The 51,381-nt window shown below is 73.2% G+C and carries 55 protein-coding genes and 1 pseudogene; 32 read left to right on the top strand and 24 right to left on the bottom strand.

Annotated features, from left to right (window positions below):
• Together ACLBXP_RS24280 and pgeF are read right to left on the bottom strand one after the other, a co-directional pair.
• Positions 1-484 (bottom strand): annotated as a pseudogene (locus tag ACLBXP_RS24280) (porin family protein); the annotation flags it as partial.
• Positions 485-763: 279 nt separating this feature from the next.
• A complete protein-coding gene (gene pgeF / locus ACLBXP_RS24275; protein ID WP_447670402.1) occupies positions 764-1,534 on the bottom strand; it encodes a peptidoglycan editing factor PgeF in 771 nt (256 codons plus the stop codon).
• A 159-nt stretch (positions 1,535-1,693) separates the two neighbouring features.
• Between pgeF and ACLBXP_RS24270 the strand changes: the two genes are divergently transcribed.
• Positions 1,694-1,873 (top strand): hypothetical protein, encoded by a 180-nt coding sequence (locus tag ACLBXP_RS24270; RefSeq protein WP_447670401.1) that lies wholly within the window; start codon positions 1,694-1,696, stop codon positions 1,871-1,873.
• Between the two features lie 45 nt (positions 1,874-1,918).
• Here ACLBXP_RS24270 and ACLBXP_RS24265 read toward each other — a convergent pair whose 3' ends face one another.
• The 6 genes from ACLBXP_RS24265 to ACLBXP_RS24240 all read right to left on the bottom strand — a co-directional run bounded on the left by ACLBXP_RS24265 (position 1,919) and on the right by ACLBXP_RS24240 (position 6,816).
• A complete protein-coding gene (locus ACLBXP_RS24265; protein WP_447670400.1) occupies positions 1,919-3,040 on the bottom strand; it encodes a class I SAM-dependent methyltransferase in 1,122 nt (373 codons plus the stop codon).
• A complete protein-coding gene (lgt, locus tag ACLBXP_RS24260; RefSeq protein WP_447670399.1) occupies positions 3,037-3,930 on the bottom strand; it encodes a prolipoprotein diacylglyceryl transferase in 894 nt (297 codons plus the stop codon). Before lgt ends, ACLBXP_RS24265 begins: the two co-directional genes overlap by 4 nt.
• 102 nt (positions 3,931-4,032) lie before the next feature.
• A complete protein-coding gene (locus ACLBXP_RS24255) occupies positions 4,033-4,950 on the bottom strand; it encodes a VOC family protein (RefSeq protein WP_447670398.1) in 918 nt (305 codons plus the stop codon).
• Positions 4,947-5,849, bottom strand: coding sequence for an SMP-30/gluconolactonase/LRE family protein (locus tag ACLBXP_RS24250; RefSeq protein WP_447670397.1), 903 nt, complete (start codon positions 5,847-5,849; stop codon positions 4,947-4,949). Before ACLBXP_RS24250 ends, ACLBXP_RS24255 begins: the two co-directional genes overlap by 4 nt.
• Before the next feature lie 10 nt (positions 5,850-5,859).
• Entirely contained in the window at positions 5,860-6,336 is a 477-nt protein-coding gene (locus ACLBXP_RS24245) for a cupin domain-containing protein (RefSeq protein WP_447670396.1), read from the bottom strand.
• A 12-nt stretch (positions 6,337-6,348) separates the two neighbouring features.
• Complete coding sequence (locus tag ACLBXP_RS24240) at positions 6,349-6,816, bottom strand: DoxX family protein (protein ID WP_447670395.1); 468 nt, start codon at positions 6,814-6,816, stop codon at positions 6,349-6,351.
• Positions 6,817-7,019: 203 nt separating this feature from the next.
• Between ACLBXP_RS24240 and ACLBXP_RS24235 the strand changes: the two genes are divergently transcribed.
• Positions 7,020-8,618: a GMC oxidoreductase gene (locus ACLBXP_RS24235; RefSeq protein ID WP_447670394.1), complete on the top strand. Its 1,599-nt coding sequence runs from the start codon at positions 7,020-7,022 to the stop codon at positions 8,616-8,618.
• A gap of 494 nt (positions 8,619-9,112) precedes the next feature.
• Here the strand turns inward: ACLBXP_RS24235 and ACLBXP_RS24230 are convergent, their stop codons facing one another.
• Both ACLBXP_RS24230 and crtD read right to left on the bottom strand, forming a co-directional pair.
• Positions 9,113-9,976, bottom strand: coding sequence for a carotenoid 1,2-hydratase (locus tag ACLBXP_RS24230; RefSeq protein WP_447670406.1), 864 nt, complete (start codon positions 9,974-9,976; stop codon positions 9,113-9,115).
• On the bottom strand, positions 9,973-11,523 hold the full coding sequence (crtD, locus tag ACLBXP_RS24225) for a 1-hydroxycarotenoid 3,4-desaturase CrtD (protein ID WP_447670393.1): 1,551 nt from the start codon (positions 11,521-11,523) through the stop codon (positions 9,973-9,975). The genes ACLBXP_RS24230 and crtD overlap by 4 nt, the downstream gene beginning before the upstream one ends.
• A gap of 110 nt (positions 11,524-11,633) precedes the next feature.
• Between crtD and ACLBXP_RS24220 the strand changes: the two genes are divergently transcribed.
• From ACLBXP_RS24220 to ACLBXP_RS24140, 17 genes are all read left to right on the top strand, one after another.
• On the top strand, positions 11,634-12,506 hold the full coding sequence (locus ACLBXP_RS24220) for a polyprenyl synthetase family protein (RefSeq protein ID WP_447670392.1): 873 nt from the start codon (positions 11,634-11,636) through the stop codon (positions 12,504-12,506).
• Positions 12,503-13,675: a methyltransferase gene (locus tag ACLBXP_RS24215; RefSeq protein ID WP_447670405.1), complete on the top strand. Its 1,173-nt coding sequence runs from the start codon at positions 12,503-12,505 to the stop codon at positions 13,673-13,675. The genes ACLBXP_RS24220 and ACLBXP_RS24215 overlap by 4 nt, the downstream gene beginning before the upstream one ends.
• Positions 13,676-13,771: 96 nt before the next feature.
• Positions 13,772-14,710, top strand: coding sequence for a chlorophyll synthesis pathway protein BchC (bchC, locus tag ACLBXP_RS24210; protein WP_447670391.1), 939 nt, complete (start codon positions 13,772-13,774; stop codon positions 14,708-14,710).
• Positions 14,707-15,690 carry a chlorophyllide a reductase iron protein subunit X gene (locus ACLBXP_RS24205; RefSeq protein ID WP_447670390.1) on the top strand — a complete coding sequence of 328 codons (984 nt, stop codon included), beginning with the start codon at positions 14,707-14,709 and terminating at the stop codon, positions 15,688-15,690. The genes bchC and ACLBXP_RS24205 overlap by 4 nt, the downstream gene beginning before the upstream one ends.
• Positions 15,691-15,695: 5 nt before the next feature.
• Positions 15,696-17,315 carry a chlorophyllide a reductase subunit Y gene (gene bchY / locus ACLBXP_RS24200; protein ID WP_447670389.1) on the top strand — a complete coding sequence of 540 codons (1,620 nt, stop codon included), beginning with the start codon at positions 15,696-15,698 and terminating at the stop codon, positions 17,313-17,315.
• The gene (gene bchZ / locus ACLBXP_RS24195; RefSeq protein WP_447670388.1) at positions 17,315-18,781 is read left to right on the top strand and encodes a chlorophyllide a reductase subunit Z; all 1,467 of its coding nucleotides are present in this window, start codon (positions 17,315-17,317) and stop codon (positions 18,779-18,781) included. Before bchY ends, bchZ begins: the two co-directional genes overlap by 1 nt.
• Before the next feature lie 122 nt (positions 18,782-18,903).
• Positions 18,904-19,119: a hypothetical protein gene (locus tag ACLBXP_RS24190; protein ID WP_447670387.1), complete on the top strand. Its 216-nt coding sequence runs from the start codon at positions 18,904-18,906 to the stop codon at positions 19,117-19,119.
• A 129-nt stretch (positions 19,120-19,248) separates the two neighbouring features.
• On the top strand, positions 19,249-19,476 hold the full coding sequence (gene pufB / locus ACLBXP_RS24185) for a light-harvesting antenna LH1, beta subunit (RefSeq protein WP_447670386.1): 228 nt from the start codon (positions 19,249-19,251) through the stop codon (positions 19,474-19,476).
• A gap of 10 nt (positions 19,477-19,486) precedes the next feature.
• Positions 19,487-19,675 (top strand): light-harvesting antenna LH1, alpha subunit, encoded by a 189-nt coding sequence (pufA, locus tag ACLBXP_RS24180; RefSeq protein ID WP_447670385.1) that lies wholly within the window; start codon positions 19,487-19,489, stop codon positions 19,673-19,675.
• A gap of 106 nt (positions 19,676-19,781) precedes the next feature.
• Positions 19,782-20,606, top strand: coding sequence for a photosynthetic reaction center subunit L (pufL, locus tag ACLBXP_RS24175; protein ID WP_447670384.1), 825 nt, complete (start codon positions 19,782-19,784; stop codon positions 20,604-20,606).
• Positions 20,607-20,622: 16 nt separating this feature from the next.
• Positions 20,623-21,603 (top strand): photosynthetic reaction center subunit M, encoded by a 981-nt coding sequence (gene pufM / locus ACLBXP_RS24170; RefSeq protein WP_447670383.1) that lies wholly within the window; start codon positions 20,623-20,625, stop codon positions 21,601-21,603.
• On the top strand, positions 21,600-22,757 hold the full coding sequence (gene pufC / locus ACLBXP_RS24165; RefSeq protein WP_447670382.1) for a photosynthetic reaction center cytochrome PufC: 1,158 nt from the start codon (positions 21,600-21,602) through the stop codon (positions 22,755-22,757). The genes pufM and pufC overlap by 4 nt, the downstream gene beginning before the upstream one ends.
• Before the next feature lie 233 nt (positions 22,758-22,990).
• Entirely contained in the window at positions 22,991-24,757 is a 1,767-nt protein-coding gene (locus ACLBXP_RS24160) for a type I secretion system permease/ATPase (protein WP_447670381.1), read from the top strand.
• Position 24,758: 1 nt separating this feature from the next.
• Complete coding sequence (locus ACLBXP_RS24155) at positions 24,759-26,072, top strand: HlyD family type I secretion periplasmic adaptor subunit (protein WP_447670380.1); 1,314 nt, start codon at positions 24,759-24,761, stop codon at positions 26,070-26,072.
• A gap of 424 nt (positions 26,073-26,496) precedes the next feature.
• On the top strand, positions 26,497-26,622 hold the full coding sequence (gene ykgO / locus ACLBXP_RS24150) for a type B 50S ribosomal protein L36 (protein WP_003601867.1): 126 nt from the start codon (positions 26,497-26,499) through the stop codon (positions 26,620-26,622).
• An 81-nt stretch (positions 26,623-26,703) separates the two neighbouring features.
• The gene (locus tag ACLBXP_RS24145) at positions 26,704-27,324 is read left to right on the top strand and encodes a tetratricopeptide repeat protein (RefSeq protein WP_447670379.1); all 621 of its coding nucleotides are present in this window, start codon (positions 26,704-26,706) and stop codon (positions 27,322-27,324) included.
• Positions 27,321-28,343 (top strand): alpha/beta fold hydrolase, encoded by a 1,023-nt coding sequence (locus ACLBXP_RS24140; RefSeq protein ID WP_447670378.1) that lies wholly within the window; start codon positions 27,321-27,323, stop codon positions 28,341-28,343. Before ACLBXP_RS24145 ends, ACLBXP_RS24140 begins: the two co-directional genes overlap by 4 nt.
• 12 nt (positions 28,344-28,355) lie before the next feature.
• Here the strand turns inward: ACLBXP_RS24140 and pyk are convergent, their stop codons facing one another.
• From pyk to ACLBXP_RS24125, 3 genes are all read right to left on the bottom strand, one after another.
• Positions 28,356-29,792, bottom strand: a complete 1,437-nt coding sequence (gene pyk / locus ACLBXP_RS24135) for a pyruvate kinase (protein ID WP_447670377.1) — start codon at positions 29,790-29,792, stop codon at positions 28,356-28,358.
• Between the two features lie 168 nt (positions 29,793-29,960).
• On the bottom strand, positions 29,961-30,407 hold the full coding sequence (locus ACLBXP_RS24130; protein WP_447670376.1) for a DUF1036 domain-containing protein: 447 nt from the start codon (positions 30,405-30,407) through the stop codon (positions 29,961-29,963).
• 22 nt (positions 30,408-30,429) lie between these two features.
• Positions 30,430-31,743 (bottom strand): glycerate kinase type-2 family protein, encoded by a 1,314-nt coding sequence (locus tag ACLBXP_RS24125; RefSeq protein WP_447670375.1) that lies wholly within the window; start codon positions 31,741-31,743, stop codon positions 30,430-30,432.
• 212 nt (positions 31,744-31,955) lie between these two features.
• On the opposite strand from ACLBXP_RS24125, the gene ACLBXP_RS24120 reads away from it, so the two are divergent.
• From ACLBXP_RS24120 to ACLBXP_RS24110, 3 genes are all read left to right on the top strand, one after another.
• Positions 31,956-32,699 (top strand): N-formylglutamate amidohydrolase, encoded by a 744-nt coding sequence (locus ACLBXP_RS24120; protein WP_447670404.1) that lies wholly within the window; start codon positions 31,956-31,958, stop codon positions 32,697-32,699.
• A gap of 48 nt (positions 32,700-32,747) precedes the next feature.
• Positions 32,748-33,056: a DUF1244 domain-containing protein gene (locus tag ACLBXP_RS24115; RefSeq protein ID WP_447670374.1), complete on the top strand. Its 309-nt coding sequence runs from the start codon at positions 32,748-32,750 to the stop codon at positions 33,054-33,056.
• A 115-nt stretch (positions 33,057-33,171) separates the two neighbouring features.
• Positions 33,172-33,438, top strand: coding sequence for a DUF2312 domain-containing protein (locus ACLBXP_RS24110; protein WP_447670373.1), 267 nt, complete (start codon positions 33,172-33,174; stop codon positions 33,436-33,438).
• A gap of 19 nt (positions 33,439-33,457) precedes the next feature.
• Here the strand turns inward: ACLBXP_RS24110 and ACLBXP_RS24105 are convergent, their stop codons facing one another.
• Positions 33,458-33,976: a MarR family winged helix-turn-helix transcriptional regulator gene (locus ACLBXP_RS24105; RefSeq protein WP_447670372.1), complete on the bottom strand. Its 519-nt coding sequence runs from the start codon at positions 33,974-33,976 to the stop codon at positions 33,458-33,460.
• A gap of 147 nt (positions 33,977-34,123) precedes the next feature.
• On the opposite strand from ACLBXP_RS24105, the gene ACLBXP_RS24100 reads away from it, so the two are divergent.
• Positions 34,124-34,903 carry a DUF1499 domain-containing protein gene (locus tag ACLBXP_RS24100; RefSeq protein WP_447670371.1) on the top strand — a complete coding sequence of 260 codons (780 nt, stop codon included), beginning with the start codon at positions 34,124-34,126 and terminating at the stop codon, positions 34,901-34,903.
• Here the strand turns inward: ACLBXP_RS24100 and ACLBXP_RS24095 are convergent.
• Positions 34,896-35,819: an MBL fold metallo-hydrolase gene (locus tag ACLBXP_RS24095; RefSeq protein ID WP_447670370.1), complete on the bottom strand. Its 924-nt coding sequence runs from the start codon at positions 35,817-35,819 to the stop codon at positions 34,896-34,898. The two genes, ACLBXP_RS24100 and ACLBXP_RS24095, sit on opposite strands and share 8 nt — an antisense overlap.
• A gap of 91 nt (positions 35,820-35,910) precedes the next feature.
• Complete coding sequence (locus tag ACLBXP_RS24090) at positions 35,911-36,891, bottom strand: DUF2865 domain-containing protein (RefSeq protein ID WP_447670369.1); 981 nt, start codon at positions 36,889-36,891, stop codon at positions 35,911-35,913.
• A 734-nt stretch (positions 36,892-37,625) separates the two neighbouring features.
• Between ACLBXP_RS24090 and ACLBXP_RS24085 the strand changes: the two genes are divergently transcribed.
• Positions 37,626-37,802: a DUF1328 domain-containing protein gene (locus tag ACLBXP_RS24085; RefSeq protein ID WP_447670368.1), complete on the top strand. Its 177-nt coding sequence runs from the start codon at positions 37,626-37,628 to the stop codon at positions 37,800-37,802.
• Between the two features lie 5 nt (positions 37,803-37,807).
• Here the strand turns inward: ACLBXP_RS24085 and ACLBXP_RS24080 are convergent, their stop codons facing one another.
• On the bottom strand, positions 37,808-38,047 hold the full coding sequence (locus ACLBXP_RS24080) for a NepR family anti-sigma factor (RefSeq protein WP_447670367.1): 240 nt from the start codon (positions 38,045-38,047) through the stop codon (positions 37,808-37,810).
• A 201-nt stretch (positions 38,048-38,248) separates the two neighbouring features.
• Between ACLBXP_RS24080 and ACLBXP_RS24075 the strand changes: the two genes are divergently transcribed.
• Complete coding sequence (locus ACLBXP_RS24075; RefSeq protein WP_447670366.1) at positions 38,249-39,052, top strand: response regulator; 804 nt, start codon at positions 38,249-38,251, stop codon at positions 39,050-39,052.
• Positions 39,053-39,459: 407 nt separating this feature from the next.
• Positions 39,460-39,834 (top strand): hypothetical protein, encoded by a 375-nt coding sequence (locus tag ACLBXP_RS24070; protein ID WP_447670365.1) that lies wholly within the window; start codon positions 39,460-39,462, stop codon positions 39,832-39,834.
• A 208-nt stretch (positions 39,835-40,042) separates the two neighbouring features.
• Here ACLBXP_RS24070 and ACLBXP_RS24065 read toward each other — a convergent pair whose 3' ends face one another.
• Positions 40,043-40,231: a con-10 family general stress protein gene (locus tag ACLBXP_RS24065; RefSeq protein ID WP_043349455.1), complete on the bottom strand. Its 189-nt coding sequence runs from the start codon at positions 40,229-40,231 to the stop codon at positions 40,043-40,045.
• A 182-nt stretch (positions 40,232-40,413) separates the two neighbouring features.
• On the opposite strand from ACLBXP_RS24065, the gene ACLBXP_RS24060 reads away from it, so the two are divergent.
• Complete coding sequence (locus ACLBXP_RS24060) at positions 40,414-40,626, top strand: hypothetical protein (RefSeq protein ID WP_447670364.1); 213 nt, start codon at positions 40,414-40,416, stop codon at positions 40,624-40,626.
• Positions 40,627-40,632: 6 nt separating this feature from the next.
• Here the strand turns inward: ACLBXP_RS24060 and ACLBXP_RS24055 are convergent, their stop codons facing one another.
• Positions 40,633-41,430: an SCO family protein gene (locus tag ACLBXP_RS24055; protein WP_447670363.1), complete on the bottom strand. Its 798-nt coding sequence runs from the start codon at positions 41,428-41,430 to the stop codon at positions 40,633-40,635.
• Positions 41,431-41,593: 163 nt separating this feature from the next.
• Between ACLBXP_RS24055 and ACLBXP_RS24050 the strand changes: the two genes are divergently transcribed.
• On the top strand, positions 41,594-42,037 hold the full coding sequence (locus ACLBXP_RS24050; protein WP_447670362.1) for a cyclic nucleotide-binding domain-containing protein: 444 nt from the start codon (positions 41,594-41,596) through the stop codon (positions 42,035-42,037).
• A gap of 12 nt (positions 42,038-42,049) precedes the next feature.
• Here ACLBXP_RS24050 and ACLBXP_RS24045 read toward each other — a convergent pair whose 3' ends face one another.
• The 3 genes from ACLBXP_RS24045 to ACLBXP_RS24035 form a co-directional block, all read right to left on the bottom strand.
• Entirely contained in the window at positions 42,050-42,430 is a 381-nt protein-coding gene (locus ACLBXP_RS24045; protein WP_447670361.1) for a c-type cytochrome, read from the bottom strand.
• A gap of 13 nt (positions 42,431-42,443) precedes the next feature.
• Complete coding sequence (locus ACLBXP_RS24040; RefSeq protein WP_447670360.1) at positions 42,444-42,710, bottom strand: hypothetical protein; 267 nt, start codon at positions 42,708-42,710, stop codon at positions 42,444-42,446.
• Positions 42,711-42,783: 73 nt separating this feature from the next.
• The gene (locus ACLBXP_RS24035) at positions 42,784-43,227 is read right to left on the bottom strand and encodes a VOC family protein (RefSeq protein WP_447670359.1); all 444 of its coding nucleotides are present in this window, start codon (positions 43,225-43,227) and stop codon (positions 42,784-42,786) included.
• A gap of 209 nt (positions 43,228-43,436) precedes the next feature.
• Here ACLBXP_RS24035 and ACLBXP_RS24030 point away from each other — a divergent pair, with 209 nt between their 5' ends.
• The 4 genes from ACLBXP_RS24030 to ACLBXP_RS24015 all read left to right on the top strand — a co-directional run bounded on the left by ACLBXP_RS24030 (position 43,437) and on the right by ACLBXP_RS24015 (position 47,566).
• Entirely contained in the window at positions 43,437-44,078 is a 642-nt protein-coding gene (locus ACLBXP_RS24030; RefSeq protein WP_447670358.1) for a L,D-transpeptidase, read from the top strand.
• A 4-nt stretch (positions 44,079-44,082) separates the two neighbouring features.
• Complete coding sequence (locus tag ACLBXP_RS24025) at positions 44,083-44,235, top strand: DUF3096 domain-containing protein (protein ID WP_447670357.1); 153 nt, start codon at positions 44,083-44,085, stop codon at positions 44,233-44,235.
• A 155-nt stretch (positions 44,236-44,390) separates the two neighbouring features.
• A complete protein-coding gene (gene ppdK, locus ACLBXP_RS24020; RefSeq protein ID WP_447670356.1) occupies positions 44,391-47,081 on the top strand; it encodes a pyruvate, phosphate dikinase in 2,691 nt (896 codons plus the stop codon).
• A 236-nt stretch (positions 47,082-47,317) separates the two neighbouring features.
• On the top strand, positions 47,318-47,566 hold the full coding sequence (locus tag ACLBXP_RS24015; protein WP_447670355.1) for a hypothetical protein: 249 nt from the start codon (positions 47,318-47,320) through the stop codon (positions 47,564-47,566).
• A gap of 364 nt (positions 47,567-47,930) precedes the next feature.
• Here the strand turns inward: ACLBXP_RS24015 and ACLBXP_RS24010 are convergent, their stop codons facing one another.
• Together ACLBXP_RS24010 and ACLBXP_RS24005 are read right to left on the bottom strand one after the other, a co-directional pair.
• Positions 47,931-49,448: a DUF882 domain-containing protein gene (locus ACLBXP_RS24010; RefSeq protein ID WP_447670354.1), complete on the bottom strand. Its 1,518-nt coding sequence runs from the start codon at positions 49,446-49,448 to the stop codon at positions 47,931-47,933.
• Positions 49,449-49,637: 189 nt separating this feature from the next.
• Entirely contained in the window at positions 49,638-51,053 is a 1,416-nt protein-coding gene (locus ACLBXP_RS24005; protein WP_447670403.1) for a L,D-transpeptidase family protein, read from the bottom strand.
• Positions 51,054-51,381 lie beyond the last annotated feature (328 nt).

The raw sequence follows: 51,381 nt of genomic DNA, 5'->3' as shown, positions 1-51,381 counted from the left end.
CGTTGGGGTTGAACACCAGCGCGCCGGGGTTCACGCCGCCGCCCGCCACCGTGGCGAAGGCGAAGCGGTTGCGGTTGCGCCCGAAGTCGACGTACTGCGCGTCGGCCTCGACGCCGATCACCACGCCCGAGCCCGGGGTGAACTGGTAGTTGTAGCCGATCTGGCCACCGCCGACGAAGCCCTCGTTGTTGTTGCGGTTGCCGAAGGCGACGACGCCCGCGGCCGGGGCGCCGGCGGCGGTGCGGAACAGGCTGCCGGCGGTGGTGGCGCCGGCGGGCACGCCGATCACGGTCGGGGCGCGGTCGTCCTGAGTGCCGAAGCCGTAGCCGGCGTTGAAACCGGCGTAGAAGCCCGTCCAGGTGAACACCGGCACCGGCTGGAACACCGGCGGCGGCGCGGCGCGGCGCGGAAGATCCGCCGCAAAGGCGCTGCCGGCGAAGGCGACACCGGCGACAGCGGTCGCGGCGCGAAGAATGGCTTTCATGGTCTGGTCCTCTTCAACTCACGAGTACGGGCAGGCCGTTTCGGCTTCAGGCCCGTACGAGTTCCCCGTTCTAGGTCAGCAGTCCCTGAGATGTTGTTGCAGGGCGACCACGCCGACCGCATCGAACGCGGCCCCTTTATGGCGTCGATCGCCTTAATGCTCCCCTGGCTACCTGACCTTCAAAACGCGAACGAACGGCCAAGGTTCAGTTACGGCCACGCTTTTTCGGCCTCATGGTTAATGACAAGTTGTCGCAGGGGGCTTGCCGAAATGTGGCGCTCACGGCGCGAGCGCGATGGCGGAAATCAGCCGCCCGTAATCGGGTTCGGCCCGGTGGGTGCTGCGCCGGTAGCTGTAGAAGCGTTCCGGATCTGCGTAGGTGCACAGGCCGAGGCTCGTGGCCTCCGCGATGCCGGCCTCGGCGAGGCGGCCCAGGATGAAGCCCGGCAGATCGAACTGGGCGTGACCCTCGCGGGTGCCCGGCGCCAGGAACCGCTCGGCCTCCGGCACCTCCTGCCGGAACCGGGCCAGGAAGTCCGGCCCGACCTCGTAGGCCGCCTGCGCGATCGTCGGGCCCAGCACGGCGACAATCCGGCGCCGCTCCGCGCCGAGGCTCTCCATGGCGGCGACGGTAGCCTCGACGACGCCTCCGAGCGCCCCCTTCCAGCCCGCGTGCGCCGCGCCGACGACGCGGTTCTCGGGATCCGCGAACAGGATCGGCCCGCAATCGGCGGTGGCGATGCCGAGCGCGAGGCCGGGCACACGTGTCACCATGCCGTCGGCCTTCGGTCGCTCGGCCAGGGGGAACGGCGCCTCCACCACCACGACATCCGCCGAATGCACCTGATAGAGGCTGACGAGATGGGTGTCCGGCAGACCGAGCTGCGCCGTCATGCGAGCCCGGTTCGCGACGATGTCGTCCGGCGCGTCGCCGGAGCCGAGCCCGCCGTTCAGGCTCGCGTAGAGCCCCTGCGAGACGCCGCCCTCGCGCGTGAAGAAGGCGTGCCGCAGGTAGGCGTGGGAGCTGAGTTCCGGCGCTTCGATGAACATGGCGGGCTCCTGGTGAAACGCGGCGAGCGATAGCGGAACCGCCGGCCCGAAGCGACGGCGAACCATGCTCGCGCGTGACTGGAACCCGGAGGCGGGGGCGCGAATTCTGAAATCCGCTCATCCCGGCACGCGCCGGATCCATGCATAGGAGGCAGTCCGATGCCGCAGACGATCAAGCCCGACCGTCCGATCTGGCCCTCGGTCCCCGAACCCGACCGCGGCGGCGCCCCGCAGCCCGGCACCGGCAGCCGGGAGATGCGGCCAGGCTCCGAGTCGCAGAAGCCGACCGCGTCGACACCGACCGCCGCCGGCCAGGGCTTCGGCACTTTCGCGGGCTGACGTGGGCCGTTGCGGCCAGTAGGACGCCGGATCCAGGCGCCCTGCTCAGCCGGCGGCGGGTGCGAAACCCGGGAGCGCGCCGAGGCCCGGCGCGCTCACCGCCATCACCTTGAACAGGCGGCCCATGCCGGTACCGGGCCGCACCGCGTCGATCGCGGCAGCTCCCTCTGGATCCCCAACGTGTTCGGACGTCAAACGTGCGACGGCCGCGTCGATCGCCGCGCTTTGCTCCGGGCCGGCGCCCGCCTTGAGGCGCGCTGCCCGCTCCCGGAGCCCGAGGGCGAACAGGAAATCGCGCTGCTCGACCGGGCCCTGCACGACAGCGCCGGCACCGGTCGCCGCGCGTGCCAGCGCCGGGAAGTCGACGTGCACGGTGAGATCCGCCTCGCCCGGCGCGGCGAGCGGATCCGCGAAGCGGTGTCGCGAGAGCGCCTGGAGCGTGTCCCCGAAACCCGGCGTCGCGTGACCGTAGTCGATGAGCAGCATCGCGCCGCCCCGGGCCGCGACCTGCGCGGCGAGCCGCCGTGTCAGGTCGAGGGCGGCCCCCGGAAGCGTCATCAGCACGCCCTCCGGTGCCTCCGCAGTCAGGGCTCGGGTCGGCTCGGGGGCGAGGCCGAAGGTCAGGCGCCCCTCGGCGTCGAGGCCGACGACGCGCTCGAACCAGAGTCCGCCGCGCCGGGCGAACTGGCGCACCGGCAGGCAGTCAATGAACTCGTTGGCGACGACGAGCATCGGGCCGTCCGGCAAGGTCTCGGGGCTCGTGTGCCAGTGGGGCGCGGACGCCGCGAGGGCTTGCGCCTGCGCGGCCCGAAGGATCGGGCTCGTCTCGACGAGGTGCAGGTCGAACGCCGTGTCACGCGCCGCGACGCGGAGCGCGCGCAGCGCATCGCTCATCAGGGTGCCGCGGCCGGGCCCGAGCTCCAGGAGATTCAGCCGTGCCGGCACGCCCATCATCGCGGTGACCGCAGCGACCCAGATGCCGATCAGTTCGCCGAACATCTGGCTGATCTCGGGCGCCGTCGTGAAGTCCCCCCGCGCGCCGAGGGGATCGCGCGTGCGGTAGTAGCCGTGGACCGGGTGTCCGAGGCACAGCGCCATGTAGCGGTCGATGCCGATCGGCCCGGTCTCGCGGATCAGCGTCGCGATCTCGACCCCGAGCGGGTTCACGCCTTCACAGCCTCGCCCTCGGGCGCCTCCTCGATGGGCCGGCGCGGCCGCGTCACCCCGCGGGCGGCGAGCACGATGTAGGTGAGCCCGACGAGGGCCATCGGCAGGCAGAGCAGCATGCCCATGGTGACGCCGCCCCCGAGGGGGCCGAGATGCTCGCCGAACAGGAAGCCGAGCTGCCGGTCGGGCTCGCGGAAGAGCTCGCAGAACGTCCGGGTGAGGGCGTAGCCGAGCACGAAGATGCCGCCGAGCAGCCCCGGCTTGCGGAAGCCGAAGCGGCGCGCGCAGAGCGCCATCACGATGAAGAGCAGCAGGCCCTCGGTCGCGGCCTCGTAGAGCTGGCTCGGGTGGCGGGGCAGGGGGCCGCCCGTCGGGAAGACCACCGCGTAGGGGAAGTCCGGCGCCACGCGACCCCAGAGCTCGCCGTTCACGAAGTTGGCGATGCGGCCGAAGAACAGCCCGATCGGCACCACCACGGCACCGAGGTCGAGGAGCGTGTAGCCGTTGAGGCCGCGGGCCCGCGCGAAGATCAGCATCGCCAGGATCGCGCCCAGGAAGCCGCCGTGGAAGGACATGCCGCCATTGCGGATCGCGAAGATCTCGAGCGGGTCGCTGAGGTAGAGCGGCAGATTGTAGAACAGCACGTAGCCGAGGCGCCCGCCCAGGACGACGCCCAGCGCCACCCAGACGATGAGGTCGTCGATGTCGGCGAGGCGTGGGCGGCGCACGACGCCCCAGAGCCGGTCGTCCGCGACGAGGCGTCGGGCGTAGTACCAGCCGCCGACGAGGCCGACGATGTAGGCCAGCGCGTACCACTTGATGGTGATCGGGCCGATGGCGACGGCCACGGGATCGATCGCCGGGAACGGCAGGGCGAGGAGCGGCGGCATGGGCACGGCCTCGGGACAGGGGAGGGCGCATTGCACGCCGGACGGCGCCGGCGTCAAGGCGGGCCGGGTATCGGCGAAAGGGGGCGGCGGCGTGGCGGACGCTCAGCCGACCGGGGGCAGCAGGAGGAGGCCGTGGCCGTCCGGGCCCTCCGCGTAGGCGACGGCGCCGGCCTCGGAGCGGTGCACCGGGTAGCCGGCATGGGCGATCGCCGCGGCGGCCGCATCCACGTCGCGTACGGCGAGGACGAGGCGGGAGGTGGCGCGGTCGCGGGGGCCGTAGGGCGACGGGCTCGGGCGGGACGTCCCGGGGCTGCGGTAATGCAGCAGTTCGAGGTGCGGTGTCCGGCGCGTGTCCGGCCGCAGTCCGACGACGTCCACGAGGGTGTCCGGCACGCCGTCGAGCCGCGCCTGCTCGGGCCCGCGGTTGAGACCGCGCTGAACGACGCGGAATCCGAGGACGTCACCGAAGAACCTCAGCGCCGCGTCGACGTCCGTCACCGTGATGGCGGAATGGTCGATCCCGAGGAACAGGCCGGGATGGTCCCGCCAGGTCTCGGCCGGGGGGCCGCCGGGGAAGTGGATCAGTTCCACCGGGTGCCCGTCGGGGTCGCGGAACTTGAAGGCGGTGACGCCGCCGGAGGCGGGGGGCAGGACCTCCGGGCCGCCCGTGCTGATCCGGCCCGGCGACACACGGGCAAGTTGCGCCGCCGCGGCGGCCATGTCGCGCACCGGAATCGCGACGTGCTGGAAGAACGGGTCCGTGGCGAGCGGTCCCTCGGGGTAGGGGGCACCCGGCGGATCGAAGGCCAGGAACGCCAGCATCTGGCCGCCGAGGCGCATCCGCAGGCGCACGGCCCGGGCGCCGGGCAGGCCGAGCGCCTGCAGCACCGGCGGCGGCACCGGCTCGGGGCCGCCGAGCGCCGTGAAGCCGAGGCCGTCGCGGTAGAACGCCTCCGTGCGGGCGAGGTCGGCGACCGTGCGGCTCACCGCGACGACGGCCTGGGCGAGCGGCCGGCTCACAGGAGCCGCGCCCCGCGCACGTTGACGTAGATGGCGTAGAGGGTGTGGGAGGCGCACAGGAAGAGCCGGCTGAGGTGGCGCCCGCCGAAGGCGAGGTTCGAGACCGTGGCGGGCACGCGGATCTTGCCGATCAGCCCGCCCCCGGGGTCGATGCAGTGCACGCCGTCGCCAGCGCTCGACCAGACCCGGCCGTCCTCGTCCACCCGGAAGCCGTCGGCGAAGCCGGGCTCGACGGTGTGGAACACCGCCCCGCCGGAGAGGCGCCCGTCCTCCGCGACGGCGAAGGCGCGGATGTGCTGCACCGGGGCCTGCGCGAACTGCAGGCCGCTCTCGGCGATGTAGAGGCGGCGCTCGTCCGGCGAGAAGGCGAGGCCGTTCGGGCCCGCGAAGTCGTCGGCGACGATCCGCAGCGAGCCGTCCCGGGGGTCGAACCGGTAGACCCGCGCCGGCAACTCGGATTCCTGCTTGCCGCCCTCGTAGTCCGTCTGGATGCCGTAGGGCGGGTCGGTGAACCAGATCGTGCCGTCCGACTTGCAGACGATGTCGTTCGGGGAGTTGAGCCGCCGGCCCTCGTAGCGGTCCGCCAGCACCGTGACGGTGCCGTCGAGCTCGGTCCTGGCGATGTGCCGGCCGCGGTGGGCGCAGGAGAGGAGGCGGCCCTGCCGGTCGCGGGCATGCCCGTTCTCGAAGGCGCCGCCCTCCCGGAAGACCGTGAGGCCGCCGTGCTCGCTCCAGCGCATCACCCGGTTGTTCGGCAGGTCGGAGAACAGCAGCTCGTCGCGGTCGCCGAACCAGACCGGCCCCTCGCACCAGCGGAACCCCTCCGCCAGCCGCTCGAGCGGCGCGTTCGGCAGGACCAGATGCCGGAAGCGCGGGTCGCAGATCTCGAACCCGTCCATGCCGCGATCCTCAGGTGAAGCGGCCGGGCCGGTCGACGGTCGGCGTCACGTCGAGGCCGACCACCATCATCGTGCAGGGCACGTCCCCGACCGTGCCCGAGAGGTGGCCCTTCCGCCCGTCGCGCACCCGGGTGTTCTGGTCCTCGCCGAACATCAGCTCGCCGGGCCCCATCTCGACGCGGGTCCCGTCCATGGTCTCCACGAACCAGCGGCCGGTGAGCACCGCGATCCATTGCGGCTTCGGGTTCTCGTGCCAGTCGCCGACCCAGCCGACGGGCAGCACCGTGAAGGTGACGCCCGCCTGCGCGGGGTCCTGCCTGTCGTTCCATTGCGGCGCGACCTCCGGGTTGATGCCCGCGAGCGCGAAGTCCGTGAGCGTGAAGCGGGCCTGCCGGCTCACTCCCTCCGGGTCGGTGTAGACGTGCCAGTAGGGCATGGTGGGTTTCTCGGCGGGCGTCCCGCCGGCATCGCCTTCCGCGTTCGGCATGGTGCAGTCCTCCTATCGGACGGTGGCGGCCGGCGCCGCCTGCGGCCCCGTGGAGAGGGGGTGGGCGACGACCTCGCCGGCCGGCGCGTAGGCGCCGCCGATCACCACGAGGAGAAGCCCGCCCACGAGGCCGAAGTTCTTGAAGAAGTCCCAGAAGTGGGCGCGGCCCTCGCCGGCGCGCGACCAGAAGCGCGGGTACTCCCAGAAGCGGTGGAACAGCACGGCCGTGACCGCGCAGAAGCCCGCGAGCACGAAGGCCGCGGCCCGGTCCCACCAGCCGAACACGATCATCACCGGCGTCGCCGCCTCCACGACGATGCCGAGGACGAGGAGCAGGGCGGGGAACGGCAGCGGCCCGGAGGCGGCCTGCTGCATCGCCTCGTCCCAGTGAACGACCTTGTCGTAGGCACTCAGCGGGAACATGCAGACGAGGCAGATCTTGGCGAGGAGCGGCACCGCCGCGAGGTCGAGCCAGCTCATCGGTACGGTGCGTCCTTCGTGCGTCCCGGGCATCGGGCGGGCGCCTCGGGCGATGCCCGCGGCGGCAACGCCCGGCCGCACCGGGGGTTGCGCCACCCGCCGGACAACACGGCACGATCCTGTGAGTTGTGCAACGCGGAACGGCGGCGGCGGCCTCACGTTGGCGCACGCACATCGTGCCGGATGCCGCCGAGGATTTTCCGATGGCCGAGGATCATATGGCCCAGACTCAGGCGGCTCACGACCACTACGACGTCATCGTCATCGGCTCGGGGCCGGGCGGCGGCTCGCTGACCAGCCGCCTCGCCCGCACCGGCAAGCGCATCCTGCTCCTGGAGCGCGGCGACTACCTGCCCCGCTCGCAGGACAACTGGAACGCCAGGACGGTGTTCGTGGACGGGGCCTACCAGGCCCGGGAGACCTGGTACGGGGGCGACGGGAAGCCCTTCAGCCCGGCGCTCCACTACTACGTGGGCGGGAACTCGAAGGTCTACGGCGCGGCCCTGTTCCGCCTGCGCGAGCGCGACTTCGAGGCGGTGCGCCACGTCGACGGGATCTCCCCGGCCTGGCCGGTCTCCTACGCCGCGTTCGAGCCCTTCTACGCCGAGGCCGAGCGGCTCTTCGCGGTGCACGGCACCCGCGGCGAGGATCCGGGCGAGCCCTGGTCGAGCGGCCCCTACGACCACCCGGCGGTGAGCCACGAGCCGCGCATCCAGAAGCTCTCCGACGACTGGACCCGACTCGGCCTGAACCCGTTCCACCTGCCGCTCGGGATCAAGCTCGACGAGCGCGACGGGCGCCCGACGCCGACGAGCATCTGCATCCGGTGCGACGCCTTCGACGGCTTCCCGTGCCTCCTCAACGGCAAGGCGGACGCGCAGGTGATGACCGTCGACCCGACGCTCGCCCGGCACGACACCGTGACGCTCCTCGTGAACGCCTACGTCTCGCGCCTGGAGACCGACCCGGCGGGGCGCACGGTGACGGGGGTGCACGTCACCCGTGAGGGCCGGGAGGAGCGCTACTCGGCCGACATCGTGGTGGTGGCCTGCGGCGCACTGTCGTCGGCGCTGCTGTTCCTGCGCTCGGCCAGCGCCGCGCACCCGAACGGGCTGGCCAACGGCTCGGACCAGGTGGGGCGCAACTACATGCGCCACAACATGTCGGTGCTGATGGCGCTCTCGAAGGAGGTGAACGACACCGTCTTCCAGAAGACGCTCGCGCTCTCGGACTTCTACTTCGAGTCAAAGGACTGGGAGTACCCGATGGGGCTGATCCAGATGTGCGCCAAGACGCACCCGGACCAGATCCGCGGCGAGGAGTTCCCGAAATGGACGGGTTTCCTGCCCGACGCGCCCTTCAACCTCGTGGCGCGCCACTCCATGGACTTCTGGCTGCAGAGCGAGGATCTGCCCCACCCCGACAACCGCGTCTTCATCGACCGGGACGGCCGCACCGTCCTCGACATCGAGCAGAACAACCGCGAGGCCCACGACCGGCTGCGCGGCAAGCTCTCCGAACTGCTGGAGCCGGGCGGCGCCTACACCTACCTGTTCGAGCGCTCGCTCTACCTCGGCAAGAACATCCCGCTCTCGGGCACCGCGCACCAGGCTGGGACCCTGCGCTTCGGCACCGATCCGAGGGCGAGCGTCCTCGATCTGAACTGCAAGGCCCACGAGCTCGACAACCTCTACGTGACGGATGCGAGCTTCTTCCCCTCGATCGGCGCCGTGAACCCGACGCTGACCATCGTCGCCAACGCGCTGCGGGTGGCCGCGCACCTGGAGGAGCGGCTGCGATAGGGCGACGCCGGAAGGCTCGGCGATCCCTGGAGGCCTCCTTCGAGGCCCCCTGACGGGGGCGCCTCAGGATGAGGTGGGAGGGTGGGAGAACCCGTCCTTTCCCCAACCCACTCGCCTCATCCTGAGGTGCGGAGCGCAGCGCAGCCTCGAAGGAGGGCTCCAGCTCCCGCGCGATCCCTGGAGACCTCCTTCGAGGCCCCCTGACGGGGGCACCTCAGGATGAGGCGGGAGGGTGGGAGAACCCGTCCTTTCCCCAACCCACTCACCTCATCCTGAGGTGCGAAGCGAAGCGAAGCCTCGAAGGAGAGCTCCAGCTCCCGCGCGATCCCTGGAGGCCTCCTTCGAGGCCCCCTGCGGGGGCGCCTCAGGATGAGGTGGGAGGGTGGGAGAAGCCGTCCTTTCCCCAACTCACTCACCTCATCCTGAGGTGCGAAGCGGAGCGAAGCCTCGAAGGAGGCCTCCAGGAATCTCCGAACCCTCCGGAGACCGCCCCCTCACACGCGTGCCGGGCGGCGGGGCATCCGGAAGGGCAGCATCAGGCGCACCAGCGGGTTGCGGAAGCGGTCGAGGGAGAGGCTCTCGTGCATGGCCTGCACGGGCTCGCCGCCGAGCGTCGCGGCCAGGAGCGAGCGGCTGTAGAACGGCGTGTCCTCGAAGGTGCGCAGCACCCGCGCGCGGCCGTCGTCGCTCCGGGTCGGGCGGCGCATGCGCCAGAGGCCGGTGGGCGGAACCGCGGCGGCGAGCGGCGGGCGGATGTCGCGACGGGCGCCCGAGCGGTCGAAGCGCAGCGACAGGTTCTGGCCCGAGCCGTCGCGGCGGCGCACGTCGTAGAGGATGGCGGCGCCGTCCGGCAGGTCCGCGCGGCACCAGCTCCAGTCCGAAAAATCCTCCTCCAGGCGGCGGTCGCCGTGGTTGGTGTCGAAGTAGGCAGTGCCCGACCAGGACAGGGCGGGCTCGCTCAGCGCCACCTCGACCGGCGAGGAGGGCGCCATCGGCCACCAGCGGTGGCCGCCCCCGGCATCGAGGTGGAACGGGCCGCCGGTGATGCCCGGGGGGTGCAGCCGCACGGTGCCGCGGACCCGGCGCGGCAGGGGCGCGCCGACCTCGTCGAGGCGGATGGTGAGGGTTGTGCCGTCCCACGCCATCGCGCTCGGCCCGATGGCGATGTGGTGCGCGTCCCGCGAGAGGGAGCGGCCGTCCCGCTCCGTCATGCAGAAGCGGCCCCGGGCGCCGTAGAGCACCACGTTCATGGCGCAGTGCGCGAACGGGTCCTGGGCGGGGTCCCAGGCGTAGTAGGGCGAGAACACGCTGCCGATGAAGGCGATGATGGTGAGGCCGTGCTGCCCGTCCGCGCTCAGCGCGTCGACGTACCACCAGGCATAGCCGCCGCGGCCCACCGGCGTGTCGAAGTGGGGCGCGCGCTCAGCGCCGCCATCAGGCAATCCGCCGCGATCCGCCCCGACTGCGCCGCCATCGGCACCCCCGGGCCCGGATGCACGCTGCCCCCCGCGAGGTAGAGCCCCGGCAGCCGCGTCCGCGCCCCCGCCCGCTTGAAGGTCGCGCTCCAGCCCTGCGACGCCCGGCCGTAGAGGGCGCCCCCCGTCGCCGGGAACAGGCCCTCGAACTCCGCCGGGGTCGTCGTCACCCCCCCGGGCTCCGCCGCCAGGGACAAGCCGCAGGCCTCGAGCCGCCGCCGCATCGTAGTCTCGCATGTGCCGATCTCCTGGGGCGTCAGCGGCCGCTCGCCCCGGGCGGGGGCGTTGACGAGGCAGAGCAGGCGCTCGGGGGCCATGGCCGCCTCCGCGGCATCGCCCCGATCCTGCGCGCAGACGTAGACGGTGGGGTCCGGCGGCAGCCCGCCGCGGCGGATCGCCTCGAACTCGGCGCGGTAATCGGCCGAGAAGAACACGTTGTGGCGCACCAGCGGGAAGCCCGCGGGCCGCGCGGCGAGGCAGACCGTCACCGCCGAGAGGGAGCGCTCGGCCGGGGACACCGGATCGGCGGCCCGCGCGGCCTCCGGGCCGAACAGCCCCGCGGCGAGCGCCGCCACGTCGGCGTTGGCGACGACGTGCTCGGCCGGGATGCGCTCGCCGTCCGCCGTCATCACGCCGGCGACCCGCCCACCCTCGACTAGGATGCGCGCGGCGTGGCTGCCGTAGCGCAGCCGCGCGCCCTTCGCGCTCGCGAGGTCCGCGACGGCGCCCGCGAGGCGGCTGAGCCCCCCGTCGATCATCCAGACGCCGGCCTGCTCCACGTGGGCGACGAGCATCAGAGTCGCGGGGGCCGAGAACGGCGAGGAGCCGCAATAGGTGGCGTAGCGCCCGAAGAGCTGGCGCAGGCGCGGATCGCGGAAATACTCGCCGAGCGCCCCCCAGAGGGTCGCGAAGGGCTGGATCCGCATGAGCCCGCCGAGGCCGCCGAGGCCGACGCGCCGCCCGAGCTCCACCGGGCTCGGCCGGTCGCCGCGGATGAAGGGCCCCTCCAGCGTCCGGTAGACCTCCGCAGCGCGGGCGCAGAAGCGCCGGTAGCCCTCCGCCTCGCGCGGGCCCGCGAAGGCCGCGATGGCAGCCACCGACGCCTCGATGTCCGCGTGGAGGTCGAGGTGGCCGGTCCCGTCCCAGGCGTGGCGGGCGAGGATGCGGGCGGGGCGCAGGCCGACATGCGCATCGAGGCTGGTGCCGGCCTCGGCGAAGATCTCGTCGAGCACCCAGCGCATCGTGAAGACGGTGGGGCCGGCCTCGATGCGATGATCCCCGACCGGGACCGCGCGCATCTTGCCGCCGGGGGCGGCGGCGCGCTCCAGCACGGTGACGTCGAGGCCCGCATGGGCGAGCCGCAGGGCGGCCACGAGGCCGGCGATGCCGGCGCCGATCACCACGACCCGCTCGGCTCCCGGAACCGCCACGGCTTCCCCTTCGAACGCCACCGGCGCGGCGTTGCGCTCCACCGCGACAAGTGTCAATAATAGATGACAGTCGAGTTTGACAACTCGAAACGACATATCGGGAGGTGACCATGGATGCCGGCGGCCGCATCGAACGCACGCTCGACGTCGCGGTGGCTCACGCGGAGGCGCCGGGTGCGCCGCCCCGCCTCGCGGAGGCGATCCGCTACGCGGTCTTCCCCGGCGGCCACCGGATCCGGCCCCGCCTCTGCCTCGCCGTGGCGGCCGCCTGCGGCGACGACGACCCGGCCGCCGCGGACGCCGCCGCGGCCGCGATCGAGCTCCTTCACTGCGCCTCCCTCGTCCACGACGACCTGCCCTGCTTCGACGACGCCGAGACGCGCCGGCAGAAGCCCGCGGTCCACGTCGCCTTCGGCGAGCCGCTGGCCGTGCTCACCGGCGACGCGCTGATCGTGCTCAGCTTCGAGACCCTGGCGCGGGGCGCGGCTCGCAGCCCGCAGCGCCTCGCCGCCCTGATCGGCCTCGTCGCCCGCGCGGCCGGCTCGCCCGCCGGCATCGTGGCGGGGCAGGCCTGGGAATCGGAGCCGGAGGTGGCGCTCTCGAACTACCAGCAGGCCAAGACCGGGGCCCTGTTCGCCGCCGCGACCGTGGCGGGAGCGGTCGCGGCCGGCGCCTCGCCCCTGCCGTGGCGGCTCCTCGGGGAGTGCCTCGGCGAGGCCTACCAGGTCGCCGACGACCTGCGCGACGTGGCCTGCCGCCAGGAGGAGATCGGCAAGCCGGCGGGGCGCGACGCCACCCTCGGGCGGCCGAACGCGGCCCTCCTCCTCGGGACCGGGGGCGCCCTGGAGCGGCTGCGCCGCCTCGCCCGCGAGGCCATCGAGGTGATTCCCGCCTGCCGCGGCGGCGACGCCCTGCGGGCCGAGATCGCGGCCCAGACGCGGCTGTTCCTGCCGAAGAGCCTCGGCCAGGAGGTGCTCGCCTGACCGGGCCCGCCACCGGGGCCGGGCTCGCCGCGGAGCCCGGCCCCGCCCCGCGCCGCGGCTGGCGCGAGCGCTGGCTCGCCTTCCGCAACGCGCGGGTGGCGAGCCCGGGCTTCCAGCGCTGGGCGGCGGGGTTCCCGCTCACGCGCGGCATCGCCCGGCGCAACACCCGCGCCCTGTTCGACCTGTGCGCGGGCTTCGTCTACGCGCAGGTGCTGCAGGCTTGCGTCCGGCTCGACCTGTTCCGCATCCTGGAGGCCGGCCCGGCCTGCGCGGCGGACCTCGCCCCGCGCCTGCGCCTCGCGCCCGAGCGGGCGGAGTGCCTCCTGCGGGCCGCCGCATCGCTCGACCTCGTCCGGCACTTGGCCGACGGGCGCTACGCGCTGGCCGACCTCGGCGCGGCGCTCCTCGGCAACCCCTCCGTCGCGGCGATGATCGAGCACCACGCGATGCTCTACGACGACCTGCGCGACCCCGTGGCGCTGCTGCGGGGCGAGGGCGGGCCGACGCGGCTCTCCGCCTACTGGCCCTACGCGGAGGCCGCCGATCCCGCCGCGGTCGCGCCCGGCTCGGTCGCGGCCTACAGCGGCCTGATGCGCGCCTCGCAGGCGCTCATCGCCGAGGACGTGCTCGACGCCTACCCGCTCGCCCGCCACGCCTGCCTGCTCGACCTCGGCGGCGGCGAGGGCGCCTTCGTGGAGGCCGCGGCCCGGCGTGCCCCGGCCCTGCGGCTGATGCTCCTCGACCTCGCCCCCGTGGCAGCGCGGGCCGAGGCGCGCCTCGCCGCCCTCGGCCTCGGGCCGCGGGTCACCTGCCACGGCGGCAGCTTCCTCGACGGCGCGCTCCCGCGGGGGGCGGACGTCGTCTCCCTGGTGCGGGTCCTGCACGACCACGGGGACGAGCGCGCCCTCGCCATCCTGCGCGCCGCCCGCGCGGCGCTCCCCCCCGGCGGCACGCTGCTGATCGCCGAGCCCCTGGCCGGCACGCCGGGCGCTGAGCCGATCGGCGACGCCTATTTCGGCTTCTACCTTCTCGCCATGGGCAGCGGGCGCCCGCGCCGGTTCGACGAGGTCGCCGCCCTGCTCCGGCTGGCGGGTTTCGCGGAGCCGCGGGCCCGGGCGACGCGGCGGCCGCTCCTCACCGGGCTGATCACCGCGAACCGTCCACTGTAACCTGTGTAAATTTTACTTGACGCTTCCTAGTGTCATTCTACGATGACGATAACGAGTCTCCAGAGAGAGCCGCAGGGCGGAAAGGCATCGGGTCAGATGGATACGCTCGCTGTCGTTCTCGAAAGACCCGAGCATCTGGCGCTCAACCGCCTGACGCTGACGCCGGCCGCCGAGACCGACGCGGTGGTGGCTGTCACCTGGAGCGGGATTTCCACCGGCACCGAGCGCCTGCTCTGGTCCGGCCGCATGCCGAGCTTCCCCGGCATGGGCTATCCGCTGGTGCCGGGCTACGAGTCGGTCGGCACCGTGATCCAGGCGCGTCCCTCCACGGGGCTCACCGTGGGCCAGACGGTATTCGTGCCGGGCGCCCGCTGCTTCGGCGAGGTGCGCGGCCTGTTCGGCGGCGCCGCCTCCCACCTCGTGGTGCCGGCCGACCGGCTGGTGCCGGTGCCGGACGGCCTCGGCGAGCGGGCGATCCTGATCGCGCTCGCCGCCACCGCCTACCACGCGCTCTCGGGCATCACCCCGGGCGAGCGCAGCCTCATCGTCGGCCACGGCGTGCTCGGGCGGCTCCTCGCCCGCCTCTCGATCCTGGCCGGCGGCGCGCCCACCGTCTGGGAGACCAACGCCGTGCGGGCCCGGGGCTCCTTCGGCTACCCGGTCGTGGCGCCCGAGACCGACGAGCGGCGCGACTACGCGGTGATCACCGACGTCAGCGGCGATTCCGGCCTCCTCGACACCCTCATCGGGCGTCTCGCCCCGGGGGGCGAGATCGTGCTGGCGGGCTTCTACGAGGCGCCGCTCTCCTTCGCCTTCCCGCCCGCCTTCCTGCGGGAGGCCCGCCTGCGGGTCTCGGCCGAGTTCCGGCCCGGCGACCTCGCGGCCGTCACCGCCCTGATCGAGCGCGGCGCCCTCTCGCTCGACGGCCTGATCACGCACCGCCGCCCCGCGGCCGAGGCGGGGCAGGCCTATCGCACGGCCTTCGGAGACCCGGAGTGCCTGAAGATGATCCTCGACTGGAGGGCCGCCCCATGAACATGCACCTCACCGGCGCGGCGCTCCGCGCCGAGGCGGCTCAAGGCCCCGACCCGGTGCCCACCACGGGCGCCAAGGAGACGCAGATCATCGCGATCTACGGCAAGGGCGGCATCGGCAAGTCGTTCACGCTCGCGAACCTCAGCTACATGATGGCCCAGCAGGGCAAGAAGGTGCTGCTGATCGGCTGCGACCCGAAGAGCGACACCACCTCGCTGCTGTTCGGCGGCCGGGCCTGCCCGACCATCATCGAGACCTCGACCAAGCGGAAGCTCGCGGGCGAGCAGGTCGCCATCGGGGACGTCTGCTTCAAGCGCGACGGCGTCTACGCGATGGAGCTCGGCGGGCCGGAGGTCGGGCGCGGCTGCGGCGGGCGCGGCATCATCCACGGCTTCGAGCTCCTGGAGAAGCTCGGCTTCCACGAGTGGGGCTTCGACTACGTCCTGCTCGACTTCCTCGGCGACGTGGTCTGCGGCGGCTTCGGCCTGCCGATCGCCCGGGACATGTGCCAGAAGGTCATCGTCGTCGGCTCGAACGACCTGCAGTCGCTCTACGTCGCCAACAACGTCTGCTCGGCGGTGGAGTACTTCCGCAAGCTCGGCGGCAACGTCGGCGTCGGCGGCCTCGTCATCAACAAGGACGACGGCACCGGCGAGGCCGCGGCCTTCGCCGAGAGCGTCGGCATCCCGGTGCTCGCCTCGATCCCAGCCGACGAGGACATCCGCCGCAAGAGCGCGAACTACGAGATCATCGGCCGGCCGGACGGCCGCTGGGGCCCGCTCTTCTCGGACCTCGCCCGCAACGTCGCCGAGGCGCAGCCGCACCAGCCGGCGCCGCTGACCCAGGACGGCCTGCTCGGCCTGTTCAAGGGCGAGGCGGTGGGCCGCAGCGTCGTGCTGGAGCCGGCCACCATCGAGGACATGTGCGGCGCCTCGATGGTCGCCAAGCCGTCCCTCGAAGTCGTCTACGACGAGGTCTGACGCGCATGGCCGTCACGCTCGACATCAAGGACCTGCGCGCCCGCCGGGAGAAGCCGGCCTCGGCCCTCCAGGCCGAGCAGGCCCCCGAGCAGGCCTCCTCGGAGGCTCTGGCAGGCGCGGCCGGGAGCGTCGACCTCGCCGCGACCCAGGGCGACGGGCTCGGCTGCCACGCCGGCAAGGACAAGCTGCGCCAGGCCGCCGAGGCCGCGGGCATGAGCGAGACCCTGGCGGAGCTCGCCCGCGACTACCCGGCGGGCCCCCACGACCAGCCGCAGAGCATGTGCCCGGCCTTCGGCTCGCTCCGGGTCGGCCTGCGCATGCGGCGCACGGCGACGATCCTCTCGGGCTCCGCCTGCTGCGTCTACGGCCTCACCTTCACGTCGCACTTCTACGGAGCGAAGCGCAGCGTCGGCTACGTGCCCTTCAACTCCGAGACCCTCGTCACCGGCAAGCTGTTCGAGGACATCCGCGACGCCGTCCACGAGACCGCGCGGCCCCAGGATTACGACGCGGTGGTGGTGATCAACCTGTGCGTGCCCACCGCCTCCGGCGTGCCCCTCAGGCTGCTGCCGAAGCAGATCGACGGCGTGCGCATCATCGGCATCGACGTGCCCGGCTTCGGGGTGCCGACCCATGCCGAGGCCAAGGACGTGCTCGCCGGCGCCATGCTGAAGGTCGCCCGCACGGAGGCCGAGCTCGGCCCCGTCGCGGCGCCCCGCCAGGCCCGCTCCGGCCGCCCCACCGTGACGCTCCTCGGCGAGATGTTCCCGGCCGACCCCGTGGTGATCGGCGGGATGCTCGGCGCGATGGGCCTCGATGCCGGCCCCGTGGTGCCGACGCGGGAGTGGCGCGAGCTCTACGCCGCCCTCGACGCCGCGGCCGTGGCGGCGATCCACCCGTTCTACACCGCGTCGCTGCGGGAGTTCGCGGCGGCGGGCCGCCCGGTCGTCGGCTCCGCGCCGGTCGGCCACGACGGCACCGCCGAGTGGCTCGACCGGATCGGCGAGGCCTGCGGCGTCCCCCGCGCCACCGTCGAGGGCGCCAAGAACCGGCTGCTGCCCCCGATCCGCGGAGCGCTCGCCGCCGCGCCGATCCGCGGGCGGATCACCCTGTCGGGCTACGAGGGCTCGGAGCTGCTGGTCGGCCGTCTCCTCGTGGAGAGCGGGGCGGACCTCCGCTACGTCGGCACCGCCTGCCCGCGCACGGCGCATTCCGAGGCGGACCTCGACTGGCTCGAGTCCCGCGGCGTGCAGGTGCGCTACCGGGCCTCCCTCGAGGACGACCTCGCGGCGCTGGCCGAGTTCCGGCCGGACCTCGCCATCGGCACCACGCCGGTGGTGCAGAAGGCCAAGGAGGCCGGCACCCCGGCCCTCTACTTCACCAACCTGATCTCGGCGCGCCCCCTGATGGGGGTGGCGGGCGCGGGCTCCCTCGCACAGGTGGTGAACGGCGCCATCGCCAACCGCGGCCGCTTCGATGCCATGAAGGCCTTCTTCGAGGGCGTCGGGCAGGGCCACGCGGCCGGCATCTGGGAGGACGTGCCGAAGGCCCGCAAGGCCCCCCAGAGCCCCGCCCCGAAGACTGCCGGGAAGCACGCCCACGATCCGATCGGGGAGATGGCCTGATGCTCGTCCTCGATCACGACCGGGCCGGGGGCTACTGGGGCGCGGCCTACGTCTTCACGGCGATCAAGGGCCTGCAGGTCGTCATCGACGGCCCCGTCGGCTGCGAGAACCTGCCCGTCACCTCGGTCCTCCACTACACCGACGCGCTGCCGCCCCACGAGCTGCCGATCGTCGTCACGGGACTCGCCGAGGAGGAGCTCGGGCGGCACGGCACCGAGGGCGCCATGAAGCGGGCGCACGCCACCCTCGACCCGGCCCAGCCGAGCGTCGTCATCACGGGTTCCATCGCCGAGATGATCGGCGGCGGCGTGACACCGGAGGGCACCAACCTCCAGCGCTTCCTGCCCCGCACCATCGACGAGGACCAGTGGCAGGCCGCCGACCGGGCGATGCGCTGGCTCTGGCAGGAATACGGCGCGAAGCGCTTCGCCAAGAAGGGCATCCCGGCCCGCCCCGAGCGCAAGCCCGGCGAGCGGCCGCGGGTCAACATCCTGGGCCCGGCCTACGGCACCTTCAACCTGGCCTCCGACCTCGCCGAGATCCGCCGCCTCGTGGAGGGCATCGGCGCGGAGGTGAACCTCTGCTTCCCCCTCGGCGCACACCTCGCCGACGTGCCGCGCCTCGTGAACGCGGACGCCAACATCTGCCTCTACCGCGAGTTCGGTCGCCTGCTCTGCGAGGACCTGGAGCGGCCCTACCTGCAGGCGCCGATCGGCGTGCTCTCGACGACCAAGTTCCTGCGCACCCTCGGCGAGATCCTCGGCCTCGACCCCGAGCCGTTCATCGAGCGGGAGCGGCACACCACGATCAAGCCGGTCTGGGACCTCTGGCGCTCGGTCACGCAGGACTTCTTCGGCACGGCGAGCTTCGGGATCGTCGCCACCGACACCTACGCCCGAGGCGTGCGCCACTTCCTCGAGGACGAGATGGGGCTGCCCTGCAGCTTCGCGTTCGGGCGCAAGGCCGGGGCGAAGCCCGACAACGCGATGGTGCGCGCCGCCATCGCCGAGCGGCCGCCCCTCGTGCTGTTCGGCTCCTTCAACGAGCGGATGTACGCCGCGGAGGCCGGCGCCCGCGCGGCCTTCGTGCCCGCCTCCTTCCCGGGCGCCATCGTCCGGCGCCACACCGGCACACCGTTCATGGGCTACTCGGGGGCGACCTACCTCGTGCAGGAGGTCTGCAACGCGCTGTTCGACGCGCTCTTCCACATTCTGCCGCTCGCCCGCGACATGGATGCGGTGGAGGCGACCCCGGCCCGGCTCCACCGCGAGCTGCCCTGGGCGGAGACCGCGCAGGCCGACCTCGCGGAGCTCGTCGAGCGCGCCCCCGTGCTCGTGCGGATCTCGCTGGCCAAGCGCCTGCGGGACGCCGCCGAGCGCGAGGCCCGCAGCCTCGGCGCCGAGCGGGTCGAGCCGCCCCACCTCGCCCGCGCCCATTCGGGCGTGACGCTCGGAGCCGCCGCATGAGCGCCGCGCTCTCGATCCCGACGCCCGGCCCCGCCCGCGGGTCCGTGCGCGCCCCCGCCCGCCCCTCAGAAGCCCGCGTTCCGGCCGCGCCCGCGGGTGCGCGCCAGCAGGAGAAGAGACCCATGCGTTCGATGGAAGCGACGTCGCGCCTTCACCGGGAGGGCTTCGAGTTCCGGGTGATCCTGGCCGCGACCTACCCCTTCTTCCTCGCCGCCGCGGTGGCGCAGCGCCTGATGCCGGCGGCCGCCGCGCGGCCCGCCCTCGGCGCCCGCCGCTCCGTCTTCGGGGAGGCCCGCGCCATGGCGATCTCCGCGATCCCCTTCGCCTTCATGGGCTGAGCGGGGCGCCGAGCGATCCGAGATGCTTCCGTCCGATGACACGGGTGGAAGTCCTGCCGTGGCGGGCGGACAGCCACGGCGACACCCGCCGCGCCCGAGGGCGCGGCCAGCGAAGCGGAGGTTTGAACGATGGTCAACGGCGTAGAGAGACCGAGCAGCCTGTCAGGGCTGACGGAACCCGAAGCCAAGGAGTTCCACGCGATCTTCCTGACGAGCTTCATCATCTTCACGGCGATCGCCGTGGTCGCCCACATCCTGGTGTGGATGTGGCGGCCCTGGCTGCCCGGGCCGAAGGGCTACGCGATGCTCGACAGCGTCACGACGGCCGCCCACGGCCTCGTCTCGATGATCTCGTGAGGAGGCGCACATGCACAAGGTTTGGCTTCTGTTCGATCCGCGGCGGACCCTCGTCGCGCTCTTCACCTTCCTGTTCGTCCTGGCGCTGCTGATCCACTTCATCCTGCTCAGCACCGACCGGTTCAACTGGCTGGAAGGCCCGAAGGCGCCGAAGGCCGCGGCGATCACGCTGCAGATCGCGCCGCCGACCCCGGCGTGACGCAGCACGGGCGGAGGGCTCCGGGCGACCGGATCCCCCCGCCCGCCCCCGGCGGCGAACCGGACCCCTTCGCCCAACCACGTCTCGCGCCCGGAGGGCCACCGCCATGGCGATGCTGAGTTTCGAGAAGAAGTACCGCGTCCGCGGCGGCACGCTCGTCGGCGGCGACCTGTTCGATTTCTGGGTGGGGCCGTTCTACGTCGGCTTCTTCGGCGTCACGACGCTGTTCTTCTCGGTGCTGGGCACCGCGCTGATCCTCTACGGCGCCGCGATCGGGCCGACCTGGAACATCTGGCAGATCAACATCGCGCCCCCGGACCTCAAGTACGGCCTGGCGCTTGCGCCCCTGAAGGAGGGCGGGCTGTGGCAGCTCATCACCTTCTGCGCGATCGGGGCCTTCGCGTCCTGGGCGCTGCGCGAGGTGGAGATCTGCCGCAAGCTCGGCATCGGCTACCACGTGCCGTTCGCCTTCTCGGTGGCGATCTTCGCCTACGTGACCCTGGTGGTGATCCGGCCCTTCCTGATGGGCGCCTGGGGCTACGGCTTCCCGTACGGGATCCTGAGCCACCTCGATTGGGTCTCGAACACGGGCTACCAGTACCTGCACTTCCACTACAATCCCGCCCACATGCTCGCCGTGACGTTCTTCTTCACGACGACGCTGGCGCTGGCCATGCACGGCGGCCTGATCCTCGCGGCGACGAACCCGACGCCGGGCGAGACGGTGCGGACGCCGGAGCACGAGGACACCTTCTTCCGCGACACGATCGGCTACTCGATCGGCACGCTCGGCATCCACCGGCTCGGCCTGTTCCTGGCCCTCTCGGCGGGGTTCTGGAGCGCCGTCTGCATCGTCATCAGCGGACCCTTCTGGACCCAGGGCTGGCCGGAATGGTGGGGCTGGTGGCTCAATCTCCCGGTGTGGCGCTGAAGGGGAGGGCACCGCCATGGCATATTATCAGAACATCCTGACCCAGGTTCAGGTCCGCGCGGTCGACCCCGAGATGGGCGTCCCGGTCTCCTCGGGCGACGCGCGCATCGGCAAGCCGTTCCACAGCTACCTGATGGGCCTGATCGGCAACGCGCAGGTCGGCCCGATCTACGCGGGCTACCTCGGGACCCTGTCCTTCGCCTGCGGGCTCATCGCCTTCGAGATCATCGGGCTCAACATGTGGGCCTCGGTGAACTGGGACCCCGTCCAGTTCGTGCGCCAGCTCCCCTGGCTGGCGCTGGAGCCGCCACGCCCGCAATACGGCCTGCGGGTCCTGCCGCCGCTCGCCGAGGGAGGCTGGTGGCTGATCGCCGGCTTCTTCCTCACCGCCTCGATCCTGCTCTGGTGGGTGCGCCTCTACCGCCGCGCCCGGGCGCTCGGCCTCGGCACGCACGTGCCCTGGGCCTTCGCCAGCGCGATCTGGCTCTACCTCGTCCTCGGCTTCATCCGGCCGATCCTGATGGGCTCGTGGAGCGAGGCGGTGCCCTTCGGCATCTTGCCGCACCTTGATTGGACCGCAGCCTTCTCGCTCCGGTACGGCAATCTGTTCTACAATCCGTTCCACATGCTCTCGATCGTCTTCCTCTACGGGTCGACGCTGCTCTTCGCGATGCATGGGGGCACCATCCTGGCCTGCTCCCGGTACGGCGCCGAGCGCGAGATCGACCAGATCGTCGACCGCGGCACCGCCACGGAGCGCGCCGCCCTGTTCTGGCGCTGGACCATGGGCTTCAACGCCACCATGGAATCGGTCCACCGCTGGGCCTACTGGTTCGCGGTCCTGACCACGCTGACCGGCGGCATCGGCATCCTGCTCACCGGCACCGTCGTCGACAACTGGTACCTCTGGGCGGTCAAGCACGGCGTCGCCCCGGCCTACCCGCAGGTCTTCGGCCCCATCGTCGATCCCACCCTCGCCCCCGGAGGAACCCCATGAAGACGCTCCTCGCCGTCGTCGGAGGCGTCCTCGCCCTGTTCCTCACGGTGGCGATGCTCGGCACCGCGGGCTGGACGCGCCCGCCCGTGGACGGCCGCCAGGGCGGCTTCCGCGGCACCGGCATGGACCTCGTGCAGACCCGCGCCAACATCGCGGCCAAGAAGGCCGCGAACGTGGCGCCGACGCCCGCCGACCCGGTGGACGCGGGTGGCGACAAGGCCTCGGCCGTCTACCAGAACGTCAAGGTGCTCGGCGACCTTTCCGCCGAGCAGTTCAACCGGCTGATGGTCTCGATGACCGAGTGGGTCTCGCCCGAGCAGGGCTGCACCTACTGCCACAACACCGAGAACATGGCCGACGACAGCCTCTACCAGAAGCGCGTCGCCCGCCGCATGATCCAGATGGTCCAGCACATCAACAGCGACTGGAAGACGAAGCACGTCGGCGAGGCGGGGGTGACCTGCTACACCTGCCACCGCGGCCAGCCGGTGCCGGCCAACATCTGGTTCGACAAGCCGGGGCCGAGCCCGGGCTTCATCTCCCGCAACAACGGCCAGAACGTCGCCAGCACCGACGTGGGCCTGAGCTCGCTGCCCTACAACATTTACACCGACTTCTACGCCCACAAGGACACGCCCGCGAGCGCGATCCGGGTCAATGCCACGACGGCGCTGCCGGAAACGAAGGGCCGGCCGATCCAGGACGCGGAGAAGACCTTCGGGCTGATGATCAGCATGTCGGAATCGCTCGGTGTGAACTGCACCTACTGCCACAACACCCGCGCGGTGGCGCAGTGGGACCAGAGCACGCCGCAGCGGGTGCTGGCCTGGCACGCGATCCGGATGGTGCGCGACCTCAACGCCGACTACATGACGCCGCTCACCGAGACCTTCCCGGCGAACCGCCTCGGCCCGAAGGGCGACGCCCCGAAGATGAACTGCGCCACCTGCCACAACGGGGCCAGCAAGCCGCTGGGCGGCGCGCACGTGGTGGAGACCTACCCGGAGCTGACCAAGGTGACCGCCAGCGCCGCCCAGACCCCGGCGCCGATGGACCCCGCGCAGCCGGCCCCCGCCGCACCGGCCAACCCTGCACCGGCTGCCCCCGCACCGGCGCCCGCGACGCCGGCTCCGGCCCCGGCGGCGCCCCAGTAGGCCCGACGACGGCCGCGGACCCTCTCCGGAGGGCCCGCGGCCCCCGAGGTTCCGACCGACCCCGCCGCCGGCAGGATCACCTGCACGAGGGCGGGGTTTGGGTCGCGACAACACTATTTGGAAGTCCATCCGCCCGTCCCCGGGCGCCGGCTTAAATCCCGCCGCAATTGCTGGTAGAGTTCACGCCTGGGACCGACCACCGGAAGCCGGCCCCGAGCGGGAGGCGACGGGCCGTGGTCAGGGCTGGTGAGAGGGCCGAGCTCACGGCGGCGCTGGCGCCGTGCCGGGGCGCGCTGGCGGGCGTCGCGGCCATGAGCGGGCTCGTGAACCTGCTCTACCTGACCGGCTCCCTGTTCATGCTCGAGGTCTACGACCGGGTCATCCCGAGCCGGTCGGTGCCGACCCTCGTCGGCCTCGCGATCCTCGTCCTCGTGCTCTACGCCTTCCAGGGCGCCCTGGAGGCCATCCGGGCCCGCGTCCTCGCGCGCATCGGCGCGGCCCTCGACGAGGCGGTGGGGGGCCGGGTCTACGACCTCGTCGTGCGCGCGCCCCTCCGGGGAGCGGGCTCCGGCGCAGGCGACGGCCTGCTGCCCCTGCGCGACCTCGACCAGATCCGGGCGTTCCTGGGCGGCCCCGGGCCCGGCGCCTTCTTCGACCTGCCCTGGATGCCGGTCTACCTCGCCATCTGCTTCCTGTTCCACCCGCTCATCGGCGTCGCGGGGCTCGCGGGCGCGGCGGTGCTGGCGGTGCTCACCCTCGCCACGGAGCGCGCGACGCGCGAGCGGGCCCGCGACGCCACCCGGCACGGCCTGTCCCGCAACGGCCTCGCCGAGGCCGGCCGCCGCAACGCCGAGGTGCTGCACGCGCTGGGCCTGCGCGGGACGCTCGCCCGGCGCTGGGCCACAGCCGACGGCGCCTACCGGGAGGCGCAGCAGCGCGTCGCCGACACCGCGGGCGGCTTCGGGGCCGCCTCGAAGGTGTTCCGCCTCGCCCTGCAATCCGCCACCCTGGCGATCGGCGCCTGGCTGGTGATCCAGGGGGTCGCCAGCGCCGGGATCATCATCGCGGCCTCGATCCTGGTCTCGCGGGCGCTGGCGCCGGCGGAGCTCGCCATCGCCAACTGGAAGAGCTTCGTGCAGGCCCGCCAGGCCTGGGCCCGGCTCGACGCGGCCCTCGCCGCCAACCCGCCCGAGCGCAGCCGCCACGCGCTGCCCGCTCCCGTCGCCTCCCTCGCCGTCGAGGGGCTGGCGGTGGCGCCCCCCGGCAGCCAGCGCCTCGTGGTGCAGGACACGACGCTGACCCTCGCGGCGGGCCAGGGGCTCGGCGTCATCGGCCCCTCGGCCTCCGGCAAGTCGAGCCTCGTCCGGGCGCTGGCGGGGATCTGGCCGGCCGCCCGCGGCAAGGTCCGGCTCGACGGGGCCTCCCTCGACCAGTGGGAGAGCGCCGCGCTCGCCCCCCATCTCGGGCTGCTGCCCCAGGAGGCGGAGCTTCTCGCCGGCACGGTCGCCGAGAACATCGCCCGCTTCCGCCCGGACGCCCCGCCCGCGCAGGTGGTCGCGGCGGCGCAGGCCGCCGGCGCCCACGCGATGATCCTGCGCCTGCCCGAGGGCTACGACACCCGGGTGGGCGAGGGCGGCGCCGGCCTTTCCGCCGGCCAGCGCCAGCGCATCGGTCTCGCCCGCGCCCTCTACGGCGATCCCTTCCTGGTGATCCTCGACGAGCCGAACGCCAACCTCGACAGCGAGGGCGAGAACGCCCTCACCCAGGCGATCCTCGGCGTGCGCCGCCGCGGCGGCATCTGCGTGGTGGTGGCCCACCGCCCGAGCGCGCTGGCGGCGGTGGACCTCGTGCTGGTGATGGCGGAGGGCCGCGTCCAGGCCTTCGGCCCCAAGGACGAGGTGCTCCGGCGCGTCCTGCGCCCCGCCCCGGCCCCCGACGCCGCCCCGGTCCCCGCGCCGATCCTCGCTCCGGCGGGGGACGACCTGCAGGAGCGCGCCTGAGATGCTGGATCCCGGGCCGGACGCCCCCGCGCGGGCCTCGATCCGCCGCCACCTCGCCGCGGCGCTCGGGCTCGGCCTCGCCCTGGTGGTCGGCCTCGGCGGCTGGGCGGCCTTCACGGACATCGCGGGCGCGGTGATCGCGCCGGGCCAGCTCGTCGTCGAGTCCGACGTCAAGAAGGTCCAGCACCCCACCGGCGGCGTGGTCGGCGAGCTGAAGGTGCGCGAGGGCGCGCGGGTGAAGGCCGGCGAGGTGCTGATCCGCCTCGACGACACCCAGACGCGGGCCAACCTCGACATCGTCCTCAAGGCCCTCGACGAGCTCGCGGCGCGCCGCGCCCGGGACGAGGCGGAGCGCGACGGGGCGGAGGCGGTGGCGTTCCCGGCCGAGCTGACGGCACGCCGGGCGGACCCCGCGGTCGCCCACCTCATCGACGGGGAGACCCGGCTGTTCGCGGCGCGCGTCGCGGGGCGCGAGGGCCAGAAGGCGCAGCTGCGCGAGCGCATCACCCAGCTCCGCCAGGAGATCTCGGGGCTCACCGAGCAGGCCGCCGCCAAGGAGCGCGAGATCCGGCTGATCGGCACGGAGCTCGCCGGGGTGCGCGAGCTCTACGCCAAGAGCCTCGTGCAGCTCTCCCGGGTCACCGCGCTCGAGCGCGACGGGGCGCGGCTCGCCGGCGAGCGCGGGCAGCTGATGGCCTCCACCGCCGCCGCGCGCGGGCGCATCACCGAGACCGAGCTGCAGATCCTCCAGGTCGACGGCGACATGCGCACCGAGGTCGGCAAGGACCTCGCCGAGATCCGGGCGCGCTGGTCCGAGGTGGTGGAGAAGCGCGTCTCGGCCGAGGACCTCCTCAAGCGCATCGACCTGCGCGCGCCCCAGGACGGCACCGTGCATCAGCTCAGCGTCCACACGATCGGCGGCCTCGTCACCCCGAGCGAGCCCGCCATGCTGATCGTGCCGAGCGCCGACCAGCTCGCGGTCGAGGTGCGCATCCAGCCCCAGGACATCGACAGCGTGCGCGCCGAGCAGCGCGCCGTGCTGCGCTTCCCCGCCTTCAACCAGCGGGTGACGCCGGAGATCGACGGGGTCGTCACCCGGGTCTCGGCGGATGTCAGCACCGACCCCAAGACCGGCATCAGCTTCTACACCGCCCGCATCCTGGTGCCCGACGACCAGCGCGCCCGCCTCGGCCCCCTGCGCCTCGTGCCGGGCATGCCCGTGGAGGCCTTCCTGCAGATCGGCGAGCGCTCGGTGATGAGCTACCTGACGAAGCCGATGAGCGACCAGATCGCCAAGGCCTGGCGCGAGCGGTAGGACTCGAATTCCCGTCACCGGGCTCCGATTTCCGATCGACGCCGAACCACCACCGCCGTCATTCCGGGGCCGCGCAGCGGAGCCCGGAATCCAGAGCCGCCGACGCCCGCTCGTCCTGCCGCCTCGGCGGCTCTGGATCCCGGGCTCGCCTCCGGCGCCCCGGGATGACGGGGGTGGGGGGCGGACAGGCACCTCCGTCATCCGGGCTTGGCAGAAGGCGCACCGTCGTCCCGAGGCGGGGCTTCCTCAGCGCGAGTCGAAGCCAGGGGCACGGCCACGCCGTCTTGCCTCGCGCCACCGAATCCTGATAAGGGGGCCACCTTTCCGCGAGGCGTGCGCTGCCATCGCCGGGGCGCCCCCGCGGCTCTCCGTTCCCGAGACCCCATGGACAGGCGGCCGGCCACCACCGCGCCGATTGAGACCGATGAAGATTCGCAACTCCCTCAAGTCGCTCCGCGGCCGTCACCGCGACAACCAGCTCGTGCGTCGCAAGGGCCGGGTCTACGTGATCAACAAGACCCAGAAGCGATTCAAGGCCCGCCAGGGCTGAGCCCCGCGGCGCCCGCCCGGCGGGCGCCCGCGCGTCAACGCGCCCGTTGACGCTCGCGCGGCAGGCGGACAAGCTCCGTCCATGCTGCGTCCAGCCTCCCTCATCCTCGCGGCCCTCCTGGCCGCGACCTGTGCCGGGCCCGCCTCCGCGGGACCGCCCGGTGCGCTCGCGCGCGAGCCAGGGGCCGGCGGCAGGCCGGGACCCGAGGCCAAGCCGACGCCGCCCGCGAGCCTCGACGACCTCTTCGCCCGCCTGCGCGACGCCGAGGACGATGCCGAGGCGAAGGGCGTCGCCCGCCTCATCGAGCGGCGCTTCGAGCGCTCCGGCAGCGCCACCGCCGACCTCGTCACCGAGCGCGCCCGGCTGGCCATGAGCTCCGACGACCTGCCCCTCGCCGCCGAGCTGATGGACCGGGCGACGAACCTGGAGCCGGGCTGGGCCGAGGGCTGGAAGCGGCGCGCGCTGGTGTTCTGGCACCTCTCCGACAAGGCCGCGGCCATCGCCGACCTGCAGCGCGCCCTGGTGCTGGAGCCGCGCCACTTCGAGGCCTGGGCGGCCCTCGGGCGGGTCTACCAGTCCCTCGAGGACAAGCCCCACGCCCTCGACGCCTTCCGGCGCGCGGCCGCGCTCTACCCGCGCATGGAGAAGGTGAAGGAGCTGATCGAGCGCCTGAGGCCGGACGTCGACGGCCGCGAGCTTTGAGCCACCTCCTCGCCGCGCTCGCGGGGCTCCTCGGCATCGCCGCGGCCCTCGTCGGCGGGATCCTGGCGCTCGGCGCGGCCGCGAGCCTCCTGATCACCCTGCGGGTCGAGGCCGCGCATCCGCCCGAAGGCCCGTTCGTGGCCGTCACGGGGGGCCGGCTCGCCACCGTCGAGGCCGGACCGGCCACGGGCGGGCGCGCCACGGTGGTGCTGCTTCACGGCGCCTCCGCCAACGCATCGGATCCGATGGAGGGCGTCGGCCGGACGCTCGCCGCGCGCGGCTTCCGGGTCGTCGCCTTCGACCGCCCGGGCTTCGGCTGGAGCGACCGTCTCGGCGGACCCGAGGCCGCCGGCCCCGCCCGGCAGGCGCAGGCCGTCGCGGAGGCGCTGGAGCGGATGGGCGTCGGCCCTGCGATCGTCCTCGGACATTCCTGGTCGGGCGCGCTGGCGCTGCGCCTCGCCCTCGACCATCCGGAGCGGGTGGCCGGCCTCGCCCTGGTCTCGCCGGTGGCGCTGCCCTTCCCCGATCGGCCCGCGCTGCCCTGGTACTGGCGGCTCGCCCTGCAGCCGCCGGTGGCCTGGTGCCTCAGCCGCACGGTGGGGCCGCCCCTCGGGCTGTACTATCTCGATGGGGCCGCCCGCACGGTGTTCGTGCCGCAGGCGGTGAGCGAGGGCTACCTCGCGCGCAGCCGCGCCGCCCTCGTGCTGCGGCCCGGCACGCTGCTCGCCAACGTGCAGGACCTGATGGGGCTGCCCGCGGCGCTCGCCGCCCAGGCGCCGCGCTACGCCAGCCTGCGTGTGCCGACGGTGGTGGTGTCCGGCGAGGCCGACCGCATCGTGCGGACCGACCTGCAGGCACGGCCCCTCGCCGGGCTCATTCCGGGCGCGCGCCTCGCCCTGCTGCCGGGGATCGGCCACATGGTGCCCTGGGTCGCCCCGGAGGCGCTGGCCGACGCGGTCTCGGAGCTCGCCGACCGGACCGGCGGGGCGACGGCCGATCCCCCGGTCGTCGCCCCCTGACCCCCGCGGGCCTCAGGCCCGCGCGGCGTGGTCGCGCGTCACGAAGGCGATGCGCACGAGGTTCGTGGCGCCCGGTGTCCCGAAGGGCACGCCGGCCACCACGATGACCCGGTCGCCGATCTCGGCGAAGCGCTCGCGCACCGCGAACTTCGCGGCCCGGAAGGCCATGTCGTCCACGTCGCTGGCATCGTTCGTCACGATCGGGTGCGTGCCCCAGGCGAGCGCCAGGCGGCGCGCGGTCTCGCGCTTCGGGGTCAGGGCGATCACCGTGGCGTTGGGGCGCGAGCGCGACAGGCGCAGGGCCGTCGAGCCCGAATGCGTCCAGGCCATGATGGCGCTGAGGTCGAGGGCGTTCACCATCTGGTGGGCCGCCGCCGCGATGGCGTCGGCGGCGGTGTGCTCGGGCTCCGAGCGCTGCGCCGTGATGATCGACCAGTAGAGGGCGTCCCGCTCCACCTGCTCGGCGATGCGGCTCATGGTGGTGATGGCCTCGATCGGGAAGGCGCCCGAGGCGCTCTCGGCCGAGAGCATCACCGCGTCCGCGCCCTCGTAGACGGCGGTGGCCACGTCCGAGACCTCGGCGCGGGTCGGCACCGGCGCGGTGATCATCGATTCGAGCATCTGCGTCGCCACCACGACGGGCTTGCCGAGGCGGCGCGCCCCCCGGGTGATGCGCTTCTGCACGCCCGGCACCTGCTCCAGCGGCATCTCCACGCCGAGGTCGCCGCGGGCCACCATCAGGCCGTCCGAGACCTCCATGATCTCGTCGAGGCGGGTGAGCGCCTGCGGCTTCTCGATCTTGGCCATCACCAGGGCGCGGCCGGCCGCGACCTTCTTCACCTCGGCGACGTCCTCGGGGCGCTGCACGAAGGAGACGGCGATCCAGTCGGCACCGGCGTTGAGGCCGGCCTCGAGGTCCGAGCGGTCCTTCTCGGTCATGGCCGGGACCGGGATGACCGTGTGGGGCAGCGAGACGCCCTTGCGGTTCGAGATGCGGCCGCCGACCTCGACGCGGGTCACGGCGCGGCTCTCGCTCGCCTCGGTGACGGTGAGGCGCAGCTTGCCGTCGTCGATGATCACCGCGTGGCCGGGCTCCAGCGCCGAGAGGATCTCGGGGTGGGGCAGGTGCACGCGGTGGACGTCGCCGGGCGTCGGGTCCCCGTCGAGGACGAAGCTCGCGCCGTTCTCCAGCATGGCGCTGCCCTCCGCGAAGGCGCCGACGCGCAGCTTCGGGCCCTGCAGGTCCACCAGGATCGCGATCGGGCGCTTGGCCTCGCGCTCCACGGCGCGGATCGCCTCGACCTTCTCGGGGAGCCGCTCGCGCGGCAGGTGGCTCATGTTGAGCCGGAAGACGTCCGCGCCCGCGTGGAACAGCTTGGCGATCATCTCCGGCGAGTCGGAGGCCGGGCCGAGGGTGGCGACGATCTTCGTGCGGCGGGAGCGTTTCAAACGGGCCTCCTAAGGGGGTGCGTGCAGGGATGCCCGCCGGATGCGGCGCGTCCGGGCGGCCCGGGCGCGCGCGGCCAGAAGCACCCCCGTGCCGGCGGCGTCAAGGGCGGTACGGGCGGAAGACCTTCCGGGGATCGGACGGCTGGAGGCGGGCGGGCCCGGCGCGCGTCAAGGCTGCGGCGCGACGGGCTGGTTCGGGTCCGTGAGCTGGATGGTCCAGCTCTTCTGCTCGCCCGTGTCGACCTCGAAGAAGCCGTTGCGGTCGTAGCCGCGGGCGAGGCAGTCCTCGACCCCGCGGATCGTGTAGGCGGAATCCTTCGTGCACATCAGCGAGCGGCCGCTCCACTCGCCGCCGCGCGTGTAGTCCACGGCGAAGACGTAATAGAATCGCGCCGCGAGCGCCCCGCGCAGCAGGGTCTCGCAGGCCTTCGGGGTCAGGTCCCACCAGCCCTCCGTGACCCAGCCCTGCGGGTCGCGGTAGCCGAGGGACACCCCGACCTTGCTGCCGGTGAGGTTGCACATCCGCAGGTCCGCCCGGGCCGCCCCCGAGCCGCCGAGGAGGATCAGGGCGGCGAGCGCGAGCGAGGCCGGCCCCGTCGCGAGAGCCCCTCTCATGGTCTGGGAACGCGGAACCGGCCTAATCGACGAGGATGATGCGGCAATCGTTGACATTGGTGCGGGTGGGGCCGGGCTGGACGAGGTCGCCGATGGTCGCGAAGAAGCGCGTGGAATCGTTGTCGGCGAGCATCGCGGCCGGATCGAGGCCGGCCGCGCGGGCCCGCTCCAGCGTCGTCGGGTCCACGAGTCCGCCGGCCGGGTCGGTGGCCTCGCCGCGGCCGCCGTCGGTGCCGTCGGTGTCGGCCGCGATGCCGGCGATGCCGGGCTCCCCGTCGAGGGCCAGCGCCAGCGCCAGCGCGTATTCCTGGTTCGGCCCGCCGTTGCCCTCACCGCGGATCGTCACCGTGAGCTCGCCGCCGGAGATCAGGGCGACCCGCCGGCCGCCGGCCTTCGCCTCGCGGGCGAGGCGGGCGTGCTCGGCCGCGACCTCGCGGGCCTCGCCCTCGAGGTCGGAGCCGAGCATCACCGGCTCGTAGCCCGCGGCCTTGGCGCCGGCCGCGGCCGCCTCGAGGGCGTCGATCGGCCGGGCGATGATGCGGTACTCGGCTCGCGCGAAGGCGGGGTCGCCGGCCTTCGGGGTCTCGTTGTTCGGGTCGTTCAGGAGGGCGCGGGCCGCCTCCGGCAGCGGGATGCCGCGGCGCTCGCAGATGGCGCGGGCCTCGGCGAGGGTCGAGGGATCTGGCACGGTGGGCCCCGAGGCGATCACGGAGGTGTCGTCGAAGGGCACGTCGGAGATCGCGAGCGTCAGGATCGAGCGGGCGTTGCGGGCGGCGAGCGCCAGGCGCCCGCCCTTGATGCGCGAGAGGTGCTTGCGCACGGTGTTGATCTCGCCGATCGGCGCGCCGGAGCGCAGCAGCGCCTTGGTGATCGCCTGCTTCTCCGCGAGGGTGAGGTCCCCGGCGGGCGCGATCCAGTTCGCCGAGCCGCCTCCGGAGAGCAGCACCAGCACCTCGTCGTCCGGCCCGGCGCTGAGGGCGATGCGCAGGGCCTCCTCGGTGGCCGCGATTCCCGCGGCATCCGGCACGGGATGGCCGGCCTCGACCATGCGGATGCCCGGCGCTTCCTGCCCGTAGCCGTGGCGGGCGACGGCGAGGCCGACGATGCGGTCCTCCGCGAGCCCGTGCTGCTCCCGGTAGAAGCGGCTCGCCACCGCCGCCATGCTGCCGCCGGCCTTGCCGGCACCGAGGATGATCAGGCGGCCGGGGGAGGGGGCCGGCAGGTGGGCGGGCAGGCACAGGTCCGGATGCGTCGCCGCGATGGCGGCGTCGAGGAGCCCGGTGAGCAGGCTGCGCTGGTCCGGGTTGGCGTGGGTGCTGGCGTCGGAGGCGGTCATGCGGGCGGTCCTCGCGCGTCGTTCCCTCTGCGGGGATCTTCGTCTCGGTCGTGGTGTCGTGCGTCCTCGCCCGCACGCCCGCACGCGGCGAGGGGAGGGCGACGGGCGGTTTGTTGCCGTGAGCGCACGATCGTTGCTACGTGCTCTGCCCGAGGCTCGCCGTGACGGCAAGCCCGCCCGCGACGAAGCTGTACAGGACGAACCCGAGCCCGATGCCTGGAGCGAGCCCTCACCCGGTCGAGACCATCGCCGGCGACCCCGCCAGCGGCCTGCTGATCCTGTGCGACCACGCCTCGAACTTCGTGCCCGACGACATTCACCTCGGCGTGCCGGAGACGGAGTTCGGCCGCCACATCGCCTACGACATCGGGGCGGCCGGCGTGACGCGGCGCCTCGCGGCCCGGCTCGGCGCCCCCGCGATCCTCACCCGGTTCTCGCGCCTCATCATCGATCCGAACCGGGGCCGGGAGGACCCGACCCTGGTGATGCGCCTCTCCGACGGCGCGATCGTGCCCGGCAACGCCCGCATCGACGCGGCCGGCAAGGCGGAGCGCATCGCCCGCTTCTACGCGCCCTTCGACGCGGCCATCGACGCCGGGGTGGACGCCGCGCAGGGCGCGGGCCGCCCCCCGATGATCCTCACGATGCACAGCTTCACGCCCTATTGGCGCGGGATCGCCCGGCCCTGGCAGGTCGGTATCCTCTACGACCGGGACGACCGCATGAGCGCGCCGCTGATCGCCGGCCTGCGGGCGGACCCCGCCGGCCTGACGGTGGGGGACAACGAGCCCTACGGCGGCGGCCTGCCGGGCGACACCATCGACCGGCACGCCACCGCCCGCGGCCTGCCCAACGCGCTGGTGGAGATCCGCCAGGACCTGATCGCCGGGGAGGACGGGCAGGCCGAGTGGGCCGAGCGCTTCGCCCGCCTCCTGCGCCCGATGCTGGCGGCTTGACGGGGCGGCCCCGGACGCCGACCTGAGGCGGTGACGGAGGAGCCCGAGATGACCGAGATGGACGAGACCACCCGCACGGAGCTGGAGGCCGCGGTGTTCCGGCGCCTCGTCTCCCACCTTCAGAACCGCACCGACGTGCAGAACATCGACCTGATGAACCTCGCCGGCTTCTGCCGGAACTGCCTCTCGAACTGGCTGAAGGACGCGGCCGACGCCCGCGGCCTGCCCCTGACCAAGGACGCGAGCCGCGAGCACGTCTACGGCATGCCCTACGAGACCTGGAAGGCGCAGCACCAGGCGGAGGCGAGCCCCGAGCAGCAGGCCGCGTTCGCGAAGTCACAGCCCGGCCCGCACTAGGGCCGCAGCGCGGGGCGCGCGCCCCGCGATAACCTCTTGGTTAAGGTTGCCGCCCTACCACCGGCCCGAGGGCGCGCCGCGAGGCGCGCCGCCACGCGAGAGGATCAAGGCTATCATGGCAGCTTCCGCCGCCCCCGCGGTCGACCCGTCCTCGGTCGCCGCCGACCAGCTCAAGAGCTTCATCGAGCGCATTGAGCGGCTCGAGGAGGAGAAGGCCGGCCTCGCCGGCGACATCAAGGACGTCTACGCCGAGGCCAAGGGCACCGGCTTCGACACCAAGGCGCTGCGCAAGATCATCTCGCTGCGTAAGAAGGACCACGCCGAGCGCCAGGAGGAGGAGGCGATCCTCGAGCTCTACATGCAGGCCCTCGGGATGGTGTGACGGGCGCGGCCTCTCGCCCTCAGCGCCCCTCGGCATCGGCGCGGGCGAGGGCGCGCCATTCCAGGACGTGGCCCTCGAAGGCCGCGAGCGTCTCGGGCGCGAGGCGGCCGAGGGTGCGCCGCACGTAGGCTTCCTGCGCGGCGATGCCCCGGGCGGCGAGGTCGGCGCCCGTCGGCGTCAGGTGGAGGGCGTGCGAGCGGCGGTCGCCCGGAATCGCGCGCCGCTCCACGAGACCGGCTTCCACCAGGCGGTCGATCAGCCCCGAGACGTTGCCCTTGGTCACGTAGAGGCGGGCAGCCAGCTCCTGCTGGGTCAGGCCCTCGCGCTCCGTGAGGGTGGACAGCACGTCGAATTGCGGGATCGAGAGGCCGATCTCGCGCAGGTCCGCGCCGACCGCCGCGGTGACGCGCCGGCTCAGCCGGATGAAGCGGAACCAGACCCGCAACGGATCGGCTCCGGCGGGAATCGGCTCGGCGAGATCCGTCTCGGCTTGGCCCTCGGCAGGCGGCGGGGCGGAATGGGCGTCGGTGCGGGTCATGGCGGGCCGAGCCTATAGCAGGCCGCAACGCGTCCCGACATCCGGTTCGCTCGCTGGTTGCCGTCCGCGGCTGGCGTCGGCGCGCCGCGGACGGTAAAGCTTGCGTCCGCGCCCGGGATCCGAGCGGGCGACCATCGAACCCGGTCCATGCGCCGACTGCTCATCGAGGAACCCGTCACCCGCGCCGGCATCCTGTCCCGGCGCGTCGCCCTGTTCGCGGCCCTCGTCACCGGGATCGCGGTCCTGCTGGTGCGGGACCCGCGGGCCGATGCCGGCGCCGCCCTCGCCACGCTAGGCTCCGGCCTCGTCATCGCGGCCCTCGCCATCGCCTTCGCGCTGTTCGCCTTCGTGCGGGTCTGGCGGGAGGGCGCGCGCGGCCTCGGCGCGGCGATCGGCGGCCTGTTCCTCGCCGTCGTGGTCCTCGCCTACCCAGCCTACGCGGCCCTGCGCGGCGTCCGCCTCCCGGCCATCGCGGACGTGAGCACCGACACCGAGAACCCGCCGGCCTTCTCGCGCTCGCGGGTCGCCTTCGCGGCACGGGAGGGGCGCTACCCGCCGGACCCCGGCACGGAGGCCCGGGAGCGCCAGCGCGCGGCCTACCCGCAGATCGCGCCCCTGACCCTCGACGTCGATGCGGAGGAGGCCTTCGAGCTGGCCCGCAAGGCGGCGGTCAATCGCAAGTGGCAGATCGTCGAGGCGATCCGGCCCGGCGGCCGGATCGGCAACGGCCGGATCGAGGCGGTGGCGCGCAGCCTCGTCCTCAACCTGCCCGACGACATCACCGTGCGGGTCCATCCCCGCGCGGACGGCGCGCGCATCGACGTGCGCTCCGCCTCCCGCCGCGGCAGCCGCGACTTCGGGGGCAACGCCGACCGGATCCGCGCCTACCTCGACGAGGTCGCCAACCTCGCCATCGCCCTCAAGTAGCGTCCGTCGGCCGGAAGGCGCCGTCGAGCCGGGGCGGCCCGTCGGTCGCCACGAGGCCGCGCTCGGCGAGGTCCTCGAGGTGGGCGAAGACCGAGAGGGCGGCCGCCCCCATCAGGCGCGGCGCGAGCCCCTGGTAGATCGCGGCCACGATGGCGCGGATGTCGGAATCGCCCGCGAGCACCCGCGCGCGGATCGCGGCCTCGCGCTGGCGGCGATGCGCCGCGAGGCCGCGCACGAAGCGGCGGGGGTCCCGCACCGGGCCGCCGTGGCCCGGCCAGTACACCGTCTCGGGACGCTCGCGCAGCTTGTCGAGGGACTCCATGTAGGCCCGCATCGAGCCGTCCGGCGGGGCGACGATGCTCGTCGACCAGGCCATCACGTGGTCGCCCGAGAACAGGGCGTTCTCCTCCGGAAGCGCGAAGGCCAGGTGGTTCATGGTGTGGCCCGGGGTCTCGACGGCCGCGAGGCTCCAGCCGTCCCCGGTCAGCGTCGCGCCCTCGGCGAGCACCCGGTCCGGCGCGTGGTCCCGGTCGACGCTGGCGTCGAGGGCCGGCAGCTCCCCGGCGGCGAGCGCCCGGGCCCCCCAGTGGGGACCGCAGCCGACGATCGGCGCGCCGGTGCGCGCCTTGAGCAGGCGGGCGCCGGGCGAGTGGTCGCGGTGGGTGTGGGTGACGACGATGGCCTCGACCGTCTCGGACCCGAGATCGGCCAGGAGGGCGTCGACGTGCGCGGCGTCCTCGGGCCCGGGGTCGATTACCGCGACGCGGCCGTGGCCCACCACGTAGGTGCAGGTGCCGCTCGCCGTGAAGGGGCTGCCGTTCGGCGCGATGCGCCGGCGGACCAGGGGCGTGAGCGTCTCGAAGCGGCCCGCGGGCGGAAGGGCGGCGTCGAAGGCCGGCCCGCTGCTGTCGCTCATCCGTCCGCTCCCGCGCGGCCCCGCCGGCCGCGGCGCCGCCCTACGACATCGGGCTGCTGGGGACAACGCGGATCGGGACCGCTCCGGCGCCTCAGCGCAGGTAGGGGGAGGGGGAGACGACGCGCACGCCGCCGTTGCCCGCGGCCACGGGCTGGAAGCCGGGGCCGGCCGCCGCCACCCGGACGATGCCGGCGCCCTCGGCGAGGCGCAGGGCGCGCCGGAAGGTGCGGGCGTCCTCCTCGCGCCGCAGGGCGCCGACCCGGGCCTCGATCGCGCGGATCCGGGCTCGCGCGACGCCGCGGGCGTGGCGGAAATCCTCGGTCGCGACGCTGCCGGCCCGCACCCGCGTCACGATCCGGGCGCTGTCCCGCGTGGTCACCACGTCGCCCGGGCGGATCGTCGGGTCCTCCGCGAGGGTCACCGGCGCGGTGCCGGGCGCGGCCTGGCAGGAGCACGACGCCACCCGGCGCGTGCGGTAGACGTTGGCGAAGGCGGAGGCGCGGTAGGGCTGGCCCTTCAGGCTGACGGCGCTGTCGAGCTCCGCGTCGTTCGCGCCGAGGGTGTAGAGGTTCGTCGCGGCGCCCGGGCAGGCGGCGGCGCAGGCGGCCTCGTGGACGGGCAGGTCGTTGCGCGAGGCGAGGCGGCCGAGGGGGAAGAGGTAGCCGTCGCAGGTCCGCACGCAGACGGTGCTGGGGCCCTGCGCCACCGCCATCGGGGGGAGGCTCGCCACCGCCCGGCGCCGCTGGCGCTTGCGGCTGCGCGCGTCCCGCAGGTCGAAGGCGTGCCGCGGCGTCTGGAGGAGGGGCTGCGGCCGGGCGATGCGCCGGGCATCCGGCAGGTTCGCGTAGCGCCCGGGCCGCGGCGGCGGCTGTACGCGCCGCTCCGGCGCGGGGCCGCCGAACAGCCGCTCGAAGATGTTGAACAGGCCCGGCTGCTCGTTGGCCCGCGCGAGGCTCGTGCCGACCACCACGCAGCCGAGCCCGAGGATCAGGCCGGCCAGCGCCGTGCCGATCATCTGCCGGCGCGTCCCGCCGGAGGCCAGGAAGCGCCGTACGCCGTCGCCGCGTGCCATGAGGTCCCCCGGAGGCCCCGGGACGCGCGGTGGCGGGCAGGGCCCCGGCCACCCGGAAGGCGCGTCGCCCGGGTCAGTACGTCGAGAGAGGGATACGACGCCAGGTTGGCTCGCGACAATTGCGGGAGACAACGGATCGAACCGTCTAAATCGGCCTCTATCGCCTCGGGGATGCTCGCCCTGTACGCCGCTAGTCTTAGGGAGGACGCCGGGTATCGCGCCCGGACTCCAGTCAGCAAAAAGCCGCCCGGAGGCGGCTTGCAGGGCGTGAAGCGTCGGCGCGGCTGCTCAGCGCGAGGAACCGGGCGGATGGCGCCGGACCCGTACGGGGACGAGCCGGGGCTCCGGTTGGGGAAACAGAGCCTCCGCCACGCGGCCGGCGGCCGCGCGGGCGGCTTCGGTGATGCGGTTGACGATAGAAGCGGCTGTTCTCATCGCGGGGCTCTCGACGGGCTTCTGTGGCGGGTCCCTGTAGGGGGCGGGTCTCTCGGGTACGGGGCAGCTAACGAACGCCGGTTCCACCGGGTCTGTTCCGGCCTCGATCCCGATGTGGGGAGCCCGGTGCCCGGTTGCGAGCGCTGAGGGGCGAACGGTCGCATTCGATCTCCCCGCTCCGTCCACAACCTTCGATCGCGCGCCCTGCGTCGCCCCAGGAACTCGCGTCAAACCTTGACGTTACCAGTGTACGAAACGCGTGGCCAGTCTCGGCCGGCGCAGCACCAAGGAACACAGCAATGCTCGGCTGGGCCGTGACATTCCTCGTGGTGGCCCTCATCGCCGGTCTGCTCGGCTTCGGCGGCGTCTGGGGCACCGCCACGGAGGCGATCAAGCTCGTCTTCTTCGTCGCGATCGTGCTGTTCGCCATCTCGGCCGTGCTCGGCCTGATGCGCGGGCGCTCGCCCACGCTCTAGGGCGCTCAGCCCTTCGGCTCGGCGTCGAGCCGGGCGATCAGGTCCCGGAAACGGTCCGGGACCGGCTGCTGGACCACCGCGTCGTACATGGTGCGAAGGTGGAGGCCGAGCCGCCGCTGCGTCTGCTCGTTGAGCCCGCGGGCGCCGCCGCCCTTGCGACCGGCCCCGCTGCCCCGTCCACTCTCACGCGCTGCAAGGCCCTGCACCTCGTTTCCGAGGTTGCCGGCCTTCCCGTCATCCGTCATCAACACGTCCCCCGAACATCCTTCGGCGCCGTAGGCGCCGCGTCCGCGATTGTTTTGCGGCTCGACATACGTCATGGCTGCCCCAGCAACGCCGGACTGCCGGATCGGTTCCGCTCCGCCCGCGGCCGAGCCGGAACGGAGTCGGACGATCCGCGTTGGGGCGGAAGTCACTGAGAAGAATGCGAAGGCCCAGGGGACCTCATGTCGACATCTCAACTCGTGGTGCAGCACCTGCCGTACCTGCGCCGCTACGCCCGCGCGCTCACCGGAAGCCAGGTGGCCGGTGACGCCTACGTGGCGGCGACCCTCGAGACGCTGGTGAACGAGCCCGAGACGCTCGGCCGCAGCTCCAACGTCAAGGCAGACCTGTTCCGCGTGTTCACCCGCATCTGGAACTCGCTCTCGGTCAACGGGCGCGGCGAGCAGGTGCAGCACGACCTCCCCGCGGAGGTGCGCCTCGGCCAGATCACCCCGCTGCCCCGCCAGGCCTTTCTGCTCTCCTGCCTCGAAGGCTTCTCGGAGGAGGACGCGGCCATCATCCTCGACGTCGATGTCGGCGAGGTGCGCGACCTCGTGGACGAGGCGGGCCGCGAGCTCGCCGCCGACATGGCCACCGACATCCTCATCATCGAGGACGAGCCCCTGATCGCAATGGACCTCGAGGCCCTGGTCGAGGGCCTCGGCCACAACGTGATCGGCGTCGCGCGCACCCGCACCGAGGCGGTGAAGATCGCCTCCGATGGCAAGCGCCCGGGGCTGATCCTGGCCGACATCCAGCTCGCCGACGGCTCCTCGGGCCTGGATGCGGTGAACGACCTCCTGAAGACCTTCGAAGTTCCGGTGATCTTTATCACCGCCTATCCGGAGCGCTTCCTCACCGGCGAGCGCCCGGAGCCCGCCTTCCTGATCGCGAAGCCCTTCCAGCCCGCCAACGTCTCGGCGGTGATCAGCCAGGCGCTGTTCTTCCAGCAGACCGCCCGCCGCCGCGAGGCCAAGCCGGCCTGACCGAGGCGCCACCCGTCCGGCACGACCCGAGGCCCCGGCGGCATACCGCCGGGGCTTTTTGCTGCGCGGCGTCGAGCGGAGAGGACGCAAGAAAAAACGGGCCGGAAGGGATCCGACCCGTTCGAAAGGTTCCGGCCGATGCACAAGGGGAATGCGGGGAGGACCAGGTGGCCGGGTGCACAGGTAACGACGCGCGGCCCGGCGAGTTCCGAGGCGCACCGCTTTTTTGGCGAACGTTGCCGAAACGCCACGCTGGACGGCTGTGGACAGGCGCCGCGCCCGCTCCGAACCGGCCTGTCCGACCGGGCGAATACTCAACTTCACAAAAGCTCAGCAGTTAAGGAACCGTTGTTCGCCGGAACGCGTTACACCGTCATCCTGTCAAGCTCCCATCGGAGACCACGACGATGTTTCGCTCCGGCTTCATCCTCGGCATGAGCGGTCCGGCGGCGATCTTGACGATCCTGATTCATCCGATGGTGCAGCAGACGGCGGACCACTGGTCGCCGGCGACAGCGATCGAGAGGCCCGCCGCGGTCGTCGAAGCGGCGCCGCTGCCCGGCATGCGCCCGGCCTCGCTGGCGCTGAGCCCCGTCCGGGTCGCCACGGCGCCCCGCGTCGACCGCCCGGCTCCGGCCGCCACCCGCGCGCCCGCCGCCGAACCGACCGACAAGGCGCAGATGAAGCCGCGCCGGACGGTGCGGGAGGGCTGCGAGGCCGCCGTGAGCTCGCTCGCCGGCCCGGAGGCCCGTCGCATGACGCCCGGCCGCTGCATCGCCTGAGCGGACCGTACTTCGGACATTTCCAAACGGATCGGACGCGGAAGCCGGGCTTCCGCGTCTTCGCGTGCTGCCGGATCCACGCGACGGTTCGAGCGCCCGCGCCGATCAGCGCCCCCACGCGCCATCCCAAGCAAAAGGGGCCCTCCGGTTTCCCGGAGGGCCCCTGAGACGTCCGCGCCGTGAGGGCGGACGGTCCGTCGCGCGATACTTACTCTGCGCGGCCGGTGCCGGTGGACTGGCCGCCCTTGCGGCCCGCCGACGATGCCAGCTCGCGATCCTGCGAGAACGAGCGCTTCTCGGCCGGAACGCTGCGGCCGCCCTTGCTGGCGATCTCGCGCTGCCGCTCCAGGTTCATCGACGCAAAACCTCGCTTGGAGGTCGAATTTCCAGATGCCATCAGGGCCTCCTCACCTTTTGCTCACACAGGAAACAACCTTCACCAATTCACGAAGGTTCCTCTTGACCGTTGCGCTAAAGCTACGCCGCAACCGCCTCGATGGCTAGGCGTTGGCCCGGCACGGCGTCCCCGGACGGGGCTCGGCCCGAACCGTTCGCGATGAATCCGCAGGGGAATTGACGATGACGAACCGGGAGATGGCGAAGGGCGCGGCAGCAGCCGGCGCGGCGGCGCCGCAGCCGAACGACCGGCCGCTGCCGCCCATGCCCGCCGCCGAGGACAGCCGCACGCCGACGATCCGCGAGGAGCCGGTCGATTCGCCGCAGCCGAACGCCAGCCTCAAGCGCGAAGCTCCGACGCCCGACCATCCCGGCCTCGCCACCGATCGCAGCTGAGGCGCCTCAGGCGCGCCGCGCGCGGCGGTTGAGGAGCAGGATCCCGAGGGCGATGGCCACGATCGTCGCGGCGGCGGCCACGCTGAGGATGCGGCGGACGAGGGGTGTGTAGACCCCGCGCGCCGCATCGAAGCCGTAGCACAGCAGGGCGAGGCGGTCCCCGAGGGTGCCGGTGCGGCCCTCGCTCGCCTCCACCACCGCGAGCCGCAGGTCGCGCCCGTTGAGCGCGAGGGGCGACAGGACCCGGGCCACCCGGCCGTCCGGCGTCAGCAGCAGGGCGGCAGCCGGATGCGCGTAGCTGTCCGTGCCGGGATCGTAGACGAAGCCGTAGCCGAGCGCGGCTGTCAGCCGGCCGACGGCCTCGGCGTCGCCGATCAGCGCGGGGACGTGCCGGGCGAGCGCCGGGGCGCCGAGCTCCTCGGAGACCATGCGGCGGGCAGCCGGCGCGTCGTCCTTCGGGTCCAGGCCGACGAGGACGAGGGCCACCTCGCGCGCCGGGTCGAGCCCGGTCGCCTCGATTGCCGCGCCCGACATCGCGAGCATCGGGTCGCAGACGTTGCCGCAGGTGTAGTCCACGGGCAGGAGCAGGGTCGGCCGACCGGCGGCCGCGTCCGCGAAGGTCGTCCGGCGCCCCGTCGCGGCGTCCGTGAAGGCGAGGCCGGCGGGCACCCGCGCGTCCGGGCCTGGGGCGACGGCGACGCGGGCGAGTTCGGCCTGCGTGAGGCGGGCTGCGGCGGGGCTCGCGGCGGCGGCGATCAGGCAGGCCGACAGGCAGGTCAGGAGGAGGCGCGGGGCGGCCGGCATCGCCCATACCTGGCGTTCGCGCCCCGCGCCGCCCAGGGTGGGCCGCGGACGGGTGCGGAACCGGCGGGACTGGACAAGCGGCACCGGACCCGCATGGATGGCCCGGTTCGCACATCGGCGATCATCCTGGCCGGACGACCCGCCCGGCCCCCGGAGACCGTTCATGACCCTCGACACCGAGGTCTCGTCCCTGAAGCAGGTTCCGCTCTTCCGCGAGGTCGAGCCGTCGCGCCTCAAGCTCCTCGCGTTCACGAGCGAGCGGGTGCACTTCGAGCCGGGCCAGCGCTTCTTCGCGCAGGGCGACGTGGCCGACGCCGCCTACCTGATCCTCGAAGGCTCCGCGGCCGTCACCATCGACGGTCCGCACGGCCCGTTCCGTCTGGCGCTCCTGTCCGCGAACGCCCTGGTCGGGGAGATGGGCATCCTGGCCGACCAGCCGCGCTCGGCGACCATCACGGCCGAGACCGCCGCCACGGCCCTGCGGATCGATCGGGGCGTGTTCCTGGAGCTGCTGGCGCAGTTCCCGCAGATCAGCATCGCCCTGATGCGCGAGCTGGCGCTGCGCCTCGAGCAGACGAACCAGGCGCTCGCCCAGAGCCGCGGCTAGGGCCGGCGGCGCTCACCGGGGAAACGGCGCGCCGGCCGTGCCGCTGCCGAGGGGCCGGCTGCCCGGCCGCTCGCCGTTCTCCCGCAGGATCCAGGCGGTGATCGGGTCGAGCTGCGCGTCCGGCAGCGTGTCCGGCGCGTTGGGCGGCATGTTCGCCCGGATCCAGTCCCGCAGGTCCGAGACCGGGCGTCCGCCCCAGCGCGCCCGGAAGGGCGCGCCGACGAGCGCCGGCCCGAGGGCGCCGGTGAGGTCCGGGCGATGGCACTCGGCGCAGTAATCGTTAAACACCACCGCCCCGCGCTCCGCCTGCCCCTCCGTGAACGGGCCGGCCGCCGCCTTGCCGGTGCAGAGCGCGGCGACGAGGAGCGCGGCAGCGGGAGGCCGGAGCCGCATCGCGGCGGGCCGCTCAGCGGTACTTCCAGCCCCAGGGCCCGTAGGCCGGGTAGCCGCGCCGGTAGGCCTCGTATTCGGCGCCGCGGTCGTTCGGGCGATAGCCGTCGCGGTAGGCGTAGGGGCTGGGCTCGACGTAGCCGGGATTCTGCAGCTCCTGGCGCAGCCAGCCGTCGCCCTCGCCGGAGCTGCCGCCGCTGCGGGCCTGCGCGGGCGCCGTGCCCAGGGCCGTGCCCGCGGCGAGAAGCGCGGCAAGGAGCGCGGCCAGCATCCAGCTTGTCATCATCGCCTCCCGGATCTCGACGGGAGACAACGGCGGCCGGGCCGAGGTGGTTGCACCCCGCGCGAGCGCGGCCTCAGGCGGGCGGATAGGTGATGAACTCCATCAGCGAGCCGTCCGGATCGCGGAAGTAGACGCTGACGCCGGGCCCCGCAGCGCCGTTGCGCTCGACGGGCCCGCGCTCGACCGCCACGCCGTGCAGCGCCAGGTGGGTCATCGCCTCCTCGATCGTGCCGGACCAGCGGAAGCACAGGTCGCTGCCGCCCGGCATCACGGGCTTCGCCGCGACGGGCTCTCCGATTTGGCCGGGCCCGTGGACGTTGAGCTGCACGCCGCCGAACCGGTAGGCGAAGCCGCGACCCACGGGAATCGCCTCGGCCCCGAGCACGTCCCGGTAGAAGGCTGTGGACCGCTCCCAGTCCGAGACGTGGATCACGCAGTGGTCGAGGTGGATCGCCGGGCGGAGCGCCGGCTCCAGGGGGGCGAGCGCCTCGGCGCCGAGAACCTGCGTGTCGGCCATGGGGATTCCTCGGGGCTTCCTCGGGGGATCACTCCGGGATCGCTCGGGGATCTCTCGGGGATCTCTCGGAGCGGCGCGCGGCCCGCGCCGGGCACCGCCATAATTAGGGCACGGGCTTCACCCCGCGATGAGGCGCAAAAGTCACATCGCCGGGAGCGGGGAGGGGTTAGTCAGGGGCGAGACCCAGAGGCCCAACAGAAGGTGCAGCCATGCACACCCGCCGGATCCTCCTCGCCGCCCTGCTGATCGCCCCCGTCGCCGCTTGCCAGCAGCGCGGACCGATGCAGCTCGCGGCCGACGACGAATCCGCCTGGTACATCGGCACGCAGCCCGACAAGCCCTACGACGTGCCCCTGGTGGACACCTCCCGCCTCGACCCGAAGTATCGCCGGCAGGTGGTGCGCTACACCGGCGCCGAGCGGCCCGGCACCATCGTGGTCGACATCGACCGGCGCCAGCTCGCCCTGGTGCAGGAGGACGGCACGGCGCGCCAGTACGGCGTCGGCGTGGGCAAGCTCGGCTTCTCCTGGAAGGGCGAGGCCCGGGTCGGCCGCAAGGGCGTCTGGCCGGACTGGAGCCCCACCACCACCATGGTGTCGCTCAACCCGGACCTGCCCCGCACCCGCAAGGGCGGCCTCGACAACCCCCTCGGGGCCCGCGCCCTCTACCTCTACCAGGGCAACCGGGACATCCTGTTCCGCATCCACGGCACCAACGAGCCCTGGAGCATCGGCGAGCAGATGTCGTCGGGCTGCATCCGTATGCTCAACGAGGACATCGTCGACCTCTACGAGCGGGTGCCGGTGGGTGCGACCGTGCTGGTGAAGCGCAACGGCCGGTACCGGGCCTGAGGCCGTGACCATCACGATCGCCAAGCTGCAGCCCATCCTCGCCATCGCGGCCGGGGTGCTGATCCTGCTGCGGCCGCAGCTCACGCACTACCTCGTCGCCGGCTACCTGATTCTGATCGGCCTGATTGGCCTCGGCGTCTTCCGCGCTCTATCTTGACCGCAGGCGCCCCGCCCCGGGCCTGACAGCGCGTCGCAACCGTCACGGTCGCCCCCTCGGACGGCTCGGCCGTTCATCTTGCATTGCGGCACGGGATGGTCCAACCCGCCGCCCGGGGGCCCGAGGCTGTCTCACAGCGGAGCGGACGAATCGACATGGCGAGCGACGGCACGAAGTGGGTCTACGCCTTCGGCGACGGCAAAGCCGAGGGCAAGTCCCAGATGCGCAACCTGCTCGGCGGCAAGGGCGCGAACCTCGCCGAGATGTCGAACCTCGCCCTGCCGGTGCCGCCGGGCTTCACCATCACCACCGAAGTCTGCACCTACTACTACGCGCACGACAAGCAGTACCCGCCGGAGCTGAAGGACCAGGTCGCCCAGGCCCTCGCGGGGGTCGGCAGCCTGACCGGCAAGGCCTTCGGCGACGCCCGCAACCCGCTGCTCGTCTCGGTGCGCTCGGGCGCCCGCGCCTCGATGCCGGGGATGATGGACACGGTGCTGAACCTCGGCCTCAACGACGAGACCGTCGAGGCCCTGGCCGAGGGCGCCGGCGACCCGCGCTTCGCCTACGATTCCTACCGCCGCTTCATCACCATGTACTCGAACGTGGTGCTCGGCGTGGAGCACCACGCCTTCGAGGAGGCGCTGGAGCACTACAAGGAGCAGAAGGGCCTCAACCTCGACACCGAGCTGAAGGCCGAGGACTGGAAGCACCTCGTCGGCAAGTACAAGGAGATCGTGCGCAAGGAGCACGGCTCGGACTTTCCGCAGGGTGCCGAGGACCAGCTCTGGGGCGCCATCGGTGCGGTGTTCGATTCCTGGATGATCCCGCGCGCCAAGAAGTACCGCGAGCTGAACCAGATCCCGGAGAGCTGGGGCACCGCCGTCAACGTGCAGGCGATGGTGTTCGGCAACATGGGTGACACCTCGGCCACCGGCGTCGCCTTCACCCGCAACCCGTCGACCGGCGAGAAGGCCCTCTACGGCGAGTTCCTGATCAACGCCCAGGGCGAGGACGTGGTGGCGGGCATCCGCACGCCCCAGGACATCACCGAGAAGGCCCGCATCGAGGCGAAGTCCGACAAGCCCTCGATGGAGCGGGCGATGCCCGAGAGCTTCTCGGAGCTGACCCGGATCTACGGGATCCTCGAGAACCACTACCGCGACATGCAGGACATGGAGTTCACCATCGAGAGCGGGAAGCTCTGGATGCTCCAGACCCGCAACGGCAAGCGCACCGCCAAGGCCGCCCTGCGCATCGCCGTCGACCTCGCCGCCGAGGGCCTGATCAGCCACGAGGAGGCGATCAAGCGCGTCGAGCCCGGCGCCCTCGACCAGCTCCTCCACCCGACCATCGACCCGAAGGCCGAGCGCAAGGTCATCGCCTCGGGCCTGCCGGCCTCGCCGGGCGCGGCGACCGGCGAGATCGTCTTCAACTCCGAGGATGCGGAGGCCGCCCGGAAGGCCGAGCGCAAGTGCATCCTCGTGCGCATCGAGACGAGCCCCGAGGACATCCACGGCATGCACGCCTCGGAGGGCATCCTCACGACCCGCGGCGGCATGACGAGCCACGCGGCGGTGGTGGCCCGCGGCATGGGCAAGCCCTGCGTCTCCGGCGTCGGCTCCATCCGCATCGACTACAAGGCGCAGACGCTGACGGTCGGCGGCGTCACCCTGAAGGCGGGCGAGCGCATCACCATCGACGGCTCGACGGGGCAGGTCCTCCAGGGCGAGGTGAAGATGCTGGAGCCGGAGCTGTCCGGCGACTTCGCGACCCTGATGGAATGGGCCGACGCGGTCCGCCAGATGAAGGTGCGCGCCAACGCCGACACCCCCACCGACGCCCGCACCGCCCGGAATTTCGGCGCCGAGGGCATCGGCCTCTGCCGCACCGAGCACATGTTCTTCGAGGGCGACCGCATCGTCGCGGTGCGCGAGATGATCCTCGCCGACGATTCGGAGGGGCGCCGCGCGGCGCTCGCCAAGATCCTGCCCTACCAGCGGGACGACTTCGCGGAGCTGTTCCGGATCATGTCCGGCCTGCCCGTCACGATCCGCCTGCTCGACCCGCCGCTGCACGAGTTCCTGCCCCACACCGACGCCGAGGTCGCCGAGGTGCAGAAGGCGACGGGCGTGCCGGAGGACAAGATCCGTCACCGCATGCGGGAGCTCTCCGAGTTCAACCCGATGCTCGGCTTCCGCGGCTGCCGCCTCGCCATCGCCTTCCCGGAGATCGCCGAGATGCAGGCCCGCGCCATCTTCGAGGCCGCCGTGCAGGCCGGCAAGGACACGGGCAGCCCGGTCACCCCCGAGGTGATGGTGCCCCTCGTCTTCACCAAGGCCGAGTTCGACATCGTCAAGGCCCGCATCGACGCCATGGCGAAGGCTGTCTCGCAGGAGACCGGCTCGGAGGTCGGCTACCAGGTCGGCACCATGATCGAGCTGCCCCGCGCGGCGCTGCGCGCCAAGGAGATCGCCGAGTCGGCGGAGTTCTTCTCCTTCGGCACCAACGACCTCACGCAGACGGCGCTGGGCATCTCCCGCGACGACGCGGCGACGTTCCTCGGCGCCTACACCCAGAAGGGCATCCTGCCCGCCGATCCGTTCGTCACGATCGACCAGGAGGGCGTGGGCGAGCTGGTGCGCATCGGGGCCGAGCGCGGCCGCTCGGTGCGCAAGGATCTGAAGCTCGGCATCTGCGGCGAGCACGGGGGCGATCCCGCCTCGATCGGCTTCTGCCAGGAGGTCGGACTCGACTACGTGTCCTGCTCGCCCTACCGGGTGCCGATCGCCCGCCTCGCCGCCGCGCAGGCCGCCCTGGGCGCGACCACCGGCAGCGACGGCTGAACCCCCGCTCGCGCGGGCCCAGGCGGGCTCGCGCGGGACAGTCCCGACAGCATCGGGCAAGCTCCCGACGGGGCCCGTTAAGGGGCCTGACACCATCCGGGAAAATTATCTGCGCAAAATCCCGCAGCCGCGCTGGAACCCGTGTCGCGCCGGCACGTTCGGTGCTACGTGGCGGGCCGTGACGCGCGTGCAGTTCCGGTCCGATTCGTGGCGGATCACGCGCGGGAACGCCGGCCATGAACGATCCAGGCTCGTCCCCCCTCTACATTGCTGAGCGTGCTGCTGCCGTCCCGGTGCCCCGGGCGGTGGAGAAGGCCTACCTCTGGGCCGTCGCGGCCCTGGGCGGGGCCGCGGCCGGCGCGCTGCTGATCTTCGCGGTCGCGACCCAGAGCAGCACGGATGCGGAGCGCATCGTCTCCGCCGGCTCGCCCCTCGACGCCCTGGTCGGCGCCTTCGCGGCGAGCCAGGGCCGCAAGGCCTACTGATCGCGCCTGAGCCGGGCAGAGGCATCGATCTCGGTCGTCGGGCAGCCGCTCGACCGGACGCTCCAATTGCGAGTGCATCCTGAGGGCCTCTCGAAGGAGGGTGCCGGGAACCTCTGCGATCCCTGGAGGGCTCCTTCGAGGCTGCGCTTCGCTGCGCACCTCAGGATGAGGTCGCGGGTGGGAGCGAGGGACGGTTCCTCCGACTCTCCCACCTCATCCTGAGGCGCCCCCGCAGGGGGCCTCGAAGGAGCCCTCCAGGGATCACGCGGGATCTGGAGCCCTCCCACGAAGGCCACCCCCGAGGCTCAGGATCAGGCCGCGCGAAAAATCCACGGCCCAGCCGGCCAGCAGGTCGATCAAGCCCTCAGGGCCGCGTGGCGGAGCCCGAGAAGCGCGCCGCGTTCAGGGCGTCGCCCGGGGCCTGCCGGGTGAAGCGTCCCGGCGTGCCGGCCCCCTCGGCCGCGAGGGCCGTCGGCGGAGCCTCGCCGCGGGGTCGGGCGAGGGCCACCCGCACCGGAACGGCGCGGCCCGCGGGGGCCGCCTCCTCGCCGGCCGACACCGCGTCGAACAGGGCGCGCAGCTGCGCCCGCTCGTCCGCCTCGGCGGGCAGGCCGCCGCGGCGCGGGGCCGGCGCGGCCGCGTAGGTCGGCACGACGGGCACGGGCACCGGATCGAGGGCGGCGAGCTGCACGGGCCGGGGCGGCGGAAGGGGCATGGCGAGGGCGGCCGCCACTGCGGCCAGCTCGGCTGGGCGCCGGGGCGGCAGGGGCGCGGCCACCGCCGGCAATGCCTCCGCGGCAGGCAGCGCTGCCTTCCCGTCGGTCGCCGCTGCCTGCGCGGTGAGCAGGCTCTGCGCGTCGCGTCCGTCGCGCCGCAGGAGGGCGCCGCGCAGGGTCTCGGTGGCGGCGGGCGCCGCGTAGGCCAGCGCCTGCCCGGTGCCGATCGGCGCGTCGGGATCGGCGCTCGCCACCGCCACGACGGTCTTCGGCTTCGTGCGGGCCGGCGCGGGGGCGGGCGCGTCGCTGTTGCCGCCGAACAGGCTGGCGAAGAAGCTCTTGATGCTCGGCCCGTCATCCTCGTCGGCCTGGGCGACGGAGGTGAGGCCCGCCACCGTGCCGCCGCGGGCGAGGATCTCGGCGCGGGCCTCCTCGTAGCGGGCGAGGGGGTGGTTGTCGGAGGGCAGGTGCACGGTCCGGCCGTCCGGGAACAGCCGGGCGAGCTGGTCGTGGGTCATGCGCGGCCAGGAGCGGACCGAGCCGACGTCGAGGTGCACGAAGGGCGAGCCGGCGCGCGGATACCAGCCGACGCCGCCGCGCTGCATGCGCATGCCGACCGCCCGGATCTGGTCGATCGAGACGTCCGGCAGGTAGAAGTCCATCGCCTTGCCGAGCATGTGCTGGCTGAACTCGGCCACGGCCTTCGAGCGCCGCCGCAGCATCGCGTTCGTGCCGGGCGAGCGGTAGGCCGACACGACGTGGATCGCCTCCCCGGATCTGATCTGGCGGTAGGCCTCCCAGACCGTGTCGAACAGGCGCGGATCCATCTTGGTGGGCTCGTCGACCCGCCAGTCGCGCAGGAGCCAGTTCAGCTGCTCGAGGGCGGCGCGGTCGTAGCGCCCGTCGCGCTTGAAGGTGACGGTCGCGCTTTCCTTGGTGTGGGTGTGGAAGATCGTCAGGGTGCGGGTGTCGCCGTTGGCCACCGCATCCTGCGTGCCGCGGGTGCCCGCCGCGAGGGCGAGGCCGCAGCCCGCGAGGGCGAGGAGGAACCGGCGGAACGGCGGGCGGTGACGGGCGGTCGGGGGAGGGGCCGACACCGGCCGGAATCGCGGCAGCCTACGCACGGGAACCCTCATCTCAGCCGGAGCCCGCGCCGCGGGCCTCATGGTGAATGCAAGGTTGCCGAGAACCGTGACGATCCGGTTATCGGGTCCCCGGCGCGGTCACCCGCCGATTCCCTAACGGCTAAGCCTGGACCGTGGCGAAATCGTGCCCGCAAGCGCGGCAGCGCACATCGGGCGTCGGCGGAGGCTCCGCCGGTGCCGATGTCCGGCCCCTCCGCCGAACCCCGCCGCCTACCACCACCCGCGCGAGACGGGCGCCGGGGCCGGCGTGAACAGCCCGGGCTCGCCGTAGACCACGGCCTCGTCCGCGCCGACCGTGCGGCGCGGGTGGGGTCGGGCGGCGTGGCGGGGCTTCGGCCGGGGGGCGGGCATCTCGGCGGCACGACGCTTCGGCTCCGCCGGAGCCTTGGCGACGAGGGCCGACCCGCCCGGCAGCCCGAGCGCCGCCTTCATGCGGGCGTCGTAGCCGTAGAGGTCGGGCAGGGTCCGGAAGGCCCCCGAATCGTCCGTGTAGGCCGTGAAGTAGGCGAGGTGCACCGGCAGCTTCTGGTCGAGGCGCACGGTGCGCTCGCCCTTGCCGATCAGCTTCTTCAGCCGCTCGCTCGACCAGGCGTCCGGCAGCACCGAATCCGCGAACCGGAAGGGATCGTCCACGCGCACGCAGCCGTGGCTCATCGCCCGGTGGGAGGCCGAGAACAGCGACCGGTTCGGGGTGTCGTGCAGGTAGACCGCGTGGTTGTTCGGGAACATGAACTTGATGAAGCCGAGCGCGTTGCGCTCGCCCGGCGGCTGGCGCACCGCGATGCTGTTGCCGCGCCGGACCACCTCGTAGCCGCGGCGCGCGGCGTAGTTCGGATCGCGGGCGAGCCCGGGCAGGAACTCGTTCTTGAGGATCGAGGGCGGCACGTTCCAGGACGGGTTCACCACCGCGTATTCCATCATCCCCGAGAACAGGGGCGTGGGCGATTCCGTCTTTCCGACGATGACCCGCGTCTCGTCCTTCAGGCGCCCGTCGCGGAAGACCCGCAGGCGGAACTCCGGCACGTTGACCATCACGTAGTCGGGCCCGAGGCTCGCCGGCAGCCAGCGCCAGCGCTCCATGTTGACGAGGAGCTGCGCCTCGCTCTCGCTCGGCGCATGCTTCGCGGCCGGGCTGCCGAGGGCCGCCACCGTCTGGGGCGTGCGCTCGCGCAGGGTCGCGAGGCGGCCCTTGAGGTCGCGGTATCCGGCCTCCTGCGGGTTGTAGCGCTGCAGGACGTCGCCGGCCGCGGCGCCCGCCGTCGCGACCGTGCCGAGCACGGCCTCGGGGGACGGGATGTCGAGGGTCGGCGTGATCAGGCGCGAGATCGCGGACAGGTTGATGCGGCCGCCCCTGGCATCGCGGGCGTAGAGCACGATCGCGGCCGAGAGCTTGAGGTCGGCCTCCGCGATCTCCGCGTCGGTGTCGGGCCGGCTCAGCACGCCGAGGACCGGCACCGGGTAGGCGGTGGGGTCGAGCCCGTCCTCGCCGGCCCGGGCGAGGCGCGCCGCGGCGGCCTTCGCGGCCGGGGTGAAGGCGCGATCGGCGATCCAGACCGGCTTGAACGCACCGAGGGCGTAGAAGGCCTGGATGGCCTCGCGCTCCTTGGCGGTGAGCCGTGCAAGCAGCGGGGCTGGCGCGGACAGGCGCGCGCTGAGCGCGGCGGCCTGCGGATCCTCGGGGGCGGGCGCCGGGACCGGCCCCTGGGCGGTGTCGGAGGGCGCGGGGGCGGGCGCCTCGGCAGCGGGGGCGGGCCGCGCGGCGTCCGGGCTCGCCGCGGCCGGAGCCGCGGCGTCTGGAGGAGGGGCTGCGGCCGGGCGATGCGCCGGGCACCCGGCAGGTTCGCGTAGCGCCCGGGCCGCGGCGGCGGCTGTACGCGCCGCTCCGGCGCGGGGCCGCCGAACAGCCGCTCGAAGATGTTGAACAGGCCCGGCTGCTCGTTGGCCCGCGCGAGGC

Source organism: Methylobacterium sp. A54F (genome assembly GCF_053346035.1).
This window is presented reverse-complemented; position numbering and strand designations above follow the sequence as displayed.

Coding starts and splice junctions, on each gene's coding strand:
- pgeF (WP_447670402.1), bottom strand. CDS start 1,534: ATGTTCATCGAAGCGCCGGAACTCAGCTCCCACGCCTACCTGCGGCAC.
- ACLBXP_RS24270 (WP_447670401.1), top strand. CDS start 1,694: ATGCCGCAGACGATCAAGCCCGACCGTCCGATCTGGCCCTCGGTCCCC.
- lgt (WP_447670399.1), bottom strand. CDS start 3,930: ATGCCGCCGCTCCTCGCCCTGCCGTTCCCGGCGATCGATCCCGTGGCC.
- ACLBXP_RS24250 (WP_447670397.1), bottom strand. CDS start 5,849: ATGGACGGGTTCGAGATCTGCGACCCGCGCTTCCGGCATCTGGTCCTG.
- ACLBXP_RS24245 (WP_447670396.1), bottom strand. CDS start 6,336: ATGCCGAACGCGGAAGGCGATGCCGGCGGGACGCCCGCCGAGAAACCC.
- ACLBXP_RS24240 (WP_447670395.1), bottom strand. CDS start 6,816: ATGAGCTGGCTCGACCTCGCGGCGGTGCCGCTCCTCGCCAAGATCTGC.
- ACLBXP_RS24235 (WP_447670394.1), top strand. CDS start 7,020: ATGGCCGAGGATCATATGGCCCAGACTCAGGCGGCTCACGACCACTAC.
- ACLBXP_RS24220 (WP_447670392.1), top strand. CDS start 11,634: ATGGATGCCGGCGGCCGCATCGAACGCACGCTCGACGTCGCGGTGGCT.
- bchC (WP_447670391.1), top strand. CDS start 13,772: ATGGATACGCTCGCTGTCGTTCTCGAAAGACCCGAGCATCTGGCGCTC.
- ACLBXP_RS24205 (WP_447670390.1), top strand. CDS start 14,707: ATGAACATGCACCTCACCGGCGCGGCGCTCCGCGCCGAGGCGGCTCAA.
- bchY (WP_447670389.1), top strand. CDS start 15,696: ATGGCCGTCACGCTCGACATCAAGGACCTGCGCGCCCGCCGGGAGAAG.
- bchZ (WP_447670388.1), top strand. CDS start 17,315: ATGCTCGTCCTCGATCACGACCGGGCCGGGGGCTACTGGGGCGCGGCC.
- ACLBXP_RS24190 (WP_447670387.1), top strand. CDS start 18,904: ATGCGTTCGATGGAAGCGACGTCGCGCCTTCACCGGGAGGGCTTCGAG.
- pufB (WP_447670386.1), top strand. CDS start 19,249: ATGGTCAACGGCGTAGAGAGACCGAGCAGCCTGTCAGGGCTGACGGAA.
- pufA (WP_447670385.1), top strand. CDS start 19,487: ATGCACAAGGTTTGGCTTCTGTTCGATCCGCGGCGGACCCTCGTCGCG.
- pufL (WP_447670384.1), top strand. CDS start 19,782: ATGGCGATGCTGAGTTTCGAGAAGAAGTACCGCGTCCGCGGCGGCACG.
- pufM (WP_447670383.1), top strand. CDS start 20,623: ATGGCATATTATCAGAACATCCTGACCCAGGTTCAGGTCCGCGCGGTC.
- pufC (WP_447670382.1), top strand. CDS start 21,600: ATGAAGACGCTCCTCGCCGTCGTCGGAGGCGTCCTCGCCCTGTTCCTC.
- ACLBXP_RS24155 (WP_447670380.1), top strand. CDS start 24,759: ATGCTGGATCCCGGGCCGGACGCCCCCGCGCGGGCCTCGATCCGCCGC.
- ykgO (WP_003601867.1), top strand. CDS start 26,497: ATGAAGATTCGCAACTCCCTCAAGTCGCTCCGCGGCCGTCACCGCGAC.
- ACLBXP_RS24145 (WP_447670379.1), top strand. CDS start 26,704: ATGCTGCGTCCAGCCTCCCTCATCCTCGCGGCCCTCCTGGCCGCGACC.
- ACLBXP_RS24130 (WP_447670376.1), bottom strand. CDS start 30,407: ATGAGAGGGGCTCTCGCGACGGGGCCGGCCTCGCTCGCGCTCGCCGCC.
- ACLBXP_RS24125 (WP_447670375.1), bottom strand. CDS start 31,743: ATGACCGCCTCCGACGCCAGCACCCACGCCAACCCGGACCAGCGCAGC.
- ACLBXP_RS24120 (WP_447670404.1), top strand. CDS start 31,956: ATGCCTGGAGCGAGCCCTCACCCGGTCGAGACCATCGCCGGCGACCCC.
- ACLBXP_RS24115 (WP_447670374.1), top strand. CDS start 32,748: ATGACCGAGATGGACGAGACCACCCGCACGGAGCTGGAGGCCGCGGTG.
- ACLBXP_RS24110 (WP_447670373.1), top strand. CDS start 33,172: ATGGCAGCTTCCGCCGCCCCCGCGGTCGACCCGTCCTCGGTCGCCGCC.
- ACLBXP_RS24105 (WP_447670372.1), bottom strand. CDS start 33,976: ATGACCCGCACCGACGCCCATTCCGCCCCGCCGCCTGCCGAGGGCCAA.
- ACLBXP_RS24100 (WP_447670371.1), top strand. CDS start 34,124: ATGCGCCGACTGCTCATCGAGGAACCCGTCACCCGCGCCGGCATCCTG.
- ACLBXP_RS24095 (WP_447670370.1), bottom strand. CDS start 35,819: ATGAGCGACAGCAGCGGGCCGGCCTTCGACGCCGCCCTTCCGCCCGCG.
- ACLBXP_RS24090 (WP_447670369.1), bottom strand. CDS start 36,891: ATGGCACGCGGCGACGGCGTACGGCGCTTCCTGGCCTCCGGCGGGACG.
- ACLBXP_RS24085 (WP_447670368.1), top strand. CDS start 37,626: ATGCTCGGCTGGGCCGTGACATTCCTCGTGGTGGCCCTCATCGCCGGT.
- ACLBXP_RS24080 (WP_447670367.1), bottom strand. CDS start 38,047: ATGACGGATGACGGGAAGGCCGGCAACCTCGGAAACGAGGTGCAGGGC.
- ACLBXP_RS24075 (WP_447670366.1), top strand. CDS start 38,249: ATGTCGACATCTCAACTCGTGGTGCAGCACCTGCCGTACCTGCGCCGC.
- ACLBXP_RS24070 (WP_447670365.1), top strand. CDS start 39,460: ATGTTTCGCTCCGGCTTCATCCTCGGCATGAGCGGTCCGGCGGCGATC.
- ACLBXP_RS24065 (WP_043349455.1), bottom strand. CDS start 40,231: ATGGCATCTGGAAATTCGACCTCCAAGCGAGGTTTTGCGTCGATGAAC.
- ACLBXP_RS24060 (WP_447670364.1), top strand. CDS start 40,414: ATGACGAACCGGGAGATGGCGAAGGGCGCGGCAGCAGCCGGCGCGGCG.
- ACLBXP_RS24055 (WP_447670363.1), bottom strand. CDS start 41,430: ATGCCGGCCGCCCCGCGCCTCCTCCTGACCTGCCTGTCGGCCTGCCTG.
- ACLBXP_RS24050 (WP_447670362.1), top strand. CDS start 41,594: ATGACCCTCGACACCGAGGTCTCGTCCCTGAAGCAGGTTCCGCTCTTC.
- ACLBXP_RS24045 (WP_447670361.1), bottom strand. CDS start 42,430: ATGCGGCTCCGGCCTCCCGCTGCCGCGCTCCTCGTCGCCGCGCTCTGC.
- ACLBXP_RS24040 (WP_447670360.1), bottom strand. CDS start 42,710: ATGACAAGCTGGATGCTGGCCGCGCTCCTTGCCGCGCTTCTCGCCGCG.
- ACLBXP_RS24035 (WP_447670359.1), bottom strand. CDS start 43,227: ATGGCCGACACGCAGGTTCTCGGCGCCGAGGCGCTCGCCCCCCTGGAG.
- ACLBXP_RS24030 (WP_447670358.1), top strand. CDS start 43,437: ATGCACACCCGCCGGATCCTCCTCGCCGCCCTGCTGATCGCCCCCGTC.
- ppdK (WP_447670356.1), top strand. CDS start 44,391: ATGGCGAGCGACGGCACGAAGTGGGTCTACGCCTTCGGCGACGGCAAA.
- ACLBXP_RS24015 (WP_447670355.1), top strand. CDS start 47,318: ATGAACGATCCAGGCTCGTCCCCCCTCTACATTGCTGAGCGTGCTGCT.
- ACLBXP_RS24010 (WP_447670354.1), bottom strand. CDS start 49,448: ATGAGGCCCGCGGCGCGGGCTCCGGCTGAGATGAGGGTTCCCGTGCGT.